Source organism: Corynebacterium cystitidis, assembly GCF_900187295.1.
GTDB classification, from domain to species: Bacteria; Actinomycetota; Actinomycetes; order Mycobacteriales; family Mycobacteriaceae; genus Corynebacterium; species Corynebacterium cystitidis.
This window is the reverse complement of sequence record NZ_LT906473.1, coordinates 2,932,585-2,990,255: the sequence shown is the minus strand read 5'-3', so window position 1 is coordinate 2,990,255 and position 57,671 is coordinate 2,932,585. Positions and strand designations below refer to the sequence as shown.

43 protein-coding genes, 1 tRNA gene and 1 pseudogene (2 of these 45 only partly in view) are annotated in these 57,671 nt (G+C 58.7%); 21 read left to right on the top strand and 24 right to left on the bottom strand.

Annotated features, from left to right (window positions below; translation table 11 throughout):
* Together CKV99_RS14025 and dcd are read right to left on the bottom strand one after the other, a co-directional pair.
* Positions 1–118 carry the 5' end (the start) of a hypothetical protein gene (locus CKV99_RS14025; RefSeq protein ID WP_092258078.1) on the bottom strand. Its footprint begins 233 nt before the window's first position, so the window shows 118 of its 351 coding nt (coding positions 1–118); the start codon lies at positions 116–118; its stop codon lies off the left edge, out of view.
* 39 nt (positions 119–157) lie between these two features.
* Complete coding sequence (dcd, locus tag CKV99_RS14020) at positions 158–724, bottom strand: dCTP deaminase (protein ID WP_092258081.1); 567 nt, start codon at positions 722–724, stop codon at positions 158–160.
* 110 nt (positions 725–834) lie between these two features.
* Between dcd and CKV99_RS14015 the strand changes: the two genes are divergently transcribed.
* The 6 genes from CKV99_RS14015 (at position 835) to CKV99_RS13990 (ending at position 5,211) form a co-directional block, all read left to right on the top strand.
* A tRNA-Gly gene (locus CKV99_RS14015) sits at positions 835–908 on the top strand.
* Positions 909–1,279: 371 nt separating this feature from the next.
* Entirely contained in the window at positions 1,280–1,525 is a 246-nt protein-coding gene (locus tag CKV99_RS14600) for a hypothetical protein (protein ID WP_197697198.1), read from the top strand.
* Between the two features lie 679 nt (positions 1,526–2,204).
* Positions 2,205–2,930 carry a CPBP family intramembrane glutamic endopeptidase gene (locus CKV99_RS14005; protein ID WP_092258084.1) on the top strand — a complete coding sequence of 242 codons (726 nt, stop codon included), beginning with the start codon at positions 2,205–2,207 and terminating at the stop codon, positions 2,928–2,930.
* Between the two features lie 169 nt (positions 2,931–3,099).
* Positions 3,100–3,381 carry a hypothetical protein gene (locus tag CKV99_RS14000; RefSeq protein ID WP_092258087.1) on the top strand — a complete coding sequence of 94 codons (282 nt, stop codon included), beginning with the start codon at positions 3,100–3,102 and terminating at the stop codon, positions 3,379–3,381.
* Between the two features lie 7 nt (positions 3,382–3,388).
* A complete protein-coding gene (locus CKV99_RS13995) occupies positions 3,389–4,111 on the top strand; it encodes a DUF981 family protein (RefSeq protein WP_092258090.1) in 723 nt (240 codons plus the stop codon).
* Positions 4,112–4,359: 248 nt separating this feature from the next.
* Positions 4,360–5,211 (top strand): M23 family metallopeptidase, encoded by an 852-nt coding sequence (locus tag CKV99_RS13990; RefSeq protein ID WP_092258093.1) that lies wholly within the window; start codon positions 4,360–4,362, stop codon positions 5,209–5,211.
* Positions 5,212–5,256: 45 nt separating this feature from the next.
* Here CKV99_RS13990 and CKV99_RS13985 read toward each other — a convergent pair whose 3' ends face one another.
* From CKV99_RS13985 to CKV99_RS13975, 3 genes are all read right to left on the bottom strand, one after another.
* A complete protein-coding gene (locus CKV99_RS13985) occupies positions 5,257–7,059 on the bottom strand; it encodes a glycoside hydrolase family 15 protein (RefSeq protein WP_092258096.1) in 1,803 nt (600 codons plus the stop codon).
* Between the two features lie 277 nt (positions 7,060–7,336).
* Positions 7,337–8,962 (bottom strand): VanW family protein, encoded by a 1,626-nt coding sequence (locus CKV99_RS13980; protein WP_435383982.1) that lies wholly within the window; start codon positions 8,960–8,962, stop codon positions 7,337–7,339.
* Between the two features lie 124 nt (positions 8,963–9,086).
* The gene (locus tag CKV99_RS13975; RefSeq protein ID WP_231910107.1) at positions 9,087–10,289 is read right to left on the bottom strand and encodes a glycoside hydrolase family 3 N-terminal domain-containing protein; all 1,203 of its coding nucleotides are present in this window, start codon (positions 10,287–10,289) and stop codon (positions 9,087–9,089) included.
* Positions 10,290–10,461: 172 nt separating this feature from the next.
* Here CKV99_RS13975 and CKV99_RS13970 point away from each other — a divergent pair, with 172 nt between their 5' ends.
* Together CKV99_RS13970 and CKV99_RS13965 are read left to right on the top strand one after the other, a co-directional pair.
* Complete coding sequence (locus CKV99_RS13970; protein ID WP_092258105.1) at positions 10,462–10,659, top strand: DUF2613 domain-containing protein; 198 nt, start codon at positions 10,462–10,464, stop codon at positions 10,657–10,659.
* Positions 10,660–10,675: 16 nt separating this feature from the next.
* Positions 10,676–13,822: an alpha-(1->3)-arabinofuranosyltransferase domain-containing protein gene (locus CKV99_RS13965; RefSeq protein WP_092258108.1), complete on the top strand. Its 3,147-nt coding sequence runs from the start codon at positions 10,676–10,678 to the stop codon at positions 13,820–13,822.
* Positions 13,823–13,865: 43 nt separating this feature from the next.
* On the opposite strand, the pseudogene CKV99_RS14910 reads toward CKV99_RS13965, so the two are convergent.
* A pseudogene (locus CKV99_RS14910) lies at positions 13,866–14,831 on the bottom strand (acyltransferase family protein); the annotation flags it as partial.
* Between the two features lie 42 nt (positions 14,832–14,873).
* Here CKV99_RS14910 and CKV99_RS13955 point away from each other — a divergent pair.
* Positions 14,874–16,106 carry a porin PorA family protein gene (locus CKV99_RS13955; RefSeq protein WP_092258112.1) on the top strand — a complete coding sequence of 411 codons (1,233 nt, stop codon included), beginning with the start codon at positions 14,874–14,876 and terminating at the stop codon, positions 16,104–16,106.
* Complete coding sequence (locus CKV99_RS13950; RefSeq protein ID WP_092258115.1) at positions 16,103–17,617, top strand: hypothetical protein; 1,515 nt, start codon at positions 16,103–16,105, stop codon at positions 17,615–17,617. The genes CKV99_RS13955 and CKV99_RS13950 overlap by 4 nt, the downstream gene beginning before the upstream one ends.
* On the opposite strand, the gene CKV99_RS13945 is transcribed toward CKV99_RS13950, so the two are convergent.
* Positions 17,538–18,653: a glycosyltransferase family 4 protein gene (locus tag CKV99_RS13945; protein WP_092258118.1), complete on the bottom strand. Its 1,116-nt coding sequence runs from the start codon at positions 18,651–18,653 to the stop codon at positions 17,538–17,540. The genes CKV99_RS13950 and CKV99_RS13945 overlap by 80 nt on opposite strands.
* 10 nt (positions 18,654–18,663) lie before the next feature.
* Here CKV99_RS13945 and CKV99_RS13940 point away from each other — a divergent pair, with 10 nt between their 5' ends.
* Positions 18,664–19,470 (top strand): class I SAM-dependent methyltransferase, encoded by an 807-nt coding sequence (locus CKV99_RS13940; RefSeq protein ID WP_092258121.1) that lies wholly within the window; start codon positions 18,664–18,666, stop codon positions 19,468–19,470.
* A 188-nt stretch (positions 19,471–19,658) separates the two neighbouring features.
* Here CKV99_RS13940 and CKV99_RS13935 read toward each other — a convergent pair whose 3' ends face one another.
* Positions 19,659–21,491: a phosphoenolpyruvate carboxykinase (GTP) gene (locus CKV99_RS13935; RefSeq protein WP_092258124.1), complete on the bottom strand. Its 1,833-nt coding sequence runs from the start codon at positions 21,489–21,491 to the stop codon at positions 19,659–19,661.
* 441 nt (positions 21,492–21,932) lie between these two features.
* Here CKV99_RS13935 and trmB point away from each other — a divergent pair, with 441 nt between their 5' ends.
* Genes trmB through CKV99_RS13915 form a run of 4 tightly spaced genes read left to right on the top strand, consistent with a single transcriptional unit; the run spans position 21,933 to position 26,838 of the window.
* Entirely contained in the window at positions 21,933–22,742 is an 810-nt protein-coding gene (gene trmB, locus CKV99_RS13930; RefSeq protein WP_092258127.1) for a tRNA (guanosine(46)-N7)-methyltransferase TrmB, read from the top strand.
* A gap of 1 nt (position 22,743) precedes the next feature.
* A complete protein-coding gene (locus CKV99_RS13925) occupies positions 22,744–23,421 on the top strand; it encodes an NYN domain-containing protein (protein ID WP_092258130.1) in 678 nt (225 codons plus the stop codon).
* 10 nt (positions 23,422–23,431) lie between these two features.
* On the top strand, positions 23,432–25,798 hold the full coding sequence (locus tag CKV99_RS13920; RefSeq protein ID WP_092258133.1) for an MMPL family transporter: 2,367 nt from the start codon (positions 23,432–23,434) through the stop codon (positions 25,796–25,798).
* The gene (locus CKV99_RS13915) at positions 25,795–26,838 is read left to right on the top strand and encodes a lysylphosphatidylglycerol synthase transmembrane domain-containing protein (protein WP_092258136.1); all 1,044 of its coding nucleotides are present in this window, start codon (positions 25,795–25,797) and stop codon (positions 26,836–26,838) included. The genes CKV99_RS13920 and CKV99_RS13915 overlap by 4 nt, the downstream gene beginning before the upstream one ends.
* A 316-nt stretch (positions 26,839–27,154) precedes the next feature.
* On the opposite strand, the gene CKV99_RS13910 is transcribed toward CKV99_RS13915, so the two are convergent.
* Both CKV99_RS13910 and CKV99_RS13905 read right to left on the bottom strand, forming a co-directional pair.
* The gene (locus tag CKV99_RS13910) at positions 27,155–27,859 is read right to left on the bottom strand and encodes an RloB family protein (RefSeq protein WP_092258139.1); all 705 of its coding nucleotides are present in this window, start codon (positions 27,857–27,859) and stop codon (positions 27,155–27,157) included.
* Positions 27,859–29,196 (bottom strand): AAA family ATPase, encoded by a 1,338-nt coding sequence (locus tag CKV99_RS13905; RefSeq protein WP_157728496.1) that lies wholly within the window; start codon positions 29,194–29,196, stop codon positions 27,859–27,861. Before CKV99_RS13905 ends, CKV99_RS13910 begins: the two co-directional genes overlap by 1 nt.
* Positions 29,197–29,615: 419 nt before the next feature.
* Between CKV99_RS13905 and CKV99_RS13900 the strand changes: the two genes are divergently transcribed.
* Positions 29,616–29,969 carry a DUF3054 domain-containing protein gene (locus CKV99_RS13900; protein ID WP_092258145.1) on the top strand — a complete coding sequence of 118 codons (354 nt, stop codon included), beginning with the start codon at positions 29,616–29,618 and terminating at the stop codon, positions 29,967–29,969.
* A 47-nt stretch (positions 29,970–30,016) separates the two neighbouring features.
* A complete protein-coding gene (locus tag CKV99_RS13895) occupies positions 30,017–30,571 on the top strand; it encodes a protein-L-isoaspartate O-methyltransferase family protein (RefSeq protein ID WP_092258148.1) in 555 nt (184 codons plus the stop codon).
* A gap of 179 nt (positions 30,572–30,750) precedes the next feature.
* Here CKV99_RS13895 and CKV99_RS13890 read toward each other — a convergent pair whose 3' ends face one another.
* From CKV99_RS13890 to CKV99_RS13830, 13 genes are all read right to left on the bottom strand, one after another.
* Entirely contained in the window at positions 30,751–32,319 is a 1,569-nt protein-coding gene (locus tag CKV99_RS13890) for an acyl-CoA carboxylase subunit beta (protein ID WP_231910106.1), read from the bottom strand.
* The gene (gene pks13, locus CKV99_RS13885) at positions 32,319–37,109 is read right to left on the bottom strand and encodes a polyketide synthase Pks13 (RefSeq protein WP_092258151.1); all 4,791 of its coding nucleotides are present in this window, start codon (positions 37,107–37,109) and stop codon (positions 32,319–32,321) included. Before pks13 ends, CKV99_RS13890 begins: the two co-directional genes overlap by 1 nt.
* A gap of 120 nt (positions 37,110–37,229) precedes the next feature.
* Entirely contained in the window at positions 37,230–39,077 is a 1,848-nt protein-coding gene (locus CKV99_RS13880; RefSeq protein WP_092258154.1) for a FadD32-like long-chain-fatty-acid--AMP ligase, read from the bottom strand.
* An 80-nt stretch (positions 39,078–39,157) separates the two neighbouring features.
* Positions 39,158–40,084 (bottom strand): cutinase family protein, encoded by a 927-nt coding sequence (locus tag CKV99_RS13875; protein ID WP_092258157.1) that lies wholly within the window; start codon positions 40,082–40,084, stop codon positions 39,158–39,160.
* Between the two features lie 15 nt (positions 40,085–40,099).
* A complete protein-coding gene (locus CKV99_RS13870; protein ID WP_092258160.1) occupies positions 40,100–40,570 on the bottom strand; it encodes a DUF732 domain-containing protein in 471 nt (156 codons plus the stop codon).
* A gap of 3 nt (positions 40,571–40,573) precedes the next feature.
* The gene (locus tag CKV99_RS13865; protein ID WP_092258163.1) at positions 40,574–42,520 is read right to left on the bottom strand and encodes an alpha/beta hydrolase-fold protein; all 1,947 of its coding nucleotides are present in this window, start codon (positions 42,518–42,520) and stop codon (positions 40,574–40,576) included.
* Between the two features lie 257 nt (positions 42,521–42,777).
* Positions 42,778–43,794: an alpha/beta hydrolase gene (locus tag CKV99_RS13860; protein ID WP_092258166.1), complete on the bottom strand. Its 1,017-nt coding sequence runs from the start codon at positions 43,792–43,794 to the stop codon at positions 42,778–42,780.
* Positions 43,795–43,876: 82 nt separating this feature from the next.
* A complete protein-coding gene (locus tag CKV99_RS13855) occupies positions 43,877–45,673 on the bottom strand; it encodes a hypothetical protein (protein ID WP_092258169.1) in 1,797 nt (598 codons plus the stop codon).
* A 15-nt stretch (positions 45,674–45,688) separates the two neighbouring features.
* Positions 45,689–46,681, bottom strand: a complete 993-nt coding sequence (locus CKV99_RS13850) for a decaprenyl-phosphate phosphoribosyltransferase (protein WP_092258172.1) — start codon at positions 46,679–46,681, stop codon at positions 45,689–45,691.
* Complete coding sequence (locus tag CKV99_RS13845; protein WP_092258174.1) at positions 46,678–47,190, bottom strand: phosphatase PAP2 family protein; 513 nt, start codon at positions 47,188–47,190, stop codon at positions 46,678–46,680. Before CKV99_RS13845 ends, CKV99_RS13850 begins: the two co-directional genes overlap by 4 nt.
* Complete coding sequence (locus CKV99_RS13840) at positions 47,177–49,114, bottom strand: glycosyltransferase (protein ID WP_092258177.1); 1,938 nt, start codon at positions 49,112–49,114, stop codon at positions 47,177–47,179. The genes CKV99_RS13845 and CKV99_RS13840 overlap by 14 nt, the downstream gene beginning before the upstream one ends.
* 172 nt (positions 49,115–49,286) lie before the next feature.
* A complete protein-coding gene (locus CKV99_RS13835; RefSeq protein ID WP_092258181.1) occupies positions 49,287–49,883 on the bottom strand; it encodes a three-helix bundle dimerization domain-containing protein in 597 nt (198 codons plus the stop codon).
* 404 nt (positions 49,884–50,287) lie between these two features.
* Positions 50,288–50,872, bottom strand: coding sequence for an arsenate-mycothiol transferase ArsC (locus CKV99_RS13830; protein WP_092258184.1), 585 nt, complete (start codon positions 50,870–50,872; stop codon positions 50,288–50,290).
* A gap of 317 nt (positions 50,873–51,189) precedes the next feature.
* On the opposite strand from CKV99_RS13830, the gene CKV99_RS13825 reads away from it, so the two are divergent.
* Positions 51,190–52,503 carry an HNH endonuclease signature motif containing protein gene (locus CKV99_RS13825; RefSeq protein ID WP_092258187.1) on the top strand — a complete coding sequence of 438 codons (1,314 nt, stop codon included), beginning with the start codon at positions 51,190–51,192 and terminating at the stop codon, positions 52,501–52,503.
* A 76-nt stretch (positions 52,504–52,579) separates the two neighbouring features.
* Entirely contained in the window at positions 52,580–52,846 is a 267-nt protein-coding gene (locus CKV99_RS13820; RefSeq protein WP_092258190.1) for a suppressor of fused domain protein, read from the top strand.
* On the opposite strand, the gene CKV99_RS13815 is transcribed toward CKV99_RS13820, so the two are convergent.
* Positions 52,843–53,280 (bottom strand): DUF6924 domain-containing protein, encoded by a 438-nt coding sequence (locus tag CKV99_RS13815; RefSeq protein ID WP_092258193.1) that lies wholly within the window; start codon positions 53,278–53,280, stop codon positions 52,843–52,845. The genes CKV99_RS13820 and CKV99_RS13815 overlap by 4 nt on opposite strands.
* Positions 53,281–53,465: 185 nt before the next feature.
* Here CKV99_RS13815 and CKV99_RS13810 point away from each other — a divergent pair, with 185 nt between their 5' ends.
* Positions 53,466–54,206, top strand: a complete 741-nt coding sequence (locus CKV99_RS13810) for a hypothetical protein (RefSeq protein ID WP_092258195.1) — start codon at positions 53,466–53,468, stop codon at positions 54,204–54,206.
* Between the two features lie 181 nt (positions 54,207–54,387).
* Positions 54,388–57,671, top strand: the 5' portion of a protein-coding gene (locus tag CKV99_RS13805; protein WP_092258198.1) for a DEAD/DEAH box helicase. Its footprint extends 1,666 nt past the window's final position; only the first 3,284 of its 4,950 coding nucleotides appear in the window; its start codon is at positions 54,388–54,390; its stop codon lies beyond the right edge, outside the window.

The window sequence follows — 57,671 nt, the reverse complement described above, 5'->3', positions numbered from 1 at the left end:
TGGTCCCAGAATCGTCGTCGAACTCGGCGGCAAGGTCGAACCAGTGGAGAAAGTCCTGGATATCGCCATGGGGGACTTGGTCCAGATCGAAAGCCACATAGGCACGCCCAACACTCATGGTGAGCCATCCTACAGCGAAAAATGGTGCGTGAATGGCTTAGTCACGGAAGTTGAGGTAGTACTTCGATGGGGTGGGGCCGCGCTGGCCCTGGTACTTCGAGCCGAGAGTGCCTGTCCCGTAAGGTGCTTCGGCCGGCGACGACATCTTAAATAGCGCCAACTGGCCTACCTTCATGCCCGGGTAAAGCACGATAGGCAGGTTGGCCACATTGGACAGCTCAAGAGTGATGTACCCACTAAAGCCGGGATCAATAAACCCTGCCGTGGAGTGAGTGAGCAAGCCGAGACGGCCCAGCGAGCTTTTACCCTCTAAGCGGCCAGCCAGATCAGCAGGCAGGCTGAACTTCTCCAGGGTGGCACCCAGAACAAACTCTCCGGGGTGCAGCACAAACGCCTCGTCGTTAGGCACTTCTACTAGCGTGGTGAGATCATCCATCTCCCGCTTTGGGTCAATGTGCGTGTAGCGGGAATTGTTGAACACGCGGAAGTACTTGTCTAACCGCACATCCACGCTGGAAGGTTGGACCAAGGTGGCATCGTACGGTTCGATGCTGAGGCGGCCGGAGTCGATGGCATCGCGGATGTCATGGTCAGAAAGAATCACAGGTTACAGTCTACGACAGGGCCCTGGGGCGCAGGCCCGGGGGCGGTTGATTCGCTCGCTAAGGCGCGGTGTTAAACTGTGTCGGTGTGAACGGCGATCGAGCCGATCATGCCGGCGTAGTTTAGTGGTAGAACATCAGCTTCCCAAGCTGAGAGTGCGGGTTCGATTCCCGTCGCCGGCTCCACGTGACATCGATATCAATAATCACCCTCTTGTGTTAGCGAATGCAGCGCAAGAGGGATCGCTCTGGTGGCAAAGCCCAAAGAAACCGTGGGTCAGCATTGACGGTCAAATTCAGATCCTGACGGAGCGCAAGCTACCCGATTCGCCCTTAGGACTATTTCAGACGAGCTGAATAAAAAACCTATCTTCAAGATTTCAGTCTCACCACTGGCAGGCTTCGTCGAATCACGTACGCAATTGGCCGACTTTATCAGGTTCCAGTTAAGGCCGATCAACAGAACACTCCCTAAACTATCAATAATGTTCACCCTAAACTGACGGCAGAACATCCCCTACAAGGTAAATTGGCTTGTTACAAGGACGGCGGTAATCGTGTATTTGGAACGCGTCGTGGATGAAGTGGTGGAGAAAGCGCTGGAATACTCTGGCGGGGTTTTATTGGAGGGCGTGCGCGCGTGCGGCAAAACTGAAACTGGGCGCAGACACTCAAAATCGGAGGTAGCGTTGGATTCTGGGCTACCCGCGATTGATGCAGCCTTGGCAATCGACCCAGGATTGATCCTTACTGGGGATACACCACGACTGATTGACGAATGGCAGCTGAAACCGAATCTGTGAAATGTGGTTCGCCGAGAGATTGATGCCCGGCAAGAGCGCGGGCAGTTTGTTCTTACGGGGTCTTCGGTACCGGCGGAAGATGCCCGCAGGCATTCCGGTGCACACCGGATTAGCACTATCCGGATGCGTCCGATGGTATCGACCAGTTAGTTCATGGTGGTTGGCCCTCGGACCGTAACTTATCAACAGCCCAAGCCCAGTCTCATCTTCGCGACTACGTGGACGACGTTATTTCCAGTGATGTTGTCCGGCTGGATGGCGAACCGAACCGTGACCCCGACCGAATGCGGGCCGCGATTCGTTCGTTGGCGCGAAATATCGCCACGGAGGTTACCTTTCGCACGATTGCAACGGACATGGGCACTGATAGAACTGTCACGTTCCCCGACTGCTGAACTGACCCCACTCGGCAGATCGCTGCTTCACCATGATCCGAATAATTACTCTCACCCGGACTCTCTTCTCATAATGCGACCTGCGATGGCGGTTTCGTAGAAGTGCGGGACGAGCCCGTTCATGCACCGCAGCACGGTTAATTTTCCAGACCCCCCTGAAGCCCCATCACCAAACCCGTCGCGGGATTAGATACATTAACCTAACTCGATGCTCCAATGCTAAAAATGCTAAATACTATGCCCTAAGATTATTTGGTCCCTCAACCCAGTTCTAGAGTTCACCTGTGAAAAAGTTTTCTTTCCTCATTCTCCCCCTGATCCATATGGTGGTTATGGCGGGGTCCGTCCTCTGTATCCACCGCGTACTCGGCGTGGTTTATGGCGGGGGCCATGATTTTGTTGTGGCGATGATCGCCCCGATCATGGTGCTGTTCCTCGCCGTCTCGTTGTATTGGCGGCGGAACCGGCACAAGTTTGAATTAAGGCCATCCTTGGGATGGTCACTTTTGCTCATTCCCGGTATCCCCGTTGCTCTCCTTGGTTTTGTCGCACTGGCCCGCGGAGGTCAAAGCGCCGGAGCTTTCTTTGCTCTTTTGCTGCTTGCGGTGGGCGTTGGGGTGGTCGAGGAAGTTATTTACCGCGGTGTGGTTGTCGGTGCGATGGCACGCCAGTTCAGCCTGCCTGCAGTTGTGTGGGGTAGTGGAGCGCTATTCGGGCTTGCTCATGCCGTCAATATTTTCGGGGGCCAAGCCCCGAGCCAAACCGTGCAGCAGGTTCTGTCTACTGCCGTTTCCGGGGTAGCTTATGCTGTCTTTTACTTATACGTGCGGCGGCTGTCTCCGCTGATCATGCTTCACGCAACGTGGGATTTCGTTATTCTTTCCCGAACAATCGATGATGGCAGTGCGTGGCACATTCTTCTAACCCTGATTCCCATTCTGGAAATCATTGCCGCAATAGTTATCTGGGTGAAATTTCGGCAGAGGCTAGCACTTTACGACGACCAGTGAGCGAAAATGCTGTTCACCTACGACAACCGGGCGCGTATCCAGTTTGTTGCCAGCTACCCCCAGTAATTTCCACCTACTTCACAGTTTAACAATACGAGCGTACTATTAGTCGGTGGCAGGGATAGCTCCGCCAAGTTTGCACATTGATTCACTTTTAGAAAGACGTGCTATGACTAACCAATCATCAAGGGTTGAGTCGGCCTCGGTGCATGAACCACGCCAACTCGAGCCCTTCCACTTCAGCGAGGAGACCATCGCCAAGTGGTCGCCGTTGCTGGTTAAGCTGACCTGGGCTGCCATCATCATTGGCACCATCGTCGGCATGATCTTCTTCTGGATCGTCGGCGACGTGTTCGGCCAGGACATGGGCACCCTTGTTTGGGTACTGACCATGGGCCTTGTCACCGCGCTGATGTTTCTTCGCCAACTGATGCTGGCAGAAAGGGAGTAATGCGACCATGTTGATGCAAGGCATTACTTACAACACCACTATGGGCCTGATCGTGGGCATCATCATGATCCTGGTGCCTATCTTTATGCAGTCCGCCGCCACCCGCACGGGCCGCTCCGTTTCAGGCTTCGGCTGGGCATTCGTCTTCCTGGGAGCGTTCCTTGGCATTACGGGTATGCATATGACGCTCACGTGGCCGCTGGAGCAGATCGAGGGCGCATTCTGCTGCGCTGTCGATAACGTGACTTTTGGTGAGCCGGCAGCGTTCTACGGCATCCTCACCTTTATCGCTGGCGTGGCCATCATCCGCGCCGAGGAGAAGGCGGATCAGGGCCTACGCGCACTCGATCTTGTGGCTACCCTGCGCCCGATCCTGTACGTGGCTGCGATCGGTGGTCTTGGCTTGATCCTGTTTGGTATCGCTGGTCTGCACTTCGGCCAGTGGCGTCCGCCAGAGATTGAGCCCGTGGCTCGGCTTCTTTCGGGTAGTCTTATCGAGCCGCTGATGGTGTTTTCCATGTATGTGGGCACCGGCGCAGCAGCCATGTTGGCACCGTTTGCGCTTACCAGCAAGAAGGTTAACCGGGTCTTTACCGTGTTGATCTGGTTCTTCGGCATGATGTGGATCGTGCTTGGCCTGACCCTGTTCTACGGCCATGTGGGTTTCTTCCCGTACGCCTACAATCAGCCTGAGCAGTACCCAGACGTGCTCGTGTTCCCCTGGGAGTAACGGCTTTTGCCGTTCACACACCCAAGTTGTCGTACCGCGTTAATCCGCTTATCGACGATCATCCCTCCCTGTTGGCATTACCCGGGGAGGGTGTAAAAACTCTGCCCCCGCGTACTTGCACCTTAGACATTCGGTGAGTAGAGTCACCCAGTAGATAACAAAACGATCACAAATTTAGGATCATTTTACTTTTTGAGTAAAGTCTTAAATTGGTTTGTAGACAAAGCACCGTAAAGAGAGAAGGCTCCATGCTACTAAACACACGGCCTGCCACCGGAGGCAAGCACCGTAAGGTCTCCCCCTCCCGTACCAAGGGTCGCGTCGCATTAGTTGCTGCAGTAGCATCCACGGTGTCGTCGGCGGGCGTTGGGGCCGCGGCAGCAGCCACCCTCTCTAGCCAGCAGGATTCCGAAGCACCAGGAATTACTGACGTTGACCTTGTTAATGACACCGACGCATTACCTGCCAACCAAGCTGGGGAGGCAGAGGCCGCTGCCCCGCAGATCCTCACTATTAATGAGTACAAGCCTGCCCATGACCTCAACGCTCAGTTGGATAAGGCTGTTGACTTCAGCAACCAACGTACCGCTGAAGCCAAGGCGGAGGCTGACCGCATTGCGGCAGAGATCGCGGCCGCCGAGCAGGCTGCGGCAGCGGAAGCAGAGAAGGCTCGCCTTGAGGCTCTTGGCATCACTACCGACTACATCACCGGTGCCGCAGTGGTTAAGCCCGCCCAGGGCGTATTCACCTCCGGTTACGGCCCGCGCTGGGGTACTCTGCACGCCGGTATCGACATTGCGAATGTTGTGGGCACGCCCATCCTCGCGGCAATGGCCGGCACCGTGATCGATTCTGGCCCAGCACAGGGCTACGGCCAGTGGATTCGCATCCGACACGACGACGGCTCCATGACTTTGTATGGACACATGGAAACCCTCAATGTCAGTGTGGGCGAGCGCGTTGTCGCCGGCCAGCAGATTGCGGGCATGGGCAACCGCGGTTTCTCTACCGGCCCCCACCTGCACTTTGAGTACCATCCGACCGGCAACGGCGCGGTGGACCCAGTGCCATGGTTCGCGGCCAACGGCATCACCATCTAGAGAAGCGGAAAACTTTACGCGCCCTGTAAGGTTATTGTTGCAAGGTCACCGCTGCGAGGTCACGGCGTGGGTGGCGCGCACCAACCCGAGGTGAGAAAACGCTTGCGGGTAGTTACCGGCCAGCCGGTCATGTTCCGGCGAGTATTCTTCGGCGAACAAGCCCAAGGGGCTTCCTACAGCCAGCACGCGGTCCATCTTTTCTACCGCATCGTCGAGCCGGCCAGACTTGGCGTACTGTTCGATCAGCCAGAAAGAACACATCACAAACGGGTACTCGGAACCGTCGAGGCCGTCGGAGCCGGTGCCGGTGACGTAGCGGTGGAGGAAGCCGGCGTCGTCGAGAAGTTCCTCCTCGATCCGTTTCACGGTGCTAAGCATTTTCGGGTCGTCGTAGGCAATGAACCCGATCTGGGCGAGCTGGAGCAGTGAGGCGTCGACTTCTGTGTTGTCGTAGCGCTGGGTGAAGTAGCCAAGTTCTGCGTTGTAGCCGCGGGTCATGATTTCGTCGTAAAGCTTGTCGCGGAGTTCACGCCACCGGTCAACAGGCCCGTCGAAGCCGTACTTTTCCACAGCTTTGATAGCGCGATCAAATCCTGCCCACATCATGGCGCGACCGTGGGTGAACATGCCGGGTGTACTGCGCATTTCCCACAGGCCATGGTCGGGGGTGTCAAAGTTGTTTTCCTGAAATTCGAGCAAGGCTTTTTGCAGCCCCCAGGTAAATTCGTCTTCTTCTACACCGGAATCGCGCAGCATTTCCAGGGCGATCATGACTTCACCCACAACGTCGGCCTGAAACTGTTCAGCGGCGCCGTTGCCGATGCGGACGGGGCGGGAGTCTTCATAACCGCTCAGGTGCTCTAATTCAAGTTCGGGGAGATGGCGCTCGCCACGCAGGCCGTACATGATGCGTAGCTGGCTGGTGTCACCGGCAATGGCGCGCAGGAGCCAGTCGCGCCACTCGTCGGCGCGTTGGTTGAAGCCGAACTGGACGAGCACCTCAATGGTGAGTGCAGAATCACGCAGCCACACATACCGGTAGTCCCAATTCCGCTCGCCACCGAATTCTTCTGGCAGTGAGGTGGTGGGTGCTGCGACGATGCCGCCGGTCACGGAGTCTGTTAGCGCCCGCAGCACCAGCAAGGAGCGGCGCACATGGTGGGAGTAGTCACCGCCCACGGTGAAGTCGCTGATCCAGTCGTGCCAAAATTTTGTGGTGGTTTCAATGGCTTGGGAGTAGTCGGGGGTTTCTGGTTTTTCACCGTAGGACTCTGCCCACAGCATGACCCATTGCAGCGATTCACCTTGCGTGAGCTGGAAGTTGTTCACGTGGTGGCCGCGCGCCTCGTCGTGTTCGAGGCGGGGTCCGCGGAAGTAGATCGCATCAGGCCCGGCGACGGCCAACATTTCTTCCACCCCGTCGCCGTCCACGTCTGCGTAGCGGGTAAAGGGCACGGCCTGGCCATAGTTGAAGCGGGCACGTACGGCCACGTTGACTTCGACCTCACCGCTTAAGCATTCGACGCGGCGCATCAGGTCCGCGTTTTGGAAGAAGACCCCGCCGGTTCCTACAGGCATGAAGTCAGTAACCCGAGCGGTGCCTGTGTCAGATTCCCACACGGTTTCCAGGATGAAGGTGTCCTCGCGGTAGCCCCATTCGGTCACTTTTCCGCCGGTTACGGTGATGGTCCAGTGCCCGTTTTCTTCGTTGCCCAACAGCCTGGCAAACATCGCCTGCGAGTCGAACCGGGGCATGCAGAGCCAGTCGACGGAGCCTCCCCGGCTCACGAGTGCTGCCGTGTTGGTGTCGGACAAAAGTGCGTACTGTTCCAGCGGAGTTGAGGCCATGCCCTCTACTCTATGGAAAATGTGGCTTCTGCGCGCAGGCGATCTCGCCGGCCGCCTCCTGATTCCTGGTATTGCTCTTTACCTCGACCACTATGACCGCGACGATGTCCGCCCTTTGGGCTTAGGCCGCCGCGGGCACCGAGTTGGCCAGGTATTTCGCCCTAGCACCCGCCGGTGCTCGACGGGTTCAACGATGGGTCAATCCCCCTGGAGGAATATCCGGCAGGATCCCACGGCCCGGAAGGCTGGCCAGTGTAGCGCAGGAAACGATGCGCGGTTAGCTGCAGCGCACGATGGGCTGCGGGTCATACACAGTGGTCTGAGTTTCTCGTGAAATCTCCTTGCCGTTGAGGTCGCGGATGATGCGGGTATCACTCGTGGTAAAGCCCGGCGCGCCACCAGACGGGATGCAATCCCCGCCCGACACGGTGCGTGGCTGTGGCTTGGTGTGCGCCCAGCGACCACCGTTGATGGACTCCACTTGCACGGTTTTTACCCCCATGAGGCGCACGGTCACGCTGCCGCCACCGGCGGAGGCTTCGATGCGAACGGGGTGCTTGGAGTCATTGCGGAACACCAGGTCGATGGCGCCGTCATAAATGGTGGCCTCGCGGCCTGCTGGGTAGCGGGAGATGTAGTACGAGTGCGGGGTGTGAGTGATGTCGGTCATGCCCGCGAAGTAGTACGCGTTGTACAAGGTGGTGGCGAACTGTGAGATGCCGCCGCCTACTGCTTCGCCAGCGCGGCCATCAATAATGATGCCACTTTCCACAAAGCCCTGTGCTGCCCCGCGGGGGCCGGTGTGTCCGTTCAACGAGAAGGTCTCGCCTGGGCCCACGACAGCGCCGTTAACCATCTGCGCGGTTAAGGCAATGTTGTGGCCGGATGATGGGGAGTAGCCGGATGTGGTGAACTCGCCGACTACTTCGTCGTAGGTCGCGGACTCTGCCATGGCAGTGGTAAAGGTTGCTGGGGCATCTTCGTAGGTGGCCTCCCAGGTACGCTCCGCATCACCGAGCACGCGCTCAGGGAAGTTGTCCATCGTGGTTTCCCAGTCGATCTGGAGACCGTCGGAGTGCGGGTTGACAGAGCCGTCTGAATTGTAGGAGGCGTTGACCATTTTTACCTCGGTGCCCGCCAGCTGTTCTGCGAAGATTGCCTGGGCGGCTTCGGTGTTCACCTGGGTCTCGATCCGACCGTCCACGTTCGGGAACGTCACGACTTCACCAATGCGTTCCACCGGGATCTCGGCGGTGACATTGTCACGCCCGGCGACGTGCAGTGGGCCGGATGTTGCCTTTGCGGCTGGGCCTTCAGCGGCGGCTGTGAGGACGTCCGAGTTGATCACCGGTTGCACTTCCTGCGCTTCCACCTCCACGCCATTGGGGTTGAGCCAGCCCTGGGTCACACGTTCATGGAGTTCTGCTCGGTCTACCGTTTGCCCCAACACTGGGTTTTGGATCTCTACGTTGCCTGCGTTGATGTGTAGGGCACCGTCGGCTGGTTCGGCGCTGAGTTCGTGTTCTACTCGGTCCAGCTCGGGGTTGAGGGCTGCTTCGTCCACGGTGGGGACAACGTCGACTTCCTGGGTGGTAAAGATGCCCCAGAGCCGGGTGAATGGGTTTTTCGACTCTTTTCCTGCTTGGGCTACCGTGGCTTCCCAGTCAATGTCTAGGCCCGCGTTGGCCGGAATAATCTCGGAGGACAGCCCAGCAGCGCTGACCGTCACTGGTGCGCTGGCTTTATCGCCGAGTTCTCTTGTCAGGGTGCTCACGGCGTCCTCGTGGCTCATGCCACCGATTTCCACGCCTCCTACCGCGGTTCCGCGGGGCACGTTGTCCTTGTTTATCACCAGGTCAGCGACGTAAATGGCCACCAGCACGGCGAAGACGCCGATGATCACACCAGAGGTGATTTTGCCGGCTCGATTTTTCGAAGCAGAAGTACTAGTTGAACTCACAACTACTAGGGTATCCCCCTGACATGCCAAGTTGCTAGCCGGGCGCACTTTCATTTGACATTTATTCTCAACCTACAAGCCCTGTGTCAATGTACTGTTGCTGCACGCGCACGGCCGCCTCGTCGATACGCGACATGGGTATTGCCCCGGTCTCTACGGCATGCACTACCGCCCCGATTGATTCCTCAATCTTTGCTCCTGAGGACCACAGTGCTTGGTCTGCGCCTGCGCCGATGGCGGCCACCACTGCCTCAGCCGTCCCCATGCGCGAGGCGATTGCCTGCATGCCGGACAAGTCATCGGTCACCGCCACCCCGGTAAAGGGCACCCCACCAGGGTAATTACCTGTGCGCAGCAGTTCGTAGGCCGCCGGATTAATTGTGGACGGTGTGTGCCGCCCGTCACCCAACCCCGGCACGATCATGTGCCCCACCATCACGCTGGCCTGCGGGGCCGCCGGGATCGCCTGCGTGTACGGCTTGAGGTCCACCTGCTTCAGCTCGTCTAGGTGCGGGGTTACCGCACTGTCGAGGTGGGTGTCTGCACTGGCTTGGCCGTGGCCCGGAAAGTGCTTAAACGTTGGGGTCACGCCTGCGTCGATGAGCCCATGGGCAAACGCAATGCCATAGTCGGCGGCGATCTGCGGGTCATGGGAGAACGAGCGGTCGCCTACCACGTCAAGCCCGGCGATGTCGACGTCGAGAAGCGGGGCATAATCCACGGTCACACCGTGGGAACGCAGGCGGGTGCCGATGTCGAAGGCCATGGCGCGCACCTCTGCCGGGGTCTGCTGCGCCATGGCGCGCGGCGCCGGGAATTCGCCAAACACGCTGGTGTGGCGTTGCACGCGCCCACCTTCAAAGTCGATGGCCACGGTGAACGGGCGCCCGACGATCTCGCGCAGCGCGTGGATATCGCGCCCTTGTTGGGTGAAGATAGCGGGATCTGCCCAGCTCGGGATAATGAGGCCACCCACGCCCAGGTTCAGCGCGTGTAACGCTGAATCAAAATCGGTGATGCCCACCACCATGAGGCTGGCTGCTTTGGCGTGCAGGTCCTGCGGCACTTGCTCGCGCGGATCCGGCGGCGGGGGTTGTGTTGGGCTGGGTGTAGGCGTTGCGCTGGGCGTCGTCACATGCGCGCTTGACGACGCCACCGGCGCCGAACTACTGGTGCTCTCTACCGGGGGCGGGGTGTCAGAGCTGCAGGAAGCGAGGCCAGCGAGGAGCCAAGCGGTGGCACCAAGCGCTACTTTCGAGCGTTTCTGCACGGCTGACTCCTTTCCTTCGCGGGTTCCCATTGCGGGCCCAGAACTGTTTCACTGACGCTGTTTCACTAACGCACCTAGCCTAGTAGGAGCCTAGTAGGAGCAAGTCTTCTTCATCACATCTCGTAAGAAGAATATCTATGGCGGGGGCTCAACACCTGTTAAGGTATGGTGCATGAGCACTTCTTCCTCCTCTTTACCGCGCCGTACTGCTGGCCCTGTGATTGCTAGCACTGTTGTCGGCATTGCTTTAGGAGTGGTAGGGGTGCTGGGGATTGCAAGTTTCTCGGGACAGTCCACTGTGCCACAGGGCAATGCTGTGCCGGCTGACCAGGCTGTTCTGGGCGGGCCGGAGTACGGTTCCCGCTCGTAGAGCCACGGGGGTGCCGATGGCGCACGTTGTGGGTTGGATTGTTCTGACCCTGCTGGCTTTCCTCCAGGACCCCGGCCGCACCGCCGCTGACACCAAACTTGACCTTTCTCTTGACCCTGCGGGCTTTTTAGCGCGGGCTACCAGTGCTTATACTGACGAGTTCACGCTGGGCCAGATCCAGAATCAGGCCTCCGGTTATCTTTTCCCCCAGGGCCTGTTTTTCGTGCTCACCGAGCCCCTTCCAGACTGGGTGGCACAACGCCTGTGGTGGGCGGTGGTGATGGGGGTGGCATATTCCGGCACGCTCATTCTTGCACGGAGGTTGGGTTTTCAGGGTCGCGTATCGACGATTACCCCTGCCGTGCTCTATGCGTTAAGCCCGCGGGTGCTCACTACCTTGACAGCTATTTCCTCGGAGGCGTGGCCGGTGGCCCTGGTGCCCTGGACTCTCCTCCCTTTCCTTCGTGCCCGAGCTTGCGAGGGCTCCCGTGCCTGCGCCGGCACGATCCCGGTGGCCTTCATGGGCGCGGTCAACGCCACTGCTACTGTGCTGGCGTGTATCCCGGCAGGTCTTTTTTTGGTCTACCGCCGCCAGTGGAAGACGCTGGCGTTGTGGTTGGCTGGGTGTGCTGCGGTGTCCGCGTGGTGGATTGGACCGCTGCTTGTGCTGGGGCGTTATTCGCCGCCGTTTACGGACTATATTGAGTCTTCTGCGACTACCACGTATTGGTTGAACTTCGCCGAGATTCTCCGTGGCACTACCAGCTGGGCACCGTTTGTGGATACGGAGCGTACCGCCGGTTATTTGCTGGTTGCTGAGCCTGTGTTTGTGCTGGCCACCGCCGCTGTCGCCGCCGTGGGTATGGCGGGGCTGGCTGCGCGTTCCATGCCGTGGCGCGGCTACTTGGTTACACTGCTGGCCCTTGGTGTGCTCCTGCTTGGGTTGGGCCAGGGCCCGCTGGGTACGTGGTGGCTGTCGCTTCTCGACGACCCCCTGGCTCCTTTCCGCAACGTACACAAATTGGACCCGCTGGTGCGTCTTCCTCTGGTGCTTGGCGTGGGATATGTGTTGTCCCACGTGCGTTACCTCCGTGTGAAGGGTCCGGCGGTGACTGCTGTGGGGCTGATTGTTTTGGCTGCCACGGCACCAGCATGGTCGGGCCGGCTCGCCCACCAGGGCACGTGGGAGGAGGTGCCCGAGTATTGGTATGAGGCGGCCGCGTTCGTCGATAAGCATGCCCCGAATACGCGCACACTGGTGCTGCCGGCGGCATCGTTTGCCAGGCAGGATTGGGGTTGGACACGCGACGAGCCGATCCAGGCCCTGTCGGACACTCCGTTTGCGGTGCGTGATGCGATCCCGTTGGTGGATCCGGAAGCGATCCGCGGGCTCGACGGCCTGCTTGCCACCATCGAGCAGGATCCGGAGCGTGCCGACGAAGCGCTGCGCTCCTTTGGGATTGGGGCGGTGTTGGTGCGCCACGATTTGGAGGGTTCTGAAACCGACCTTGAGCTGCCCGGCACCCCGAGAAGTTTCGGGGAGATCGACGTGTATTTGGTGGAGCCGAGCCGCGACATGATGGTCTCCTCTGGCGAGCCGGTGCGGGTGGCTGGGGGTGGGGAATCGTTGGCGCTGCTCAACGCGCTTTATGGGTACGCCCCACGCACGCTTGTTGGCACGGACGCGCACATTGTTACTGATACTCCCGCGTTAGCTGTGCGCAACTACGGAACTCTTGACTCGGCCGTGTCAGCTCACCTGCGCGACCTGGAAGAAGGTGACGATATTTACAACCGTGTGCCGGATTATTGGTCGAAGGGCGCACGGGTTGGGGTGGCAGAGACCGGTGGTAGTGCGCGGGCGTCGTCGTCGGCAGCAGACGCGTCCAGTTTTGGCGGGGCGAATGCTTCTCAGTCTTTGACCGCCGCCTTTGATGGCACTACCCGTACTTCGTGGTGGCCACAGCCAGGCGACATCGGCTGGATCGAATCGACAGTGACTGATGGTGAAGTGACCATCACTGCCACCGCAACCACCACGGTGCGCGTGATCAGTGGGGACTATGACCGCGAGATTTCCCTGTCTGGTTACTCGCCGCGTACCGTGCGCGTACCGGGGGACACGGTGCGGGTGGAATTGACCGAACCGGTGGGCATCGCCGAGCTCGACACCGGAGTGCAACGCCTGGTGACCGTGCCGGATACCTCACCGAATGCCCAGGTGTTCATGTTTCAGCGCCTCATGCCTGCCACTTCTACTCTGCAGCGCGGATTCACCACCGGGCAGGCGGACACGTGGCAGCTCAGCGGGCCTGCCACCATCGATGGTGAGGACTATGAAGCCGGCCCCGTAGAGCTTGAGGCCGGATTCCATGTGCTTGAGTCCCGCGAAGAAGTGCTCACCTTGGAGCGTGGGTCCGCAGGGCGCGAAGCGCCTACCGCCGCGTGGGAACCGTTCAACGGCACCGCCAGCACAGTGACTGGGCCCGACGGTTCAGCAGTTCCGCAACGGATCCTTACCAGCCGCAGTTTCAACGAGGGCCTGCGCGCCCACGTCGGTGGCTACGAGTTGTTGCCGCAGCGTATCGACGCCGGAATGACCTCCTTTGTCGTGCCCGCCGGGGTATCAGGTGAGGTGACCTTCAGTTTTGCTGGGCAGCCTGCCTACCGTTTCAGTTTGGTCGCCGGTGGCACTCTTGGCGCATTGACCCTTTTGTGGTGCATCTGGCGCGTCTGGGTAGCTGCCCGTCATCCTCGCAGCGGTGTTATCTCAGCATGCACACCTGATTCCGCCTCGTCATCGCCGTGCCCTCAGGGACATAAGTCTTGGGGGATCGTCCTTCTTCCTCTTGCCACCGCCGTTCTTGTTGGCGGTATTCCCGGCGCGATCGGTGCAGCTGTGGCCGTGATGGTTGCTCGTTGGACTGTGATTCCTCGCTGGGTACTCTCCGGTGGTGCAGTAGCGATGATGGGGCTGTGGTTAGCCCGCGCACCGTGGCCTACTGCTGGCTACGCGGGAGATTCGGTGCCTGTGGCCGTAGCTGGCGCTGTTGCTCTGGTTGCCCTGGTGGCACCTGCGCCCCGGAGCCTAGCACGTGCTGTACCACCTTCGATCCTGGCTTCTCCACAAGCTCATAAGAGATGTAGGACACGGCGATACTGATGGCCACGGTGGCTGCCAGCACAATGAAGAAGTCGAAGAAACCACCGGAAAACATTGGCACGCCAAGCAGCGAAAAAACCACGGACAAAACCGCAACGTGCCAGAGGAAAATGGAATAGGACCAGCGGCCTAAAGCCTGCATCATCGGGCTTGCCAGCACGCCCGGGCCCGAACCAGTAGCTGGCGCCAACGCATAGGGAACCAACACCAACGCGCAGAACACCGTGCCCAACAGCACGCGCACATTGAACTGAGCAGGGCTCGGGTGCTCCAACCCCAGCGGCCCCACCGCCTCAAGTCCTGCGAACCACGCCACCGCTAACGCCACCAGCCAGTACAGCCACCGCGGGCGCAACAGACGCTGCAGGTGTCTCAGCCGCCGGGTGTTCGTCGTTAAGCGCGGCTCTACTTCCGCGCACACCAACCCCACCGCAAACCACGGGACGTACGAAATCGGCCAGATCTGCAAGTTCACACCCCAGGCGTCGATCGAGTCGTGCACGAACGGCAGCCACGGCCACAGCAGGGCCAGGCACGTGCCGACGACCAACGCCACCACACGCCCGCGTCGCCCCAAGGCCATGTACGCCGGAAGTACCAGGTAAAAGGCAACCTCGACGCACAGCGACCACAGCTGGGTCAGCCCCGCGATCAACCCGTCTGGCACATAGATTTGCACCATAAGCAGGTTGGCCACGGCCTGGCCCCAGGACACTCCTGACAGCTGTGGCAGCGCTAATAACACGATGGTCACACAAACGAGGTATGCCGGGGCGATGCGGGCGATACGCTTAGCGTAATACCCCTGCGGCCGCCACCGGCGCGCCAAGAGGAAGGCGGACAGCGCGAAGAAAACGGAAACGAAGTAGTCGAAGCGGGACAACAGGGCCGATTCCGTGCCGGTTTGGAAGGCCACGTGCGTAACGACGATGCCTAAGGCGGCCACTGCCCGCAAGCCTGAGAGCTCTGGAAGGTGGTGGCTCGTAGAATACTTCTCGGCACCTGTCATAATGATTCCCCGATAAGCTTAGTGGAAAGGTCTGGTTGTTCGATGGCGGTTTTTGATCGGGCGCGCAACAAGCGGGGGATCATCCTTGCCGCAAGTGTTGCAGTAGTGGCCATTGTTATTGGCAACTTGGTGCCTCCGATCGCGGTCTTCTTCATGAAACTGCTGCCTCATGGTGCACAGACTAATGTCCGCCTGGTGTCCGAGGAATCAGTGGTGCTGAACTTGCGGCCAGAGTTAGACCCAGAGTTAGACCCGGTGGATAATCCGTCGGTACGCTGCGTGGATCTTGGCGTGCCCGGCTGCACTCATCTGCACGCTCCAGCCGAACTCACCCAGGTGATCACCACGTCGTCGACAGACACGTTCCTTGAAACCAACGTTGATTCGTTGTTACGCCTCAAGATCGGCGGCGAACTGTATGCCAAGGTCGAAGACCACCACCGGTTGAATCGTGACTCAGCGTACCCGGTGCGAGAGCCAGTGGCGGCGAAGCTGTTTACCATTGGGCCGCTGAATACCCGTGTCGAAGTACCTCCCCACACGTTGGAGGGGTTGCGGTACTTCTTCCCATTTGAGACGGAGCGGCGCTCCTACCAGTACGCGGACCCGGTCGTGCGGAACATCGTGCCGCTGGATTATGTCAACCCTACCGAGGTCAATGGGGTACGCACCTACGAGTTCCACACCGACATTCCCGTCACCAACCTCGTCAAAGCGGCGCTGGCGGGCCAGCCAGAGGTGCTGAGCTTGGAGCAACAAGAGGCCTTCGCCGCCCTTGATTCTACGGCGCAGATCCAGGTGGCACTGGGGTTGGACGAGGCCACCATGGAGGGGGTCGCTGCGGTCACCGAGGGCCCGGCGCAGCGGTTTTTCTCCCCCGCAGAAATGGAGCGGTTTGGTTATGCCGAGGGCCAAAAGGTGGCTTTACAGCCATACTATGACGCCGAGCGGACCTTCTTCATTGAACCGAAAACCGGCACCGTGCTCAACCAGAAGGTCGCCGTAAATATCTTCTTGGCCGAGAACAATGTGCAGGCCCAAGAAATCAGCGACGAGGGCTTAAACAACCCGGCCCGTACCGTACTCCGCGCGGATTTTGAGTTTGATGAGGCAACCAGGCAAGCCCAAACCGAGACGGCCACCCCGCAGATAAAACAGATCCGTGTGCTTCAGGTTGTATCCTGGTTGGCAAACGTCACCACCATCTTGGCGCTTGCGGTTCTTGCGTGGTTGATTCTGCGCCGCCGCAAGCACAGTGCAAATATTAGTAAATGACCTCACCGCGTACCACTGCCTTTCTTGCTCGCACCGCTGTAGCTGCGTGGGCAACACTTGTGATTGGCGCAATGACGTGGGCGTTGTTCGCGGGGACCGGCGCGTTTGCCATGCGCGACATGGTGGTGGTGGATCATCCTTTTCTCACCTATGCCTCGCTGGGCCTCGGTAGCTTGCCGGGGCGCAATGTGCCCCAAGATGCAGTCTTGGCTATCGCGGGTCTGGTTCTTCCTGCGACGTGGGTGGTGCGTGTGCTCATGGTTGGGGCGGCCGCTGCCGGCGCGTTTGGCGCTGCTCGGCTTTCTTCGCTTATCGACGCTCCCCCCTCACCGGTCCGCAGCGCAGCAAGAACCCGCAGCGCAGCAAGGACCCGCAGCGCAGCAAGTGCTGCCGCTGCCATCACAATCGCCGTGGCGAACCCTTTCGTTGTGGAACGCCTTCTGCAAGGGCACTGGTCGCTGGTAATAGCGGCGTGGCTGTTGCCGCTGGTGGCGTGGTTGGGGCTTACCCGGCGCACCTGCTGGCTGATCGTCGCGGTGTGGGCATGTTCGTTGACACCTTCTGGTGGGCTTGCCGCGGTGGCGACGGCGCTTGCCACCCACCGCAGGTGGCAGGTGTGGGTGGCCGCGGTGTTGGTGTGCGCACCGTGGGCCGTAACGGGGCTGCTGCAGCCGGGCACGGGGACGTCGTCACGCGCGGCGGTGGAAGTGTTTGCGCCGCGCGCTGAGGAGCATGTGGGCACTGTTGGTGCGCTTATGGGCCTGGGCGGGATCTGGAATGCGGAGGCGGTGCCAGCATCGCGCGAGCAGGGCTTCGCGCTGGCCGGGGTGGCTTTATTCGCCGTCCTGCTTGCCTCTTTCAGGCGCATCCCGCGGCCCCTGGTACTCCTGGCAGCCGCCGGTTTTGCCGTGGCGCTTACCGCCTGGTTAGCACCGGGGGTGCTGGGCTGGGTGGTGGAAACCATTCCGGGTGCAGGGCTGTTTCGTGATAGCCAAAAGTGGCTGATCCTGGCCATACCTGCCTATGTGGCAGCTGCCGGTGCTCTGCCCCGTCTCCTGGCCATCGCTGCCATCGCTCTGACAGTTCTGCAGACCCCGGACGCGCCTTCCGAGCTGGGGGTGCTGCGCCCCATCGCAGTTGAGTTGCCACGTGGTGTCGCAGAGGAAGCCGGTACGGGTTTCGTCGAATTCGTCGGCAGGCCCACGCTCATCGCGCGTGCCGACGGCATCCCCGTGGTCGACCCTGCCACCAAGGCGATGAACGTAATTGAAACAGGTGCGCTCACCGTCGACGGCCAACTCATCGACTCCCCGTCCGGTTCCCCCATTGAACCGAACCTCATCGTCTACCGTGACGGCACCATCGAGCACACCGACGCACCGGCACCGCCCACCCCGTGGCCGGGTCTGATCCTGCTGGGCCTGTGGGCTACTATTCCCCTGCTTGCTTTGGGTTTTGCGAGTTCTCGCCGTGTAACTGCTCAACCAGCTGCGCAAACCGCGCGCCGGTAGTCTCCCACGAGAACGTGCCCGCCCACGTCCGCGCGTTGTCTCCCAGGATGCGGCGGCGCACGGGGTCGTCGATAAGCGCGCGTGTTGCTGCGATAAGCTCGGCGGGCGTATCAACGAGTACCCCTGTCTCACCGTCGCGGATCGAATCGCGCAGACCGCCGGCATCGTGGTAGCCCACCGACGGCACTCCGTGTTGCGCCGCTTCGATCACGGCAAGCCCCCACCCCTCTTTAGCGCTGGGCATGAGGTGTACGGCAGCGCGTGCCAGCAGTGCGTGCTTGTAGTCCTCGGTGACCTGGCCGTGGAAAACAACTTTTTTGCCGGCACCATTAGCAAGCCGCGCTGCGTAGTCGCGCAGTTTGTCCTCCCACCAGCCAGAGCCAATCACATCCAAGACCACCCCGTCCATGGTGGCCACGGTGTCCATGGCGTCTTCAATGTGTTTGTGGGGCACAAGCCGTGACAAGGTGACAAGGTGGATCAGGCCGTCGTCGGCAAGCACCGGCGTACTGTTGGGGACGGGATCCACTCCGTTTTCAATGATGGTGATGTCGGCCGCGCGCACCCCAAGGTCCACCAGGTCGGCTGCGGATGCCTCCGACACCGTCACATACGGCGCGCCCCGGTAGACGCGCGGCGCAAGGCGCGATTCGAGGAACCAGCCCAGCCGGGAGATCACCGGGCCGGCCACGGGCCACTGGTTGCGGTGGCAGTGGTGCGTCAGCAAGATGGTAGGCGCGGTGGTGAACAGGCGCGCGAAGAAGGGGATACCGTTTTGCGTGTCGACGACCACATCCGGCCGGTGCCGCACAATAGCCCAGATTCCCGCCAGGTAGACGGTGTATTTCCCGCCCCGGCGCCGGAACGTGATCCCCCCGCGCCGGGTGGTGTGCGGCGCATCCGTATGGCTTGCGGTGTGGTAGATCACCTCGTGGCCGCGGGCAGCCAAGTATTCGCCGACGCGCTCGAGGTAGCGCTCAGAGCCACCGCCCTGCGGGTGGGTGGTATCACGCCAGCACATCAACAAGATCTTCATTAGGTCTTCGATGCTACCGTGGATCCTTGTGAGTCTTTCGCGTACCCGTCGCTTTGCCACCTTGTCCCGTTCGATGGGGCTGTTGCGGTCTTTCAAGTATGAGCAGCCACGGCCTGATATTTTCTACTCCGGCTTGGCCGTTGATACTGCGTCGCTTATCGACGCGCTGGCCCGCGATGTTGGTGGCACGAGGCTTGCGGGGGCACGAGTCTTGGATGTTGGTGGCGGGCCTGGTTATTTTGCTTCTGAGTTTGCTCGGCGCGGTGCCTGGTATGTGGGTGTGGAACCAGATGCTTCCGAGCTGGCCGCTGCCGGTTTGAGCGGCTTTGGTTCCGTGCGTGCCAACGGTTCCCACTTGCCGTTTCTGGATCACAGTTTTGATATCGCTTACTCATCCAACGTTGTGGAACACACCCCAGATCCGTGGGGGATGTCTGAGGAAATGCTGCGTGTGACAAGGCCCGGTGGCCTGGTGATTATTAGTTACACCGTGTGGTTGGGCCCATTTGGCGGCCATGAAACCGGGCTGTGGGAACACTACGTGGGCGGGGATTTTGCGCGGCACCGCTATGAGAAGAAGCACGGGCACCCACCGAAGAACGTGTTTGGCGAAAGCCTTTTTGCTGTGTCATGCGCGGAGGGGCTGGATTGGGCGCGTGAGACTGAAGCTGCTGGAGGTGGCGAGCTTGTCGCTGCATTTCCACGGTATCACCCGTGGTGGGCGTGGTGGATGGTGCGAATTCCTGTGCTGCGCGAGTTTGCTGTGTCGAACCTTGTTGTTGTACTGCGCGTTCCGTCAGGCGCTGCGGAAGATTGATCAGATTCTGCGGCTGCAGATTCCACGTTGGTTTACCTAACCACCTGCATTGCTGTCGCCAGAGAACCACCGCACCGCTTCAACACAGCTTCATCACAGCACAACTCAGCACAGCACCCCAGCTAGACCTGTGGCCTAGCCGGGGTGCTGTACGTTAATACTCGGCGTTAAGACTGTGCGTTAGTGCCCTATTTGCCTTGTGCCTTCGCGATGCGCTCCTTGAGAGCATTGAACTCATCAAAGACTTCTTGTGGCACGCGGTTGCCCAGGGACTTGATGTACTGCTCGTTATCTTCCACGTTGGCTGCCCACTCGTCTGGGTTGACTGCGAGCGCTTCACGTACATCCTCGATTGGGGTATCAAGCCCTTCAAGGTCGAGGTCTTCTGCGCGGGCAGTGTTGCCTACCAGGGTCTCTTCAGCCCCGACGGTGCCGTCGACACGCTCGGTGACCCACTTGAGAACGCGGGAGTTCTCGCCGAAGCCCGGCCACAGGAAGCGACCGTCTTCGCCGCGGCGGAACCAGTTGACAAGGAAGACCTTCGGCATCCGGTCGCCGCCCTTCTTCCCCATGTCGATCCAGTGCTGGATGTAGTCACCGACGTTGTAGCCGATGAAGGGCAGCATGGCGAATGGGTCGTGGCGCAGCGAGCCAACCTTTGCTTCTGCAGACGCTGCGGTCTGGCCGGAGGACAACGTGGTGCCCACCATGGTGGCGTGCTGCCAGTCACGAGTTTCGGTGACCAGTGGCACGGTATCTGGGCGGCGTCCACCAAACAGGATCGCGTCGATCTTTACACCCTTCCAGTCATCGTACTCAGGTGCTGCGGTTGGGCACTGAGCGATAGGTACGGTGTAGCGGGAGTTGGGGTGTGCTGCCTTTTCGTTGGACTCTGGGGTCCAGTCGTTGCCCTTCCAGTCGATGAGGTGGTCAGGCGCTTCGGTGCCGATATCTTCCCACCACACATCACCATCATCAGTCAGGCCAACGTTGGTGTAGAGGATATTGCCTGGCTCCATGGACTTCATGGCGATCGGGTTGGAATCATAAGAGGTACCAGGCGCAACCCCGAAGAAACCATTTTCTGGGTTGACAGCGTACAAGCCGTCCTCGCGCAGGTGCAGCCACGCAATGTCATCGCCCACAACCTCAGCCTTCCAGCCAGGGATGGTAGGAGTGATCATTGCCAGGTTGGTCTTGCCGCAGGCAGATGGGAACGCGCCGGTGATGTGGTAGACCTTGCCCTCTGGGTTGGTCAGCTTCAGGATGAGCATGTGCTCAGCCATCCAGCCTTCTTCTTGGGCCATCTTGGAGGCGATGCGCAGTGCGTAGCACTTCTTCGCCAGGATCGCGTTGCCGCCGTAGCCGGAGCCGTAGGACCAGATTTCCTTAGTCTCTGGGAAATGCGTGATGTATTTGGTGTCATTGCATGGCCATGGGACGTCTTCCTCGCCTGGCTCCAGAGGTGCGCCGACGGAGTGGAAGCATGGCACGAAGTCGCCGTTGGTGCCGATCTTGTCCAGCGCTTCTTGGCCCATGCGGGTCATGATGCGCATGTTCATCACAACGTAGGCAGAGTCTGTCAGCTGCACACCGAGCTTCGGATCCGGATCATTGATGGGGCCCATGCAGAATGGGACGACATACATGGTGCGGCCCTTCATGGCGCCGGTAAACGCCTCGGTCATTTCCTCCTTCATTGCCTTAGGAGGTGCCCAGTTGTTGGTTGGGCCAGCGTCTTCCTCATTCTCGGTGCAGATGAAGGTACGGGACTCAACGCGGGCAACGTCGGAGGGGTTGGAGCGCGCCAAGAAGCTGTTGGGGCGTTTCTCTTCGTTCAGCCGGGTAAGAGTGCCCTTTTCGACGAGTTCGTTAGCCATGCGGTCCCACTCCTCTTCGGAACCGTCTACGAACACGACGTCGTCAGGCTGGAACATCTCTACAGCATCATTGATCCAGTCGATCAGCTGCTGATTATCGGTAGGCAATTCACCGACAAGGCCTTTGATTGTGTTGGTCATCTAATCTCCTGACACATGTTTCCTAGAAGCGGGGAGGTTACTCTTCCAGATTATCGAACACCGCCCGAACAGGCCGTTTGATTGACGTAACACCTATAGCTGGAGGTGCGCGACTAGTGGAGGAATGGCCCGTCATCCACCTTTTTTAGTGACCTAGAGCACTTTCCCAACCCCAGTGTTCACCCCTTAACAGGGGTGCGTAAACTCGGCAAGCGCCACGTATACCGTCAGGAACCAGATCATTCACCCAACACAATGCCACACCCAGCCCAAATTAGCTACCCCCGATTTTGGGATTTTGGGAAGCGCCATTCCGGTTATTCGCCCCTTTAAGGCACCCAAATAGGGGGTGATGCGCTCGTCGTTACGCGTGGCCCTTCTCGTCGCGGCTGTGCTGCCCTGTTCCCTAGCGGGCTGAAGTTTGGCATTTGCCCACGTCACATGGAAAATAGCAGTGTGACGCATAGTTCTGATTTTTCCAATTCCAAGAGCCAACACACTCCTCGCGACGGCACGGGTGAGCTACCTACAGGCCGTCCCCTGCAAACCGAATTTAATGACGGCCTCGACTACCCTCGTCTGGGTTCAGTGAGTTTCCGCCGCGGCACGCTCACTGACAATCAGGAAGCACTGTTCAACGAATATTGGCCCCGTCTGGGCATGATGCTTGCCGACGAGCAGATCAATATCGACGAGTGGTTCAACCGACCGGATCACCCCACCATCGTGGAAATCGGTTCGGGCACAGGAACCTCAACAGCAGCGATGGCTCCCCTGGAGGCTGACACCAATATCATCGCAGTGGAGCTCTACAAGCCTGGCCTTGCAAAACTGTTAGGTTCAGTGGTGCGCGAAAATATTCATAATATCCGCATGATTCGCGGCGACGGCATTGAGGTGCTCGCCCGCATGTTCCCAGAAGAATCGCTTACAGGTGTGCGTATCTTCTTTCCTGATCCGTGGCCGAAGGCACGCCATAATAAGCGCCGGATCATTCAGTCGGGCCCGCTGAACCTCATCGCGAAGCGCCTGAAGCCAGGTGGTGTGCTGCACGTGGCAACTGATCATGCGGATTATGCACAGTGGATCGATGAGCTGGTGGAAGTGGAGCCACTGCTTGAGTACAAGGGCTGGCCGTGGGACGATTGTCCTATTCTCACCGACCGTCAGGTGATCACGAAGTTCGAGGGCAAAGGCCTGAACAAAGATCATGTGATCAGGGAATTCCTGTGGCAGAAACGAGAGAGCTAAGATGACTGATTTGCACGAAATTACCCATCCGTACACTCCCGGCGCTGCCCCTGGTCCTGACTCTTTGTTGTTGGTCTGGGACGCACCGAACCTCGATATGGGCTTAGGCGCGATCCTCGGTGGCCGGCCTACCGCCGCGTACCGCCCGCGCTTCGATGCCGTGGGCCGTTGGCTGATCGACCGCGCGATCACCCTCAACGAATCCACCGAGGGCCACATTGAGCCCGAGGCCACCGTGTTTACTAATGTCACCCCCGGTGGCGCAGATGTGGTCCGGCCGTGGGTGGAGGCGCTGCGCAACGTGGGTTTCGCTGTGTTTGCGAAGCCGAAGACAGATGAGGAATCTGACGTCGACGCGGACATGATCGCCCATATCCAGCGTCGCCGCGACGAGGGTGTGCTGCAGGGCTTGGTGGTGGCCAGCGCTGACGGCCAGAACTTCATGGAGCTCATTGATGAGCTTGTCGACGAAGGCCTTCCTGTGACTGTCCTGGGATTTCATGAACACGCCTCTTGGGCTGTCGCCTCCGATTCCGTAGACTTCGTAGACTTAGAGGACATCCCGGGTGTTTTCCGCGAGCCGCTGCCGCGCATCAACCTGGATCAGTTGCCAGATGACGGCGCATGGCTGCAGCCATTCCGTCCGCTGACAGCGTTGCTCAACAACACTCGCCAGTAACGGAGGCACATTGTTTTATAGATGGGGCCAGTTCGCTTTCCGGTTTCGCCGGATCATTCCGCTGGTCGTTGTCGTCATCATCCTGGCCATGCACTTCCTGTTTGGAACGAAGCTTGACCAGCGCATGAGCCAGGAGGGCTGGGAGGATCCTGGTGCCGATTCCACGACAGCGGCCGTCATCGAGCAGGAAACGTTTGGCCGCGACAATTCTGGTGATGTGATCCTCGTGGTCGATGCCGGTGAAGGCGCCCGGGTGACCGATCCTGAGATTTTCCACGCAGCCAATAACGCGATTGGGGAGTTGGAGCGCACCTACGACAAGCAGATCTCGCATGTGCAAAGCTATTTCGCCTCCCCCAACCAGCAGCAGATCACTGATGACGGCCGCTACGCCTTTGCAGCCATCGGGTTGGAGGGCGACGGCGAGCAAACGCTGAAGGATTACCGCGTCCTCGAGGAGGCCGCTAAGTCGATCGAGTTGCCGGGAAATGCCACGCTCGAGGTGGCCGGTGCCACCGCAGTTGCTGATGCGCTTGACGACGGCATGGCCGATGACATTGCGCGCGCCGAGCTCCTCGGCGTGGTCGCTGTAGCGATCATTTTGCTGTTCGTGTTTGGGGGTGTGGTGGCAGCTGCGATGCCGCTGATCGTGGGCATCTTGTCGATCATCGGTGGCCTGGCTATCCTTTCTGTGATCGCCTCGTTTTTCCAGGTCAATATCTTCTCTCAGTCTGTGATCACCTTGCTGGGGCTAGGTCTTGCCATCGATTACGGCCTGTTCATGGTCTCCCGTTTCCGAGAAGAGCTTGATCAGCGCTGTGGAGCTGACTCGCGGTCCCGCCGGCTGAGTCAGAGCGAGCTTGCCGACGCCGTGGCCGTCACCACCGCCACCGCCGGCAAAACGGTGTTCTTCTCCGCGTTGATGGTGGGTGTGGCTCTGTCCGGCCTGTTCATGTTTCCGCAGGCGTTTTTGAAGTCGGTGTCTTATGGGGCGATCGCCGCCGTGGTATTAGCCGCTGTGATCTCGGTGACTGTGCTGCCAGCACTGTTTGGCATGCTGGGCCACAATATTGATAAATGGTCGGTGCGCCGCACCTCTCGGACAGCTCGCAAGATCGAAGACACCATCTGGTTCAAGGTCCCGGCGTGGGCGATGCGCAATTCCAGGCAGGTCATCGTCATCGTCGCTGGTGGCCTGATCCTGCTCACCCTTCCGATCGCTGGTATCAAGCTCGGTGGCATCAACGAGGCGTACCTGCCCCCAACCAACCAGGTGCGCCAAACCCAAGACGAGTTCAATGAGCAGTTCCCGCAGTTCCGCACTGACCCAGTCAAACTCGTGGTCACAGGGGCGACGAATGAGCAGCTTGTCGACGTTGTCATGCAAACCCGCGAGGTGGATGGGTTGGCCGCACCGATGTCGCCGTCCACCCAAACCGTCGATGGCACCACAATTCTGTCTGCGGGCCTGGCGGACCGCGACAACGGCAAGTATGTCATTGACCAGCTGCGCGCCATTGACGCACCAGAAGGGGTGAACCTGTACGTCTCCGGTACCCCAGCCATGGAGGTGGAATCCATTGAAGCGCTGACTGAGAAGCTGCCCTGGATGGCCCTGTACATGGTGGCGGCCACCTTCATCCTGATGACATTGCTGTTCGGCTCGGTGATCCTGCCGATCAAGGCCGTGATTATGAACGTGTTGGGCCTAGGCGCCACCATCGGCTTCCTTACGCTTATGTTTGTCAACGGCTTCGGCTCAGAGTTCTTCAACTTCACCCCAGGCCCGCTGATGAGCCCAGTGTTGGTGTTGATCATCGCTATCCTTTACGGCCTGTCCACCGACTACGAGGTGTTCTTAGTTTCACGCATGGTGGAGGCCCGCGATAAGGGAGCTACCACCGACAACGCCATCAAGTACGGCACCGCACACACCGGCGGCATCATAACGGCTGCTGCGCTGATCATGATTGTGGTAGCCGCAGCTTTCGCACTCAGTGAGATCGTGATGATGAAGTACATTTCCTTCGGCATGATTTTCTCACTCGCCCTCGACGCAACCCTAATCCGTTTGCTGCTGGTTCCAGCGGTAATGCACGAACTGCACGATGACAACTGGTGGGCACCGGCCTGGGTGAAAAACATCTACCAGAAGATCGGCGACGGTGACTCCCCCACCGCTGACACGGATTTCCACCAGCGCGAGCAGACCCAGCGCGAGCAGACCCAGCGCGAGCGATCGTCGTTAAGCGCGGAGCCCAAAATGGAGCACGCAAAGCTGGCGGCAACCCACGCGCGCAGCGGAGTCAGCGCCGATGATGATGCTGATCTGATTCCATTTTCTGAGCTGATAAAGCGCATCGAGCGGAACCAGTGAAACCAACACTAAAGTCATGGATCAAGTGGCTCGCGCCGCTGGTGGTGCTCATTGTGGCGCTGGTGGCGTTTCGCGATGAGCTCCCCTTCCTCGGCGAAGCTTTTTACACCCTGCTGGAGGCTAGCCCGCTGCCGCTCGTATTTGCCGTGTTGACCGCTGTTGGCGCGATCGTAGCTATGGCGGAAGTGATGCGGCTACTGATGAACTCCGGCAATGACTTTGATGTGTCGTTGAAGGACACCACCGCAATCACGTTGGCGTCCAACGCGTGGTCCACCTCGCTTCCCGGCGGTCCCGCTTTCTCGGCGTGGCTGACGTACCGTGTGCAGCGCTCCTGGGGCGCGTCGGTGGCTTTGTGCGGCTGGTTTTTCGTGGTCAGCTCGGTGATTTCTACGATGTGGTTGGTGCTCATCGGCATTGGCGCCGTGCTCTTTTTGGGCGCCGAGCTGAACCTGCTCACCTTGCTGGCTACCCTGGCGCTCACGGTTTTGGTGATTTTCGCCGTGTACTGGGCCACCCGCAACCCGGATACGTTGCGCCGTTGGGTGTCGCGCTTGCCGACGAAACTTCGTGGCAGCGCTGTCAAAGTTGTGGACCAACTTGCCACCGTGGAGATGAGCGGACGGGCTTTTGCCGGTGCCTCAGCCTATTCGCTGCTCAATCGGCTGTTGGATGCGATGACCCTGTACTTTGCTGTGTGGGCTGTGGTGGATATTGCCCCCGGGTTTACCGCTGACCAGAACCAAACCACGATCATGGGCGTGGCCTTAGCTTATGTGATGGCCAAGCTGGCCGGCACCGCCCAAATCACTCCGGGCGGTGTGGGCACCGTTGAGGCGCTCACGGCAGGCGCGCTGGTAGCCAGTGGCATGACGCTTGTCGACGCCACCGCCGCCACGTTGATCTACCGCATCATCTCGTTTGCGCTGATCACCCTGATCGGCTGGATCGTGTACCTGGTGCGGTATGCGGGCAAGGGTTATATGTTAGGTCGCGTGAGCCCCGCAGCTGATACAAAGGACGCTGGCGCAAAGGATTAGATGGGGGTTTGATGCGGAGATTTCCTGTTAAAAGCGACTCCTTTTCAGCTCCAAAACGACGTAGCGCGGAATCCTCCGTCGCTGCGCACTTTTCGGTCGACAAATCCGGCGTTGCCCCTAGACGAACACCGGATTTGTCGACCGAATGTTTCCCGACCCCACCAGCACGCAGTTCACTTGGAGGATTCTGCCTGCCCTTGGTGCGGTAGCGTGGTTGTGTTGTGGTGTGGCGGTAGTGGGGGCGTTACCAGCACAATTCTATAACTCATCTAACCCCTCACCAACCACAAAAGCGCCGTTTGAATCAGGTCCGACACTAGATTTCAGGTATTACGCCGACCACTTTCAAGAGAGCTGGAACAGCGCTTGACGGGCACGGCCCTTTCTTTGATAAATCTGTCTTGTGGCATTCACGCGCGCGTTTTGTCGCCTCGGGATATTTATCGATCGGGAACGAAGTTGTGAGCTTTTTACCATCAAGCAATTTATTCTCCTCGCAGCGTTGATCTAGCTTTTTGGAATCAGTCTCAGAGTGGTCACATGCATGCCATAACAACCATGCTTCAAACTTGATATTACTAATTACCAGGTTGATTCCGTTTTCTTCGGCAAGCTCAATTGCGCGCTTAAGCACGCTTGTGGTTTTTCCGCTGGCCACAGTATCCCATTGGTCCACGTCGACTACTGCGAAGCACTCCTCGTATGGCATGCGGTCGCCAGACTTGTCCTCGGCATGTTCTTTCTCATCCTTTGTTTTGTAATCCAAGCACTTCTTTACTACGGCTTCAGGCGAGGACTCCCACGTCCCGATTCCTTTGCCTTTAGGCTTCGGACGTATTACCAAGTTATAGTCGCGATCTGTTGGAAGATTTTGTTGGAGCCGCTCAAAGTATTGAGGTTCTGTAATTTCGCCTTCAGTCACAATGAGGAACCGGCGGCGCCTTTCAGTCCGCCTAGGATTCCTCGTGCGCCCCCGCGGTCCGGACTTTCTAGTTCCGCTGGGCTTTGGTGTACGCGCCATCAGCCAATCGCCTTTTCCTGAATGAGACCGGTAACAATCGACGGCGATACATCTGGAATAGCCCCGTAACGTCCACTGATATAACGCTTCTCATAATTGGCTTCTTCGTGCTTATCAAAATCGTCCAAGCAGTAGTAGACAGATTGACCTTCACTATCTTTTTCAGCAAACCAATAGTTGCGAGGCTGCAGGGCAAGACGACGCCTTTGCTCAAGCAAGTTAGTGTTATGGCTGGTAAGCCACAATTGGGCCCCATTGATATTGATATCTGGATCCGCAAATAGCTTCACCACCATAAACAAAATGTTGTTATGAAGGCTGGAATCAAGCTCGTCAGCAATAACGATTCCACCACGGCGCAAGGCATGAAGAATCACCGGGGCGATAGAAAGCCAGCTCTTAGTGCCTGCAGATTGAGCCGCAAGGTTCAGTCGTTGCTCACCGTCAGACCCTTGGTGGACAAAGATGAAATTGTAGGCAATCTCTTCAATTTGTTCATCTGAATAGCGCGCCGCAACATCGCGGGATTCCTGCTCACTGTCCTGAGCGCTCTCAGCGTCCTCTGCCTGGTTGAGCACACCAAGGATCCTTTTGATGTCATCCAGAATGTCACTGGGGATCCGGGTTTCGTCTAGTTCAACCCGTTTAATGCCTGTATCAGCAGCCAGCATGAGTTGTGAAACGTCGTCAAGCTTGAAATTTCCGTGACGGATCTGTTCGACGAGGTAGTTGATCCGATGGTCTTCAGACCGTGAACCACTAGGCAAGAAACCAATTGAGTGCACCAGCTGCTCTACTACAGGCCCTAAAACATCGACCCGATCCCGCAGTGCAACTGACATTATCAACTCACGGTTAGACACTCCAGAGAAAGACCGCTGAAGAGTACGCGGTATCACCGTGCTGTTCCACGAAACTGCAGACGATTGTTCTTTTATTTCTCGATCAAACACTGTCGACCATTTCACTGCAGGTACACGGCTCAACCACTCGGACTGCACCCCGTCGTAACGCATCTCAAAACCATAGACGTAGCGGATACCCTCAACAACGAAGTCCCACTCGAAAAAACTAGGCTCGCGCCGCGAATCCTTATTCAACCTGAACGGATGATGAGGTAAACGCACCGCGTTATCATGCTCCCGCCACGAGGTAGCCGACTCCCGGATTGCCCTAAGTCCAAAATTCATTGCCTCCAACATATTCGTCTTACCCGAGGCATTGGCGCCCATCAAGATGGATACATGATCAGTCACTGATTCCCAGCGCCCCTCCGGCGCTTTGGCTCGATCAAGAACGGGAGCAAAGCTGACAGTCTGGTGGTCACGAATACTCAAAAAGTTTCCGACGGTAAAGGATAGTAGTTTCACATCAAATATCTTAGTCCTAAATATCGCTTTTCGACGACTTTCGGGCAATTAACCCATTAGAGAAACCCTGTGCCCGAACCATTCTAGGATAATACGCAGGGTGGATTTCTCACATATAACTCCTAAAAGGTCGGCGACTCGTCGATCGGCCGCAGCCAGGCGCTACCTTTCTTGTGGGATATCTATGGTAGTTGTGGCTACTGCAATTAAGGCCTAAACCTGACGCCCCACGTTTTACGCAAACACCACGGTCAGTCACCTAGACAATCAAGGGGCGTGGGGGTTGATCTGGAGGAAGCGTCTCACGAGCAGTCTCCTGAGCAGTCTCCCGAGCATGAGATGCGCGTGCTTAGTTGAGTGCTCCACCGAGTGCTAGGGTTATCGCTGTGAAGAAAACCACTGCTATTGCCCTCGATCTTGTCGCCATTGCTGTGTTTGCCTTGTTGGCCCGCATTGCACACCAATCCGAAGAGATGCCCTTTACTTTCATGGGCTTTCTGTCCACCCTCTGGCCGTTTGTTGTCGGCGTTGTGATGGGATGGATCATCGTGCGCGAAGGCCGCGGCACCCGAGGGGTGTGGGTGTGGCTGATTACCGTGGTGGTGGGGCTAGCGATTTGGGGTGTGCGCAACCAGGCGATCCCCCACTGGTCGTTCGTGATCGTGGCTACCATCATGTCGGCGCTGCTCATGCTCGGCTGGCGCGGTATTGCTGGGGCAGTCGGCCGCAAGCGCGGATAAAACTGGGATTGCACCCATGCCCCTGGTTGTACAGATAACCTGGAGGTATGGAACGTATTTCGGAGGCGATGAAGGCCGTTGAGCGCAGTGGTTTTCTCCCGCCCAACGCACGCCAACACGCCCACCGCGATCAACCCTTGTCTATTGGCTACCAACAAACCAATTCTCAACCAACCACGGTACGCATCATGCTCGAGTTGCTGGACCCGCAGCCAGGCGAAAAAATTCTTGATGTCGGTTCAGGTTCTGGCTGGACTACCGCGTTGTTGGCACACCTGGTGGGGCCAGATGGCCAGGTGGAAGGTGTAGAGATCGTTGAAGAATTAGTAGCTTTTGGCCAAGCCAATGTGCAGGCGCCGAATGCGCGGATTCGGCAAGCTGGCAACGTGCTCGGGGTTCCCGAAGAAGCCCCCTTCGATAAGATCCTTGTTTCTGCTGAGGCGAAACGGATCCCACAGGAATTGGTTGACCAACTCGCCCCCGGCGGGGTGATGGTCCTGCCGGTGGGTAACACGATGATGCGCGTGGTCAAACACAGCGACGGGGAGATCTCAACCAGTCAGCATGGCGGTTTTATCTTCGTGCCACTAATCCATGACTAACACCCCGGCTCGCACTTGCCCCTAGATGGACGAGCCCAGGTTGTGCAGGAACTCTCCCCCACCCATGGCGGTGAGCACCCAGGCCAGGTAATTAACAAGTTCAAATGCAAGATCAACAACGCTGCTCAACATTCTATCCTTTCACTTAAGACGATCCTTAGAAAGAGTACACCCATGCGTTAAAGCGGGGAAATCGTGTGCTTCTTCGGTAGATCAATTTCATCTTTGGTGTGTAGCTGGCGTAGTGCTCGTCGTAAAGCAACACGCGTTTCCGAAGGCTGAATCATGTGGTCAATGTAGCCACGCTCGGCGGCAACATACGGCGAGGTCATGTTCTCGTCGTAGAAATCCATGAACACTTTCTTCATGTAGGCGCGCTGGGCCTCATCCTCGATGGCCGCGAGCTGCTTGCCTTGGATCATCACCACGGCAGCGGCCGAACCCATCACGGCGATTTGCGCGGTAGGCCACGCCAGGTTGATATCGCCCGAGAGGTTCTTCGAGCCCATCACCGCGTACGCTCCACCGTAAGCCTTGCGCACGATCAGCGTGACTTTCGGCACGGTCGCCTCCACCAGGGCGAACGCAAGCTTCGCGCCGCGGTGGATCAGGCCCACCTTTTCTTGTTCCACACCAGGCAGGTAGCCGGGCGTATCGACGACAAATACCAGCGGAATGTTGTACGCATCGCAGGTGCGAATGAAGCGGGCGCCTTTATCGGCGGCGTCGGCGTCAATGCAGCCGGCGAAGTGCATCGGGTTGTTCGCAAGAAATCCCACAGTGTGGCCATCAATGCGGCCAAACGCGCAGATCAAGTTGGGTGCGTAGTTCTCTTGGATCTCTAGCAGGTCACCATCGTCGGTCAGCTTCGGTAGGAGCTCCTGCATGTCGTAGCCCGCGTTGGTGTCATCGGGCATGAAGGTATCCAGCTCTGAATCATCCAGGTCCTCGTCGTCTGGCGCCCACACCACGGGTGTCTCGTCGAAGGTAGAGGTAGGAAGATAGCTGAGCAGGTCGCGGACGTAATCGAAGGTATCCTCCTCGGTGGGCAATACGGCCTGGATGTTGCCGTTGAGCTCCTGCTGCCGCGCGCCACCCAGTTCGGCAGACGTGATTTCCTCGCCGGTGACCTCCTTGATCACGGCGGGGCCGGTCACATACATTTCCGCCTGATCTTCCACGGCCACCACAAAGTCGGTGGTCACGGGCGCGTACACAGCACCGCCTGCTGATTTGCCGAGCATGATGGAAATCTGTGGGGCACGCCCGGACTGCGGCAGCTGACGCCGCGCGATCTCGGAGTACATCGCCAGCGAAGTCACCGCGTCTTGAATACGGGCACCACCGGAGTCTTGGATGCCGATGATGGGGCAGCTGATCTTGATGGCAAACTCCATTACCTCAACCACCTTGCGGCCAAATGTCACGCCCACCGAACCGCCGTACACGGTCTTGTCATGGGCGTAGATGGCCACGGGGCGGCCGTCGATACGCCCATAACCTGTGACTACACCGTCGGAATAGACTGCATCTTTGTCCCCCGGGGTGCGTCCGAGCGCGCCGATTTCCACAAATGAGCCTTCGTCGAGCAGGGCGTTAATACGCTGGCGCGGGGTGGAGCGGCCTTCCTCGTCACGCTTTTTCCGGGCGCGTTCGGAGCCGGGGTCCTGTGCCTTGTCCAACCGGGCGCGCAGGTCGGCGAGTTTCTGCTCGGTGGTTTTTGCCGTGGTGGTGTCGTTTATGGTCACTACTTCAACCTTTCAATCCACTCATTTATGTGCTTGCCGACGATCCCAATTACCGGCTCATCCGGCATCGCCAGGTGGTCGCCGGGGCACTGGACGATGGTGAGATCATCCACGATCTTTCCCCAGTTGCCGTCCTCGGCTATATCGGCGTAGCGCGGCTCCAAAGTGATCGCACCGTCGTGCATGCGCTCCGAGCGGAATAGCAGCACAGGCACATCGACGTCAGCCCAACGCTGGAAATCGATCTTGCCCAGGATCTGGTTATCCACAAAGCTTGCGCGTTGGTGCTCCAACACGCCGGCGGCGAGGCCGTGTTCGGAGGCGTCGGTGGTGGCCAGGAGGTGCTCCAGCATCCCCATCAGGGCTTCCTCGCCGGCGGTTTCAAGCAGGTCAAACGGCACTTCGAATTCGAGGCCGTAGGTGTCCTTCGCGAAGTCCGCGTAGCGCTGCCAGCGGGCCTTGGTTTCTTCCATGGTGTCTGGGATGGGTTCGCGTGGCTGCGTGGTATCCAACAGCGCGATGAATTCGATTTTGGGGCAGTCTTCACGTTGCCGTAGCTGACTGGCCACCTCGAAAGCGAGCGCACCACCAAAGGACCAACCACCGAGGACAATCTTGCGGCCACCAGCGTATTTCACAATGTCATCAACGTAGGCCGCCGCACGCTCGTCCAGCGCCCCTTCGAGGCGTTCCACACCGAATAGCGCTGCGCTTTCGGTGAGGCGGCGCGACAGCGGCTCATACACCACGGTTGTTGCGCCTGCTGGGTGGAACATGAATACGGCGGTGTCAGCAACGTCGGGGTCGCGGAAGACGCGGATATTGCCCTCAACCTCGGTCTCGAGGCCTTCACGCACCATGTTCGCCAGCGGTTCCAAAGTCTCAGCGCCCCGCACGTCATCGGCGGTGATTTCGGTGCCGGAGCGTTCGGTGAGGTGGGCTGCGATGTTGGCGGCTTGTTCGTCGTCGATCTCTGGCAGTTCGCTGGTTACGCCGGCTGCGGCTGCACCGGTGTATTTGGCCCAGGCGCCGAAGACCATGCGTTCCGACGCGTCACGTGGCGCCACTCCCACGCCAGCGCTCACGCCTTCCCCCGGAGACCGAACTTGTGAGGTCTCCACTTGTGAGGTCTCACTTTCCCCCGGAGACCGAACTTGTGAGGTCTCCACTTGTGAGGTCTCCACTTGTGAGGACACCATGTGGATCACGTCGGCCACGGAGGCGTCGCGGAGTGCTTGGACGTTGAGTGGTGGGATTTGGAAGTCATTTTCTACGCGGTTTTTGATCCGCATGCCCATCAGTGAGTCGAGGCCTAAGTCGATCAGGGGCAATTCGAGGGGGAGATCGTCAACGTCGTAGCCCATGGATTCACTGACGATGGCACGCAGACGTTCTTCTACTGTTTCACCGGAGTTGGGGTCCCAGCGGATTTGTTCGATGTTTTCGTCGCCGCCCACGGCGGCAAATTCACTGGTGGGGGTGATTTCGGCAACGCCTGGCACGGTCTGCGGAGAGTCCAACGCAAGTGTCGTCGCAAAGCCCTCTGCAACAACCGAGTCCGCGGCGAATACTTTGATGCTCACGCCACCCAGGGTGGATTCCACCAACGTGGTCACATCACCGGTGGCGGGCAGCGTGCCACGCTCTTCGGTGGCAACGACGTGCGAGCCCGGCGCGACAACTTCGGCGGCTGCTTCGATGAGTTGGTGTGGGCTAAATACTTGGTCTGCTTGTGCCCCGAAGGCGGTTTTGCCGTCGGGCAGGGCTACGCGTACACCGGGCAGTCCCGCGCTGGGGCCACCAGAGCTGGGGCGCGCCTTGGTCCAGTGCTTAACCTTCTTGAACTGGGTAAACGGGGCGGGGATCACATCGCCTGCGCCGTAGATTTTGTTCCAGTCCACGTCCTGGCCGTGCACATAAAGCTTGGCGGCAAGATCGATAAGTGATTCCACCTCGTCTTCCTTGCGTTTCATGGTGTACAGCAGCTGCGCGTCGGGCTTGCCTGCGGCGAAGGCTGTATTCATCATGCCCATGATGGCCACGGGGTTTGGGCAGACCTCCACCAGGGTGGTGTGGCCAGCCTCGAATGCTTTCTCGATGGCGTCTTGGAAGTAGACCGGCTGGCGGGTCATGGTAAGGAAGTACTGATCATCATGCACCACCTCGCCCGGCTGAAACACATGGCCGCGTTCCACGGAGCTAAACAGCGGTATCTGCAGCGGTGTTGCTTTGACCCCTGCGATCTCGAAGCCGAGTTCTCCCATGATCGGGTCCAGTGCCGAGGTGTGTCCGGCACCACGCACCCGCATCTTGCGCGCGAACTTACCTTCTTGCTCGAGTGCTGCCACGAGGTAGTCCACGGCGGCCACGGGCCCGCCAACGGTGGTCATGCCGGGGCCTGCATAGACGGCTGGTTCGATGCCGACGGCGTCTTCATGCTTTTCGACGAATTCTGCCAGCGCCTCACGTGTGAGTTCCACAACGGCCATCGCACCTTCTTGTGGGGTGTCGGCCGTCATTTCTTCGCCTTCTCCCATGAGGCGGGCGCGGTGGCACGCAATCCGCATGGCATCGGCGTCGCTGATACCGCCGGCTGTGTAGGCTGCGGCGATCTCGCCCATGCTCATGCCTGCTACGGCAGCAGGTTTAATGCCTAGTTCTGCTAGCAAGTCGGTGACGGCGATTTGGATGGCGGTGATGGTTACTTGTGCGGTGTTGGTGTCGTAGGTTTGCTCGTCGTCACGCACGATGTCCAGCATGGACCAGCCGGCTTCACAATCGACGTGCTTGTCCAGTTCCTCCATGCGCTGCCGGAAAAACGGTGAGACCTCAACGAGCTTTTTCACCATCTTGCGGTGCTGCGAGCCGAAACCCGAGTACACAAACACGGGCCCCGCAGTCGAGGGGCTGTCGGCGACGGCGATTCCAACGGACACTTTACCGTCGGCGACCTGACGCAAGCGCTTAACAGCCTCGCTGACGGATTTCGCCTGCACCACTGCGCGTGAGCGGCCATGGTTGCGCCCTGCCAGGGAACGGGCGACGGGGACTAAGTCCTCGTCCGCGCGGCCTTCAAGGAAGTCTGCCAGTGCTGCCGCGGCCGCTTTACGACGAGACGGCAGCAGCCCAGATACTGGGAGAGGAGCGACGTCGCAGGCTCCGTCGCTGAATGGAAGGACTCGCTCACCGCCCGCGACGTCGCTGTAATCGGAAGGATCAAAGTCTGTGACCACGATGTGGGCGTTGGTACCTCCGAAGCCGAAGCCGGACACACCAGCGATGCGGCGGCCAGAGTACTTGGGCCATTCGCGGGCGTCTTCTACTACCTCGAGGCGCTGCGCGTCGAAGTCGATATAGCGGTTGGGGGCGGTGAAGTTCGCGCTTGGCGGAATAATGTCGTGGTTCAGCGCCTCGATCACTTTGATCAGTGCCACAGCACCCGCTGCGGACTCGGAGTGGCCGATATTAGACTTCGCGGAGCCCAGCAGCGTGGGGTGTTTCATCTCTCGGCCGGTACCCAATACTTCGCCTAACGCGGTGGTCTCAATGGGGTCGCCCAGGATGGTGCCGGTGCCGTGCGCTTCGACATAATCCACCGTTGTCGGGTCCACGTCTGCATCGGCGTAAGCCCGTCGCAGCACATCTACTTGTGCTTCCGGGTTGGGTGCGGTCAGCCCGTTCGAGTGGCCGTCAGAGTTGGTGGCTGTACCCTTGATCACGCCGAGGATGGTGTCGCCGTCGGCAAGCGCGTCCTCAACGCGTTTCAGGATGAGAACGCCTGCTGCGTCCGCGCGGACAAATCCGTCGGCGTCGTCGGAAAACGCGTGGATAGCGCCGGTGGGGCTGATCACGCCGAGCTCGCCGAATGCCGTGGAGACGAACGGGTTGGACATGATGTTGACGCCGCCAGCTACGGCAACGTCGGCTTCACCATCACGCAGCGCACGGACGGCGTGATGCACCGCCACCAGCGACGAGGAGCATGCGGTGTCCACGCTGACGGAGGGGCCGCGGAAGTCGAAGGCATAAGACACGCGGTTCGGGATGATAGCGCTGGAAGTGCCGGTCAGCGCGTAGGGGTGCGCCTCAGCGGGGTCGGAGGTCACCAGCATGCCGTAGTCAAAGTTCGACGAACCCAAAAACACGCCGACGGATTCGCCGCGCAACTGGTTGGCGGGAAGATGCGCGTCTTCTAACGCCTGCCACGTCAATTCGAGTGCGATGCGCTGCTGTGGGTCCATGTTTTCGGCTTCGACGGGGCTGAGCCCAAAGAATTCGTTATCGAAGCTGGCGATGTCATCGAAGTACCCACCGGTGGTGTTTTGTTCTGCAATTTTCTTGCCCATCACCGGGTCAGCACTGTATTCAGCCCAGCGACCGGTAGGCAAAGGCCCGGTTGCCGTGCGGCCTTCCACCAGCATGGACCAGAACTCATCAACGGTGTCTGCCTGCGGAAAGCGCCCAGCGCGGCCGATGATGGCAATGTCGCGGGCCTGCGGGGACTCGGCGGTGGTGCGTGCGTACTCGCGCACGATAGCGCGCGGTTGATCGTGGTCACGCCCATTGATCAGGTAGTCGGCCAACGCTGCGATGGTGGGGTGCTCGTAGGCGATCGTGGGATCGAGTTGGCGCCCGAGCAGGTTTTCCAATTCTCCAGACAGGACTACCGCGTCACGCGAGGCGAGACCGAAGGACTCGAGTGGTTTATTCACGTCGAGTTCTGCCACGGGCACGCTCGTCGCCTGCGATACCCAGTTGAGCATCCAATCGGCAAGTTCCTGTTCAGTCATGTGGCGCTTCCCTTTCCTTCCGCGACTGTTAATTACGGAAACTAAGAATCTATCGCCTCATTGTCTCACTTCATTACATGAGACCCACCACCTGTGCCGTGTTTACCGTGTTTACCGTGTTTACCGTGGATTTGCCTCGAGGTACCTCTTTTGGTTCACCCGGCGTGCAATCTTGCCCGAGGATGAGCGAGCGATCTCGCCCGGCGCGAAGAAACGCACCTCTTCCGGCGCAATACCATGAATGTTGGTCACAGCTTCGCGGATCGCCTCCTCCGCAGCAGCATCGCCGTCGGCAGAGGCGTCGTCGGCACGCTCCACGAACAGGACAAGCTTTTCAACGTCATCTCCTGGCACAGCAAAAGCCGCCACAGAATCGGGCCGTACATGCTCGGATGCCTCGGCCACCGTGGCCTCAATGTCTTGCGGGTAGTGGTTGCGGCCGGCGATCACCACAAGGTCTTTCAGGCGGCCGGTGATGTAGAGATGGCCATCGAGCAGCACGCCTAAGTCACCGGTGGCCATCCAGCCGTTGTCCGGTGCACCTTCCACACGCGAACCTTCCGTTAAGCGTGCGCCAAGCGTGTTCTTGAAAGTCTCTGTGGTTTCTTCGTCACGGCCCAGGTAGCCCACGGCCATGTTCTCTCCGTGCGCCCACAGCTCGCCGACAACACCGTCTGCCACTTCCGCGCGTGTCTCTGGGTCAACAATGGTGAAGTAGAGGTTGGATACGGGCTGACCATTCGAGGCGAACGGCACGCCGTCTGCACTTTCAACGGCCTTACCGTTGGCCAGCTCGTCGCGGTCGAAGCGGGTAAACACCGGGCGCTGCTCCGTCTGTGGAGTGGCCAACAGCAGGGACGCCTCCGCCAAACCGTAGGATGGGCGCAACGTCTTGCGGTCTAGGCCATACTCCCCAAAGACGCCGGCAAACGCTTCCACCGCAGACTCCATCACGGGCTCAGACCCAATGATGATGCCGTCGACCCGCGAAAGGTCAAGCTTCTCACCCTCAGCCGGCTTGCCGTAACGGGCAGCCAATTCCAGCGCAAAGTTAGGAACCACTGTGTAAATGGATTTGTCTTCGTCATCATCGCGCTTGTTCAGCTGGTCGATCCAACGCTTTGGCTGCTGCACAAAGTCGCGCGGCCCCATCAGCTCAAATTCCAGGCCCATGATGGTGACAAACAAGGTCAAGATGATGCCCATGTCATGGTGCAGTGGCAGCCAGGTGGACAAGCGCAGCGGCATTTGCAGTTTCGCGCCTGCGTAAATCTGCAGCACGTTTGTCAAGATTGAGCGGTTGGTCAGCTCCACACCCGCCGGGTTGCGGGTTGAGCCCGAGGTGTACTGCAAAAATGCGGTGGTGTCGATAGGCATTTCGGTTTGCATCATCGCAGCCATCTGGCCCTCCGGGGTTGCCGACGGGTTGAGGTAGGACTGCGCTAGGGAATCCGGGAGCGTATCGACGGCTACAACACGCGGGCGTTCCCGCGACGGCAACTCCGAAAAGTATTCGCGCACTGTGGTTGCAGAGGTGGTATTAGTCAGCACGGTCTTCACACCGGCGTCGTCGAGGACGGACTTCAGGTGGTCGCCGTGGCCGGGTTCCTCTGGGTCATAGAGCGGAACCGGTACTTGTCCTGCGTAGAGCGCGCCGACGAAGCCGAAAATGTATTCAGGCGAGTTCCCGGCCAGGATGGCAACGCGGTCTCCCATTTTGCCCACCTGCTGCAGGCGGGCTGCTACGGCTTTGATGCGGGTGTTGATCTCGGTGCGGTTGAAATCGACGGGGGTGCCTGAGCGGGACTCGGAGTAATCCCAGTAGCGCAGGCAGTGGCGCTCACCTCCGCCGAGCTGAAGGTCACCCATGTACATCATTTCGGCCATTCCGGCCAGGGTGAGCTGCGGGGCGAGAGTGATCGAGCCGTCTTCGTCATAAAACTTCGCGATCAGCTTGGAAAGATCCATGGGATTCCTTAATTTCTAGTCCAGGTGCTCCGTGGCGACAGGCCACGTCTACTATTTATCTTGGTTTCGTGCCCCAAATGTTACATGGCAGGCAGTTGTCCGACTGCGTGACGTGTCCAGTCGATGACCCACTGGTTGGCCGTGGTACCTGGGATCACCCCGGAATTTGAGGCATACTGCGCGTGCAACCCATTCGCCGCGATCAGTTCTTCAGCCCGGCCAAGCGCGTTGACCACATCAAATGGTGCGTCACACACCGAGTCGTTCGGTGAGCAGATTTGGTAGGCGCGGTCGTGCAGCTCGCCGAACCCGCCGACACGGGCTCCGCGCATGCTCGCGCCAGGCACGATCGGCTGGACTAGGCGCTCGACTGGTTCCAGCGCAATCTCTGCCCCCACGCCGCCTAGCTCTACTCCGGGGTTGACACCCACACCGTTTTCGCGGCGCCCATCGGCGATCATGATGGCACCCAAGACTTTGTCCGGGGCCACAGGCCCATTACCTTGGCCAATCTCGGTAGCGACGTCACCGACAATGACAGCGCCTTGAGAGAATCCGGCCAGGATGAATTTCGTTCCGGGGCAGGTATTGTTGATGAACTCCAGTTCGCCGTTGAGCTTGGCGGTTCCCTCGTTGCGGGAATCGTCGTAGCTCATCTCGTTCGGCGACTGAATGTTTTTAAACTGCGCGGTGTACGGCAGCGTCCAGACCCGCACGTGGTTGATGTCGTACTCCGCCTGCAGTGGCTGTGTTATCGACAGCATGAAGCTGTGAGGATTGGCTTGTGGATTGAAGGGATCATCGCTTGCCGACGATTCCCACGTCCCCGGCGCAGAAATAAATTCTACCGCCGGGCACCAGTCCGGTTGGGCCGGCTCCGCTTGCGGGGTTTGTATCGGGCCGGGATCTGCCGGCGGTTGATCCTTCGTGGAAAAGAATTGGTAAGCGCCCAGCCCAATGACGGCGAGGACGATCACCACGGCGGCGACTGTGACGGGTTTACGCATAGCGCGCGTTCTCCTTTAGCAAAGGTTGGCGTGCGCGGCGTCGTCGAGAAGCGTCGATACTTCCTGATGGTCAAGGTCGGTGCGGCCTTGCTCGATGAGCTGACCTGCCACCGCGTCACGGGTGATGGTGTCTCCCCTGCAGATGGTGCGGGCAGTACCAATCAATTGGGCTTCAACATCGGCAACGTTAACGTTTGATTCTGCGATTTCGTCGAGAAAACCCTGTTCTTCAGGTGCGTACTGCGGCTCCTGCTTAGGAATTTCGCCGATCTCGCGGGCTCCGATATCTTCCGGCTGGTCAGGCCGAGGCGCTACCGGTGTGGTGGTTGTGTCTTCTGTTGTGGTTTCCGTCGCGGACGTGGTCACCGTCGCAGGTGCCGGGCTGAGCGATGAGGTGACGTCCTCGCTTTCGACCGTGGCTCCACCACACGCCGCCAGGCTCAAGGCTGCGGCGAGGGTCATTGCGATCAGTGTGAGTCGACGCACCAGCTACTTCCTCTCCTCCCGAACAACACCGTTGATCTGGAAGATGCGGCCATTCTGGAAGTCAATGGTCAGGCCACCAGTTGGGATCTCCTCAAGGTCCGTTGTGGGGTAGCCCAGAGGGCCCTGCTCCCAGCCAGACTTGCCCCACTGGTCGAAGATGTCGCCGTAGTAAATGACGTGAGCACCCGTTTCAGGCGACCAGTAGATATTGCCCTTCTCAAACTGCTGGAAGGCGCCACCACGGATCGCGATCTCGTTCGAGGTTGGGAAGCCCAGGTCAGACCGAGCAGTGTTCATCTCGCCATACTTCGCAGCAATGGCGCCGTGGACTAGGTTGTGGGAGCCATCAGGGTTCCGGGTGAGGAAGCCACCCTGGAACGGTTGGACGTAGCCTTTACCAATCTTGACTGCCTCACCGGTTGGGTAACCAAGGTGGCCACGCTCGTAGTTATTCTGGCCCCAGGCACCAAACATATCGCCTGGGATAGCCCATGCGCCGGTTTCGTGGGTCCAGTAAATCGAACCGTTTTCGAAGTGGACGTAGCGGCCCTTACCGTCTGGTGTTGCGGTCTCACCGGTCTTCGGGAATCCCAGCCAGCCAGCAGGACCGTTCAGCTCGTTGTACTTGGCTAGGATGGCGCCGAACAGTGGCTGCGCGCCGGTCTTCGGCGACCAGAACGCGGTGCCGGAGCGGAAGTCTTGAGCCTTGCCGTCACCGTCAGCCACGTCGTACTCGTTGTTCACGCAGGAACCAATGATGCCGGACGCGGTTGCCTCTGCGATCGCGCCGATCGGCTCACACTGCGCACCACGGTCTTCCGTCGGGATTTCCAGCGCATTCGCGATATGTGGCCATGCCTCGGCCATCTCGAACTGCCAGTACTCCCAGGAGTGCACGCCGGACGGGCGGTACTTCACAATAGGCTGGACATCTGCCTTTTTGGCGTAGTCGACGAAGGTTGCGGTAGTCATGCGCGATAGCACCTCAAGGCCCACACCCGCTGGGTTGGCCGCACCCTTAGCCACAGAATCGGGCTGACCGAAGTCATCCTTACCGTTGCCTGCAGAGACGTAGACAACCTTGTCCTTCAAAGCCTCTACGCCCAGCTTCGGGTCGTGGTCGATCCAGTCCTGCGAGTACAGCGGGCCCCACATCTTAGTGGAGTTGTAGCCACCGGCATCCTGTTGTGCTGCGGTGATCGCCTCAGGCATGCCCCTGGAGGTGGTATCCAGGTAGCCCGAGAAAGAACCAACGAAGTCGAAGAGGTACGGGTTGCGTTCCGCCAGGTTCATCGCGGCGGTTCCCCCCATGGACAGTCCGACGACGGCGCGCTTCTGGTTGGAGCGGAACTCATTATCCAAGATGGGAACCAGTTCCTTAGTGAGGAAGGTTTCCCACTTGTAGTGCTTGCCTTTGTCTGGCTGGCGCCAGTCAGCGTAGAAAGAGGACTCACCGCCCACAGGCAGGATCACGTTGACGTTTTTATCAGCGTAGAACTGCTCAATATTGGTTTCGATGGTCCAGCCGGATTCGTCGTCACGCGCGCGCAGACCGTCGAGCGCCCATACTTCTGGGAACTTCGCGCCAGGGTTGGAATGCCAATCGCGGGCCAGCAAGATCTGGACTTGGATGAGCTCATCAGGCATCGCTGCGGACTGCACCCACACCGCGACGCGGCGATTGGTCAGCCACTCGATGCGGTCAACCTCTACACCTTCAGGCAGGCCAGCGATCTCTGGCTTGTACTCAGTGTCGATAGGGGTGCGCTGTGGCGGATCCGATGGGCGGATGCCGTCAGACAGCCCGGAGGAGCCGATAGTGGAGCTCATATCGGGCAAGTTTTGCGCATGTGCGGGCGCAATTGACAGGCCAAGTGCCAGAACGGTGGGGATCGACACTGCCTGAGCAGCACGAGCCCAACGCGGGGAACGGTGTACAGAAGAGCGCATAAGAATTGTCCTCGAAAGTGTTGATGGTGCACAGAGGGCCACCGGCGGTCCACGAATCAACGCGTCCCGGGGGTTCCCCTCCCCCGGGCGTGCGTTTGTCGGATGGTCCCACAGTGCCTGTGGCCGTGTTTAGTTTTCTATCTGAGTTGTCGGTGTAGCGACTGCGAATGTTACACAATCGCAATAGCCTCAAGTTTAAGTTCAACTTGAGGCTTTGTGAAGCGACACACCGAAATGGGTGAGCTCTGAACTGCTTCTTACCAAGCGTTCATCACATCGAGCACGCGTGGCTTCGTGTGCTCCAGCTGGTAACCAAACTGGTTCCAGTTATGAATCCCATTTGGCGGGTAGTCCTGAGCCACGTTGATCCCCTGAGCTTGCGCTTTCACTGCCCACATCCGGGTGGACAGATTGGCAATCCATTCCAAGGCCACGCCCGAGGCAATGTGCTGTGGCAAGATTCCTTGGTCCGCAATACCTGGGATACCGGAACCTGCAGAGACGTACACGTCCGTGCCGCCCAGGCCATCCATGTTGTGGAAGGGATCATTTTCAAATCGGCGTGGCGAGATCATCGAGCCGTACATCGCATTGAGGTTGAATCCACCTGCATCCAGCAGCGCCAAGCGCAACAAGGTTTGCGCACCAGGCAGCGTGGTGGTGAGGTAGCCCGAGTAGGACAGGACCTGACGGAACTGGTTCGGGTGCTTCGCAGCCAAGTTCATCGCCGCGGTACCACCCATAGACAGGCCAGCGATCGAGTTATTGTTTGGTGCTACACCAAAGTGATGCTGCAAGTAGCCTGGCAGCTCTTGAGTGAGGAAGGTCTCCCACTTGTACCGGACTGGGTTGTTGAAGTCGTAGGTGGCCGGCGCGTTCCAGTCAGCATAGAAAGATGCGGTACCACCGACGGGCATCACCAACGTGATATTGGAATCCTTGTAGGTCTGTGCCGCATTCACATCATGCAGCCACGCATTGGTATGCTCGGTCGCCCGCAAGCCGTCCAGCAGGTAGAAACCTGCGTTTCCACCGCGTGCTGCCGGCTGAATCTGCACGGTGATGTTACGGCCGTTCGCTGGCGACCACACATCGCAGCGCTGCACCCAGAAACCAACACCGTCCCATTCACAGTGCCCGGTTGCGTCGGGACGCAGCCAGTCGCGCGGGCCAGCTTCGGCCGTGCCGGTTCCAACGACCATCAGTACCGCAGCGGTAGCGACTGCGGTGATGAGCGCCACTAGCCGGCGCCGAACCATAGTGAGAGTGGACATTGTTCTCCTCATGCATGAAACGTACAGATAATTCTGAGAAGCTTTAAGGTAAAGCGTTATATGCACGTTACCAATTCGTTGCCTAGCGGTCCAACCAGGCTATTTGTTGACCCGTCAAGCCTGGATCCTCTCCATTCTCAATTTTCACAAGCGTTTCTTTGTCCAGGTATTTTGCTGGGTCGTCGTCAAGCTCAAGAGTTCTGCCCCCGGTTAAAGAAAATTTCACATTCTCCCAAAATCGGGCCCAACTCATCGGCTTGCGCGACGACGCCAACAGTTCCGCGATCTCCGGTGTACGCAACGCAGCGCGCGCCTGGCGGGCCACCTCATCGTCGATCCAGTCCGGCAACTCACTGAGATCGGTCGCGGTATCCGCCACCTGCCATTCAAGCGGCAGGTATTTATCGTGGCCTACACGGGCATCGGGATCGCGTGGCATGCGCGCCGCCAAAGGTGTAGAAAGCCCCATGGTATCGAGCACGCGCACGTCAAGTTCTGAGTTCATACTGGTCATGCCCAGGTTGAGCAGATACAGCGTGGTGGGGTGTGCCTGCAGGTCTGTCTCGTGCTCGGTACGTGGCAGCGTCAACCACGAATACAGTTCCGGCTCGCGCTGCACAATGATGTGGGTCAGCTGGGCAGCGTCCTCCTCTTCGGCCTGGCTGAGCTTCTTCTCCCAGTCCGGGCCGAGTACCTTCACAGACAGAAAATCCTCCGCATAGCGTGGCGGGTGGCCGGGCTGGGAACGGGTAGCATTCGACCAAAATTCGCGCTCATCGACGATATTCAGCTCTTCGTTTTCGTAGACCTCCCAGTCAACCGGGTTTGCGCGCACGACGACCACGGCAGCCCACACCACTACAGCTGCTACAGCAGCACCGGTGACCTTGTTCAATGGCACCACCATGGCGGGCAGCAGCAGCGCAAACAAGGGCAGCAGCCACATTCTGCCGTGCATGAAATCACCGCCCACCTTCAACACATACACAATGTGTGCGAAGGCAACACCTGCGACAAGAAGAAGGATGGTGCGGCGGCGATTGCTCACATCGCGGGCTAACCAGGCCAGCAGTGCAATAACCACAATCAGTGGGAGATACAACGCGTACGGTGCGAGCAGATCCCACGCGTAGCCGAACCCGGTGCCCCACTGCGAATCACTGGCGGATTTAGCCACCGCCGTATGCGGGGTGAGCAGGCCGTAGTAGCCCATCCGAAAAATTTGGTAGGCAGCGGGAACCGGTAGCGCTACGGCGAGGATGCCGAGCCGCTGCTTCCAGTTCTGTGCAGCAAACAACAAAACGATTCCGGTCACGCCACCATAGAGCGCCAGTTCCGGGCGCACCAGCCAGCTCAGCCCGCACCACAGCGCTAACCAGTAACCAACAGGAGGTAAAAAACGACGCCCCGCCGGGTGCGCCCACCACACAAGCAGCGCCCACCACGTGGCCAGCCATGCTAGAGAAAGCCCCCACTCGAGCCCTGAGGTGGCAAAGTCTCGTGCCGGCGGAAGCGCGAAATAAACAAAGATACCCAGGGGTGCAACCACCCCACCCCAATATTTGGCGGCAGCCACTACGGCAACCACAGCTGCAATCGTCGTTAAGCCCAATGCCAACCACATGGCGATGTCTTCGAGCCTGGCAGGCGTAACCCACGCGACGGCCGCGATCAAGTACTGCCACACAGTGGACGTGTTGGCTTCAACGCGTTCGCCCGCGTTGAATACAGGGCCGTTGCCAGCCACAATGTTGCGCACGGTGCGCAAAACGATGAGGCCGTCATCGGACATCCACCGGCGCGTCCAGCCCCCATACAATGCCAAAACACCCGCAATGATTGCGGACCCAATCAGCGAAATGCGGGCGTTTTTTTCCATGCGCTAGATGCTACATTACGCGATACCGGGGATCACATAGACTGCCATCACAATGCAGGCCAGCCAGGCAATCGCGAGAATCTGCAGGACACGGTCCTGCAACGCGATCTCGTCTGGGGCGCCACCATGTCCACGGTCAACATCGGCGGCATAACGCAGAATCGCGATCACGAAGGGCACCAAAGAGATTTGATACCAGATAGAACCTGACCCCTCGGTGACGTTAGACAGCTCGAACGCCCACAGAGAGTAACTCATCACCACTGCTGTGGCCGAAAGAGTCCACACAAACCGCAGGTAGGTCGGGGTGTAGCCCTCGAGCGCTTTGCGGATCTTCGCGCCGGTGCGCTCCGACAGCAGCAGCTCCGCGTAGCGCTTACCGGAGGCCATAAACAAAGACCCAAAGGCAGCGACCAGCAGGAACCACTGCGACAGCTCGATGCCGGCAGCAACGCCACCAGCCATCGCGCGCAACATAAAGCCCGAGGACACCAGTGCGATATCGATCACCGGGATGTGCTTCCACCCGAAGCAGTAGCCCAGCTGCAAAGCGATGTAGACACCCACGACGATTGCCAGCGCCAGCCCGTCCGTTGCCAGGAACGACACGCCGATAGCGGCGAGGATCAGCACCACCGCCATCCCGTAGGCCAGGTTGATCGGCAGCATGCCGGAGGCGATCGGGCGGAACCGCTTCGTGGGGTGCTCGCGATCAGAGTCCACATCGCGCGCGTCATTGATCAGGTAGATCGCGGACGCCGCCAAGCAAAACGCCACAAAAGCAATGGCCACATCTATGAGCGTGCGCGCGGTGAACGCCTCAAGGCCGGCGGCCAGTGGTGCGGCGACCACGAGGACGTTTTTCATCCACTGCTTGGGGCGCAGCGCCTTGATCATCGCATCCGGCAGGTTCTTGGGAGCTGTACGGGTGACGTTCACATCCACGCCCGAGGTGTGCGGTTCTGGCTTCAGAAACGGTTCAGGATGCTGTCTTTGATGATCGCTCACGCAGTCTTCCTTTCAATCTCGATCGCGGCCTTCGCACACACCGCGCCCAACGCGGCACCGGCGACGGTGTCTGTGGGGTAGTGCACGCCTAAGACCATACGGGAGATCATGATCACGGGAATGCCAAGGTAAGGGATCTTCGACCCGGTAATGTCCGCCAAACTCACCATCGCCGCGGTGGTCGATGTGGAGTGTGACGAGGGAAACGACAACTTCGACGGAGTGGATACCCCAATCTTAATGCGCGGATCATGCGGGCGGGTGCGCCGCACAATGCGCTTGAGTACCACCGATGCCGCGTGTGACGTAAACGCTCCCGCACCGAGCGCCAGCCACTTGCGCCGTTGACGCTTATCGACGACGATGGCGGCTCCTGCGCCAGATAACGCCAGCCAACCCAGGGAGTGCTCACCGATCACACTCAGCGCACGGGCTGCTGGTTTCACACCAGGACGATCGTATAGGGCGTCTTGGATTGCTACGAGTACGTCAGACTCACGCTTGCTCATCAAAAATCTTCTTCCAGTTTTCGCGGGCGACCAGGTCCGGCTTCGCTGCACGGTACTGCTGCTTCAGGTCGTCCCAGTTAGTTTTGACTTCACCGAGTAGTGCCCGGGTCTGCTTCAGCAGGTCTTCAGCCAGCTCCTTGTCACGCTTGCGGAATGCTACACCGGTACCACCAGCGGTAGAAACTGTAGCTGAGTCAACGCGCGACAAAGTGAACCAACGTGCTTCCTCCGCCGTGAGATTGAGCTGTGGTGCATCCCAGTTGCTGCGGTCTTCCTTGGAGCGCAGGTGCTTGATGGTTTTCAGCAACCACGGAATTTTCTTCACCTTGCCCAGCCGACCGCCAACGTTTTTCGTCGGCACGCCCGGCGCACCGGTGGGCGCTGGGAGTTCAGCGGCGGATTCGATAACTTTGGCGTCATCGTACTGCTGGCGGATCTCCTGGATGCGGGGCAGGGAAGATTCGAGGATGTCGAAAAGTTGGGCTGGGCCGGCCAGGACGTCCTTCAAGGCCTCGATCTGGATGGCCATGGTGGAGTACTCCATGCACATCATATGCTTCATGGAGGACTTGAAGATGGAACGCTCAATGCCGGTGAATCCGCCCTCGTGATACATCGCGGCCACAATCAGGCGATTACGCAGGTGGAAGTAGGCCTGCCAGTCGATAGCATCATCCTTATCGGCCCACGCCATGTGCCAGATTGCGGCACCGGGCCACGTGACCGTCGGAAAGCCCGCGGCCTTGGCGCGCAGGGCGTATTCAGTATCATCCCACTTAATGAACAGTGGCAGCGGCAGGCCGAGCTGCTCAGCAACCACGCGCGGGAAGAGGTTCATCCACCAGCCGTTGTAGTCCACGTCGATGCGGCGGTGCAGCGCACGGGAGTCTTTAAACTTCGGGTCGCTCTGCTGCTGGTCAGTACCGATGAAACCGAGTGGGTACGCGGCAAAGTCGTGGTCATAAACGGCGTGCGGGGCTGCCCCCCACATGAAGTCATGCCCATTGACTGCTTCCCCGGTGGTGCGCAGCTGAGAACGATCTTGCAGGTTGAGCATCTGGCCACCGACTAAGATTGGGCTTTTCGCATAGCGGGCCGCCTGGACCGCGCGCAGGATAGAGTCCGGTTCGATAGCGATGTCATCGTCCATGTAGAGGATATAAGGAGCCTCCGTCGCCTCGTACATGATGCGCGAGTACCCGCCTGAACCACCCAGGTTGCCCTGCGGGTAGATGGTCAGGCGATCGCCGAGGGCCTCTTTGGCTTCTTTGAAGTCGGGCTCGTCGGCGGGATGTTGATCACCTTGGTCCGGCATGATCACGTGTGTGATGGCCTCGAGCACCTTCGGGTCTTCTGCCAGTGCATGCAAGGCGTTGACGGCGTCGCGGGGGCGGTTGAACGTGGGAATGCCCACAGCCACTTCCTTGGCGAAGGGGCCAACAGTGCTGCCGTCGGGCATGGTCTGCGCCTGTGGTGCGATGCCTGCGCACCATGCCGCATTATCGACGACCACGTCGGTTTCTGCGGTGATGTCGAACCAGAGCCAGCCACCATCCTCGAAGTTCTTCAACGGCAGAGGGATTTCAACGCGGTTGTTGTCTCCAGCAACACTTTCATTAGTCACCGAGATGCGGGTGCCGTCTTCCTTGGAGCGATAGACCGAAACGGTTGCGGAACCAGTGATCTCCATTGTCAGGATGACCTCGTCGAGCTGGGACCAGCGGCGCCAGTAGGAGGCTGGGAAGGCGTTGAAGTAGGTCTGGAAGGAGACCTCGGCACCTGCCGGGATGTGTACTTGGTGGCGGTCGGGCCACTTTAGTCGCTGTTTATTCTGCTCGGCTTCAACAAGGTAAAGCATGCGCACATCGTGCGGCTCACCCTTGCGTGGCAGGAGCACGCGCTGGAGAACATCCACGGCTTTCACGATTCTCACTTTCGGTGTTGGGGCACTCTGTATCCCTCAAGATTAGTAGTTGATGCCTGCGAGACAGAATGTTGGCACGCGTTAGGTCGCGGGTTTCGTTGCTCAGCGCGTTAAAAAGGCAGAAAACCCCAGCCCAAAAGCCAGGGTTTTCGCGGATTATCCTCTGTTTACGCTACGCAGGCAGCGTCGCACTTTCGGCGGCAATGTCGTGCTTCTGCAAGGTTGCGGAGAGCTTCTCGGTCAAGGCATCAATGACGTCGCGGACCTGCTCTACAGTCATACCGTCGGTGTCTGGGACGTCGATGGTGCTTGCATTGCGCCCAGCCCGGTCGTGGGCTTCATCAGCACCAAGGTAAATTACCAGGTCTGGGGTGCGCATGGTGCGGTGTTCACGCTCGTCGACGGGGGCGTTCAGGCCCCGCTCGTCCATGACCCACTCCACCTTTTCATCGGTTGAGTTTTCGGGGTGGGTGGGGGCGACGGTAGCGGTGACGCGACGCCCTGTGAGGTCGCGAGCCAATGCGGCTGCCGCACGTGCCATTGCCCGGTTCGAACGGTTGGCAAACTCAATGTGCAGGGCCGGTGCCGCGTACAGTGTCAGCTCGTTGTATGCGTCGCGTTCCGCAAGTACAGGAACGAAGTCCTGGACGATGGCGCGCTCGCTGTGCTCCTCCAGGGCTGCGTCTAGCACCTGGTCAATAGCTTCGGTGTCGATTGAGTAGGCGAAGCGAGAGTAGAGGTCTTTACGGATGTTGTTGATAACGGTCATGGCATCCTCCTTTCATTGAGTATTCTGGTTGCCATGTGTTTCTGGTGTGAAATTGAATGTGTACGACTTTGTGCCGCTAGTTACGGTGCAGGCTGGCTGCCATCGTGTCCCATGAGTTGAGGCCGTGGTCTGCTTGCTTAGATGCGGTGTCTCCGGCCAGGAGATTGACGAATGTTTTAATTCCCATCTAGTTCACTTCCTTCCCGCTTTCCGTTAACCGGCCGTTCATTTGTTAACCTGACGTTAACTTTAACGAGATAGTGGGGACTTGTCAAGTATTGACCAGCGGAAACACTGCAATACGCACGAAAAAAGACCCTCACCTGCATAGATGAGGGCCTTTTGATGCGATCTTTCAGTTAACCTTGCGTTAACTTTAGCGTTAACTTCTCGCCTTGATCCCCTTAGGGCTCCAAGTCCGCGACGAGCTCACGTACCTTAAGCTCGATCTGATCAGCCACGGCACGTGCGTCCTCCAGGGTGCGCGGATGGTCCACATCCCAGCTTTCGTAACGTTTGCCGGGCAGGTCCGGCAGCTCGTCGATACCAAGCAGGATCACCACGTCTGCCCGATGCGCCGTGCGTGCAACGTCATCACGCTGATATAGCTCGTCCGCAGAAATGCCGCGCTCCTCAAGCACCTGCACCACCATCGGATCGACCGGTTTGCGCCCCTGCACAGCCGCGGTGCGGGCATAAACTTCGTCGCCGGCAATGTGACGCAGGTAAGCGTAGGCCAGCTGAGCGCGAGCAGCAGTATTTTTTGAGGCGAACAGCACTTCCGGGCGCTTCGTACCTAACTTGAATAGCGCAGCACGGGCATCGCGCTCAACCATGATTGGCACAAACTCATCCAGGGCCGCATCAGAATGTGCAGCGATAGTTTCATCGACCACGCGGTCAATTTCACGCGCCTCAACGGATCCACCGAAGCGACGATGGAGATCCTCACGGATGATCCGGAAGCGATCAGTCACAGTGGCAGTCATGTCGGTTGCCTTTCATCATTGGGAAACTCATCGTTTCCTCTTTGTTAACCTACCGTTAACTTTACGCAGGTGTACACCCCTTATGCAAGTACCGCTTGTCGACGAGCGCCTGAGCCAAGCAGAGGGTGTCGTCGCAACGCGAGCTACAGTTTCACCGATTAGAGCACACGTTCTACACTGCTAGCCCTACCGAATCGGTTATTGCACCCCGGTGTGTTTTGTGAGTTTTTTCATAACCTATTTCGCCAGTGTGTTCGATATGCAAAAATGGAGCCAAGACATCACAACGGGGACTACAACAGGGGGTGTAGCGAGCAATGACTCCTACCACAAACTCACCGACCGCTTTCTATTCCATCTGCGCCAAAACTCCGCTAGCGGAGCAAGCAGCAGCACTTCGACATCTAGAACTCGATTTTTGGCGCGACCTTTATATTCAGGCGTTGCCTGAGATCCACACGTGCGACTGGTCCGCCTACGCCGCGACGCTCACCGCAGATCTTGGCTACACCGAGCACATGATCACCAACAACTTGCTGGCCATTGAAACGCTCAATCACCTTCCACTGTTCAGCGAGCTTATCGACAAGCTCGGACATGTCAGCATCCATCTCCTCCGCGGGATCAGCCAGACACTATCCTGCAAAACATTCTGGGACGATGAAAGCAAACAAGAGGCTGTCGATGCGTTCCTCACCAAATACCTCACACCCACGAAACCCAACCAGGCGATGCCCGGCACCAGGCAAGTCATCAACCGCTTGAAGGATCTACTTCGCCAACTCAACGAAGACTTAGACGAAGACGATAATGACGACGCAGACCAGGAGCGTGACGACGAAAATACCTTCAACCCGCGCTTTAGCATCGACGAGAATGACGACGGCTCGTTTATTGTCTCCACCACCTGGGATGCACCCACAACCTGCAAAATAGAAGCAGTGATCCGTGCCCATGCGAAGAAACATGGGCTGTCTATCTCCGCAGCCCACGCCGATATCCTACTCAACGGGACAGATGTATCCGTCACCCTAAACATCTATGCAGCAAGTGATATTGCAGACTCCCCCGCCTGGACCTCCACCGTGGGGTTCTTCGGCCCCCGCGACAGCCGGACCATAAAGGACGAAGCAACCACCACCCGTGACATCAGCACCGCGGGCACTGAAAAAACCAACTCCTATACTGTGACCGACCGGATCAAGGCACACCTCGAAGGTCGCGATGGAACCTGCCGCTGGCCAGGATGCAACAAACCCGCAGTGCGAACAGACAAAGACCACTGCGTGAACTTCGACGACGGTGGCCCAACAACCGCAGCCAACATGATCTGCCTCTGCCGCTACCACCACAACCGCAAAACTGACGGCTCGGTCAGCTACATTCTGGATCCTTTTACCGGCGACGTGTACTGGCTATTCAACGACGGCACCTACCGCGTCGACGAAGCCGAAGGGCCGCTTTCACCCAAGGGGGCACGTTGGACCCAAACGCTCGCCCAGAAAGCGAAACTGCGTCGCAACAAACCAGGCCCAAAGAAAAAGCCGAAGATGCCCGCAGCACCGAAACCTGCCGCATGGGGTGAAGCTACTTCCAGCGTTGAACTCAATCCGGAAGCACCACCGTTCTAATGTCCGCGCGGATGGAAAGCTGCAGATGTTGCTGACGCTACTGTATTAGGTTTCGACTCCACCCGAGCTAATTCAAGTGCCACACTTTCTCGAATTAGAGGGCACCTACCCTGGCGGCGATTTATCCGGCACTGTAGCGGGAGGAGCTATTTCGATTGACACCAACGGAGACCTGCTTCGAACCGAGGCTAACGGGCGCGTCGTTCACTTCTTGGGTCTGTTCCCGCTCTATGAACAAGAACTACGCGCGGCCCTCAATGACAATCCCCACACGATCCTCGATGCGCTCTATGACGCCGGTATTTCCGAAGGCGCTCACCCAGGCCGACCTTCAGTGGTCTAGGGGCGTGTCTCGTCGTCGGCCGGTGCAAGCTCCCAAAAATCCAAGTTGGCCAGCGACAAGTTAGCCACGATCCCCTCTAGCTGCTCGGGTAGCACACGAAACGGTTCCAGGCTGATGCCATCCGCCATTAGCGCAGCAGCATCCGCAGGATCAGTAGTGGTGTTGTAAACCACGAGGAAGGTGTGATCGCGCATCGTCCGGGCATCGGCAACAAGAAATTCAAAGTCGTTACCGTCTAGCCGTTCAAGCTGCTGCGGTGTCAGCCCCTCCAGCGACGGGTTGTCGACGGGCGTGACCTCAGCTCCGAGGCTCTCAAAATCCTCGCCATCGTAGGCTTTGGTCGCGACGACAAGGCAGGATTGCCACGCGGCGTCGTCGGAATAGTCGGTGCGAAACAGATAGAGGGACATGTCGGCGAGCTCAGGAAGCTTCATGGCCGGTACTTTACTTGACGACGAGTACCTGCTGCCCCCAACGCTCAATCCCAGTGGTCTTCTCAAAACTTCTCGTTACCGATTACTAAGGCAATGGACAGGCTTAAAGGTTATGTCGGTTTCATGCCACGTCAGAATTCCACCAGCATCGAGCGGGGGCGTTTGTCCGGTGCGCAACTGTATTCATGATCACTGTTGCGCACGCCTTAACGCTGGTGCTACCAGCACTGGCCGCTCCCGCAGCACACGCAAATATCGTGTATATTCGGCCAAATACCACTCCACGGACCTCCCTGGTGGTGTGCTACCCCATGGGAAATGGTGGGACTTCGCAGGCTCATCAGGTACGTCCGGCACTGTTGTTGTCCAAATTGCACCTGGGTTTGTGGGTCAGCCGACATGGTGCTGAACACCACAAGGCACAGGTTGACCACTTGATTAGGGTCTCGGATGAGCGGATTGTCGCCGAACTAGACCGGGCTTACCCTCATGCCATTGATGAAATCGCCCGCGATTACGGCTTGCTGGGCACAGGCCGGAATGGGTTCTGGGGGAATGTCACCACCAGAGCCTATGATGCGGCCCGGTTCGTGTCTTTGATCCGTCATGATCCCTCGGCGCCACCCGTGATTCAGGGCATGAAGGATGCCGCCTGGGTAGCCGCCGATGGCACGACCCAAAACTACGGGACCGCCACTTTAGATACCGCTCAGGGAACGAAGTTCGGCTGGTCTGACGACAAAACTAGCGCAATGGCCACGGTTACGCTTGGCCCCGGCTGGGTCGCAGCATCCATGACTTACGGCGATGCGCCCGCCAGAACTCACGATGTTCAGCCCGGGATGCGCGTCGAACGGCTATCCATTCCCGCAGAACCCGGCGCGACTGCTCCTCCTGCGTCACCCAGACAGGCACCGACCCAATGATGAGTTCAGTTGGCCCCGTAGAAGTTCCAGCCGTGCCAGCGCACGACCTCTTACCGCCGAACACCCCAGCCCAGGTAGTCAACCTCGTGCCTAAAGATTTGCTGGTGCCGAAGCTCCAAAGCGCGGACTACACGAAGCCGCCTGAGCCCCATTGCTCACCCACCCGGGCATAATGGTCCTTATGGCTACCTTCACTGACGCGATCCAGCAGCTGCGCGCCCTCCCTTCAAAAGCGGAACAGGGGTTGGCTTTTGAAAAGTTGATGGTCAACTATTTCAAAACGGATCCGACGCTGGCCAGTGAATATTCTGAGGTTTATCGCTGGGCGGATTGGCCTTATAGCGGTGGCAAGGCGGACACGGGTATTGATCTGGTGGCCAAACGTGCCGATGACGGTGCCTGGACTGCCGTGCAGTGTAAGTTTTACCAGCCCACTACCTATCTTCAGAAAGGCCAGCTGGATTCTTTCTTCGAGGCATCGGGGCGTTCTTTCCGCACAGAGAACGGCACGGAGCAGTTCGCTAACCGTCTGATTATTTCCACTACTGATAAGTGGTCCTCCAATGCAGAGTCCATGTTGGAGAACCAGCTGATCACCACCAACCGTATTGGCATCGGCAACATAGCGGAGTCCCCCATTAACTGGGATATTGCCTACCCGGGCAACGAGATTTCGGTGAATCTGACCCTCCGCGAGACCTATGAGCCTCGCCCACACCAGGAAACTGCGATCGAAAAGACGCTCAAAGGCTTCGAGACCCATGATCGCGGCAAATTGATCATGGCCTGTGGCACGGGCAAAACCTTCACGGCGCTGCGTTTGGCGGAGCGTTTTGCGCAGCAGACTCACGGGAAGGCGCGGGTGCTGTTTTTGGTGCCGTCGATAAGCCTTCTGTCGCAAACGCTGAAAGAGTGGACCGCACAAGCCCGACTTGACCTGCGTTGTTATGCGGTGTGTTCGGATACGAAGGTGGGGCGTAAGGCGGAGGATATTGCTTCGTATGATCTGGAGGTACCGGTCTCGACTGACGGGGCGGATATTGCGCAGCGCCTGTCCACACGTAAGCGGGCGGCGGGGTTGACGGTGGTGTTTTCTACCTACCAGTCGCTGGGTGCGATTCACGATGCACAACAGCACGGCCTAGACGATTTTGACCTGGTTATTTGCGATGAGGCCCACCGCACTACCGGCGCGACACTGGCCGGTGAGGATCCGTCGAACTTCTCGCGCATCCACGACAACTCTTATATCAGGGCGAATAAGCGCCTGTATATGACCGCTACGCCGAGGCTTTTCGACGACACCGTGAAAGACAAAGCCACCGAACTCTCCGCAGAGATCTATTCCATGGATGACGAGGCTGTGTATGGCCCAGAATTTCATCGTCTCGGGTTCGGTGAGGCAGTGGAGAAGGGCCTTCTCACCGATTACAAGGTGTTGGTGATGACTGTTGATGAGACGGTTGCTGCTGATGCGTTGGTGAAATTTAACTCTGCGGGTGGTTCGGAAATCACGTTAAGCACAGGTTCGGCGATGATTGGTGTGTGGAATGCGCTAGCCAAACGCTCTGGTAAGGCGCAGGGCACCCGGAATGGGTTTGAGCATGATGCTGAACCGATGAAACGCACCGTAGCTTTCGCCAGGGATATTAAGACCTCTAAGGCGATCACCGAGTCTTTCCCGCTGCTGGTCAATTCTCATCGTGAGGTGCTGCAGGAGAAAGCGGCGCTCAATGATGTGCAGGATCTCAACCTGGACCTTGAGGTGCAGGCCCAGCATGTTGATGGCAGCATGAACGCCCTGGAGCGCAACACAAAGTTGACGTGGTTGGAGTCGGATATTCCAGACAATGAGTCGCGGATTCTGACCAATGCGCGCTGCTTGTCGGAGGGTGTGGACGTGCCAGCGCTTGATGCTGTCGTGTTCTTCAACCCCCGCAACTCGATGGTGGATGTGGTGCAGTCCGTGGGCCGCGTCATGCGCAAGGCCGAGGGTAAGGATTACGGCTACATTATTCTGCCTGTTGCGGTGCCGCCCGGCGCGTCGCCTTCCGAGGTGCTCAACGATAATCAGCGTTTCAAGGTGGTGTGGCAGATCCTTAATGCGCTGCGCGCTCATGATGATCGTTTCAACGCCAAGGTCAACTCCCTGGCGCTCAATGAGACGAAGCCGGGCGATGGCGACCTGCAGATCGAGCATACGCACCTCACCGATCCTGTCGCTGGCGAGGATGATGACTCTGGAACCGACGGTGATGACTCGCAGGCTAAAACGATCGCTCTGTTCTCTCTGGAGCAGTGGCAGGAGGCGATCTATACCAAGCTGGTGGACAAAGTCGGCACCCGTACCTATTGGGAGGACTGGGCCGACGATGTTGCGAAAATCCATGACGCGCAGGTCACACGCATCGAGAGTCTGCTGGAGGGCGCCGATCCTGCTTTGCGCGAGGAGTTCACCGCTTTCGTCGACGGCCTGCGTGGCAATCTCAATGATTCGATCACCGAGGCCGAGGCGATCAGTATGCTCTCCCAGCACTTGATTACTGCCCCGGTGTTCAACGCCTTGTTTGCGGAGCATGATTTTGCTGCCCACAACCCGGTCTCGCAGGTGATGCAGCGGATGATCGATGCGCTGCACGATACAGACTTGGATTCGGAAACCGATTCTTTGGATAAGTTTTACGAGTCTGTGCGCGTGCGCGCATCTGAGGTCACGAGTGCCTCCGGTAAGCAGCAGGTGATCCGCGAGCTGTATGAGCGTTTCTTCCAGAAGGCCTTTAAGAAACAATCCGAGGCGTTGGGCATTGTTTACACCCCGGTGGAGATTGTGGATTTTATTCTCCGCGCCGCCAATGATGCACTGGTCAAGCACTTTGATAGGGAGCTTAGCGACGAAGGCGTCCACATCCTCGACCCCTTCACCGGCACCGGCACCTTCAATGTCCGGCTCCTGCAGTCCGGCCTAATCAAACCAGAAGACCTGGCCCGCAAGTACGCCAGCGAGCTGCACGCCACCGAGATTATGCTGCTGGCGTATTACGTGGCGGCGGTGAACATCGAGACGACGTACAACGCGCTGATCGCTGATGCTGCCAAACGTGATGATCTGCCAGAGCCCGAGTATGTCCCCTTTGACGGTATAGCACTGGCCGATACCTTCCAGATTCATGAAGAGGACGACGCCCCGGATTTTGAGATTTTCCGGGATAACAACGAACGCATTGAGCGCCAGAAGAACGCCCCGATCCACGTGATTGTTGGCAACCCGCCTTATTCATCTGGACAAACAAGTGCCAACGACAACAACGCCAACCTAAAATATCCAACCTTGGACCAGCGTATTTCCGAAACTTACGCGGCACGGTCGACCGCGACCCTAAAGAACTCTCTCTATGATTCTTACCTGCGCGCCTTCCGCTGGGCTACCGACCGAATCGGGGATCGCGGTGTTGTTGCTTTCGTTTC

Excerpts from the sequence above, each read along its gene's own strand:
- CKV99_RS14000 (WP_092258087.1), top strand. The coding sequence starts at position 3,100 with ATGACTAACCAATCATCAAGGGTTGAGTCGGCCTCGGTGCATGAACCA.
- CKV99_RS13995 (WP_092258090.1), top strand. The coding sequence starts at position 3,389 with ATGTTGATGCAAGGCATTACTTACAACACCACTATGGGCCTGATCGTG.
- CKV99_RS13990 (WP_092258093.1), top strand. The coding sequence starts at position 4,360 with ATGCTACTAAACACACGGCCTGCCACCGGAGGCAAGCACCGTAAGGTC.
- CKV99_RS13985 (WP_092258096.1), bottom strand. The coding sequence starts at position 7,059 with ATGGCCTCAACTCCGCTGGAACAGTACGCACTTTTGTCCGACACCAAC.
- CKV99_RS13970 (WP_092258105.1), top strand. The coding sequence starts at position 10,462 with ATGAGCACTTCTTCCTCCTCTTTACCGCGCCGTACTGCTGGCCCTGTG.
- CKV99_RS13965 (WP_092258108.1), top strand. The coding sequence starts at position 10,676 with ATGGCGCACGTTGTGGGTTGGATTGTTCTGACCCTGCTGGCTTTCCTC.
- CKV99_RS13955 (WP_092258112.1), top strand. The coding sequence starts at position 14,874 with ATGGCGGTTTTTGATCGGGCGCGCAACAAGCGGGGGATCATCCTTGCC.
- CKV99_RS13950 (WP_092258115.1), top strand. The coding sequence starts at position 16,103 with ATGACCTCACCGCGTACCACTGCCTTTCTTGCTCGCACCGCTGTAGCT.
- CKV99_RS13945 (WP_092258118.1), bottom strand. The coding sequence starts at position 18,653 with ATGAAGATCTTGTTGATGTGCTGGCGTGATACCACCCACCCGCAGGGC.
- CKV99_RS13940 (WP_092258121.1), top strand. The coding sequence starts at position 18,664 with ATGCTACCGTGGATCCTTGTGAGTCTTTCGCGTACCCGTCGCTTTGCC.
- CKV99_RS13935 (WP_092258124.1), bottom strand. The coding sequence starts at position 21,491 with ATGACCAACACAATCAAAGGCCTTGTCGGTGAATTGCCTACCGATAAT.
- trmB (WP_092258127.1), top strand. The coding sequence starts at position 21,933 with ATGGAAAATAGCAGTGTGACGCATAGTTCTGATTTTTCCAATTCCAAG.
- CKV99_RS13925 (WP_092258130.1), top strand. The coding sequence starts at position 22,744 with ATGACTGATTTGCACGAAATTACCCATCCGTACACTCCCGGCGCTGCC.
- CKV99_RS13910 (WP_092258139.1), bottom strand. The coding sequence starts at position 27,859 with ATGGCGCGTACACCAAAGCCCAGCGGAACTAGAAAGTCCGGACCGCGG.
- CKV99_RS13895 (WP_092258148.1), top strand. The coding sequence starts at position 30,017 with ATGGAACGTATTTCGGAGGCGATGAAGGCCGTTGAGCGCAGTGGTTTT.
- pks13 (WP_092258151.1), bottom strand. The coding sequence starts at position 37,109 with ATGACTGAACAGGAACTTGCCGATTGGATGCTCAACTGGGTATCGCAG.
- CKV99_RS13880 (WP_092258154.1), bottom strand. The coding sequence starts at position 39,077 with ATGGATCTTTCCAAGCTGATCGCGAAGTTTTATGACGAAGACGGCTCG.
- CKV99_RS13875 (WP_092258157.1), bottom strand. The coding sequence starts at position 40,084 with ATGCGTAAACCCGTCACAGTCGCCGCCGTGGTGATCGTCCTCGCCGTC.
- CKV99_RS13865 (WP_092258163.1), bottom strand. The coding sequence starts at position 42,520 with ATGCGCTCTTCTGTACACCGTTCCCCGCGTTGGGCTCGTGCTGCTCAG.
- CKV99_RS13860 (WP_092258166.1), bottom strand. The coding sequence starts at position 43,794 with ATGTCCACTCTCACTATGGTTCGGCGCCGGCTAGTGGCGCTCATCACC.
- CKV99_RS13855 (WP_092258169.1), bottom strand. The coding sequence starts at position 45,673 with ATGGAAAAAAACGCCCGCATTTCGCTGATTGGGTCCGCAATCATTGCG.
- CKV99_RS13845 (WP_092258174.1), bottom strand. The coding sequence starts at position 47,190 with ATGAGCAAGCGTGAGTCTGACGTACTCGTAGCAATCCAAGACGCCCTA.
- CKV99_RS13835 (WP_092258181.1), bottom strand. The coding sequence starts at position 49,883 with ATGACCGTTATCAACAACATCCGTAAAGACCTCTACTCTCGCTTCGCC.
- CKV99_RS13830 (WP_092258184.1), bottom strand. The coding sequence starts at position 50,872 with ATGACTGCCACTGTGACTGATCGCTTCCGGATCATCCGTGAGGATCTC.
- CKV99_RS13825 (WP_092258187.1), top strand. The coding sequence starts at position 51,190 with ATGACTCCTACCACAAACTCACCGACCGCTTTCTATTCCATCTGCGCC.
- CKV99_RS13815 (WP_092258193.1), bottom strand. The coding sequence starts at position 53,280 with ATGAAGCTTCCTGAGCTCGCCGACATGTCCCTCTATCTGTTTCGCACC.
- CKV99_RS13810 (WP_092258195.1), top strand. The coding sequence starts at position 53,466 with ATGATCACTGTTGCGCACGCCTTAACGCTGGTGCTACCAGCACTGGCC.